46 protein-coding genes and 5 pseudogenes (2 of these 51 cut by a window edge) are annotated in these 56,263 nt (G+C 71.2%); 19 read left to right on the forward strand and 32 right to left on the reverse strand.

What is annotated here, in order from left to right:
- Window positions 1–924 carry the 3' portion of a PP2C family protein-serine/threonine phosphatase gene (locus ACFUNE_RS12555; RefSeq protein WP_383565598.1) on the forward strand. The gene continues 525 nt to the left of window position 1, outside the view, so the window shows 924 of its 1,449 coding nt (coding positions 526–1,449); its start codon lies beyond the left edge, outside the window; the stop codon is at window positions 922–924.
- Between the two features lie 134 nt (window positions 925–1,058).
- Here ACFUNE_RS12555 and ACFUNE_RS12560 read toward each other — a convergent pair whose 3' ends face one another.
- The gene (locus ACFUNE_RS12560) at window positions 1,059–2,555 is read right to left on the reverse strand and encodes a hypothetical protein (RefSeq protein ID WP_383565600.1); all 1,497 of its coding nucleotides are present in this window, start codon (window positions 2,553–2,555) and stop codon (window positions 1,059–1,061) included.
- 231 nt (window positions 2,556–2,786) lie between these two features.
- Here ACFUNE_RS12560 and ACFUNE_RS12565 point away from each other — a divergent pair, with 231 nt between their 5' ends.
- Complete coding sequence (locus ACFUNE_RS12565; RefSeq protein ID WP_383565602.1) at window positions 2,787–3,923, forward strand: aminoglycoside phosphotransferase family protein; 1,137 nt, start codon at window positions 2,787–2,789, stop codon at window positions 3,921–3,923.
- Between the two features lie 105 nt (window positions 3,924–4,028).
- Here ACFUNE_RS12565 and ACFUNE_RS12570 read toward each other — a convergent pair whose 3' ends face one another.
- A complete protein-coding gene (locus ACFUNE_RS12570) occupies window positions 4,029–5,360 on the reverse strand; it encodes an N-acetylmuramoyl-L-alanine amidase (RefSeq protein ID WP_383565604.1) in 1,332 nt (443 codons plus the stop codon).
- A 243-nt stretch (window positions 5,361–5,603) separates the two neighbouring features.
- Here ACFUNE_RS12570 and ACFUNE_RS12575 point away from each other — a divergent pair, with 243 nt between their 5' ends.
- Window positions 5,604–7,868 carry a germacradienol/geosmin synthase gene (locus ACFUNE_RS12575; RefSeq protein ID WP_383565606.1) on the forward strand — a complete coding sequence of 755 codons (2,265 nt, stop codon included), beginning with the start codon at window positions 5,604–5,606 and terminating at the stop codon, window positions 7,866–7,868.
- Here the strand turns inward: ACFUNE_RS12575 and ACFUNE_RS12580 are convergent.
- Window positions 7,807–8,307: a hypothetical protein gene (locus tag ACFUNE_RS12580; protein ID WP_325748050.1), complete on the reverse strand. Its 501-nt coding sequence runs from the start codon at window positions 8,305–8,307 to the stop codon at window positions 7,807–7,809. The two genes, ACFUNE_RS12575 and ACFUNE_RS12580, sit on opposite strands and share 62 nt — an antisense overlap.
- Window positions 8,308–8,353: 46 nt before the next feature.
- A complete protein-coding gene (locus tag ACFUNE_RS12585; RefSeq protein ID WP_383565608.1) occupies window positions 8,354–8,755 on the reverse strand; it encodes an ACT domain-containing protein in 402 nt (133 codons plus the stop codon).
- Window positions 8,756–8,910: 155 nt separating this feature from the next.
- Here ACFUNE_RS12585 and ACFUNE_RS12590 point away from each other — a divergent pair, with 155 nt between their 5' ends.
- Complete coding sequence (locus ACFUNE_RS12590; protein WP_383565610.1) at window positions 8,911–10,029, forward strand: nitrous oxide reductase family maturation protein NosD; 1,119 nt, start codon at window positions 8,911–8,913, stop codon at window positions 10,027–10,029.
- Between the two features lie 34 nt (window positions 10,030–10,063).
- Entirely contained in the window at window positions 10,064–11,146 is a 1,083-nt protein-coding gene (locus tag ACFUNE_RS12595) for a methyltransferase (RefSeq protein WP_383565612.1), read from the forward strand.
- Window positions 11,147–11,220: 74 nt separating this feature from the next.
- Here ACFUNE_RS12595 and ACFUNE_RS12600 read toward each other — a convergent pair whose 3' ends face one another.
- The 7 genes from ACFUNE_RS12600 to ACFUNE_RS12630 form a co-directional block, all read right to left on the reverse strand.
- The gene (locus tag ACFUNE_RS12600; RefSeq protein ID WP_383565614.1) at window positions 11,221–11,553 is read right to left on the reverse strand and encodes a TcmI family type II polyketide cyclase; all 333 of its coding nucleotides are present in this window, start codon (window positions 11,551–11,553) and stop codon (window positions 11,221–11,223) included.
- Between the two features lie 19 nt (window positions 11,554–11,572).
- Window positions 11,573–12,052 (reverse strand): SRPBCC family protein, encoded by a 480-nt coding sequence (locus ACFUNE_RS12605; RefSeq protein WP_383565616.1) that lies wholly within the window; start codon window positions 12,050–12,052, stop codon window positions 11,573–11,575.
- 1 nt (window position 12,053) lies between these two features.
- On the reverse strand, window positions 12,054–12,311 hold the full coding sequence (locus tag ACFUNE_RS12610; RefSeq protein WP_329225303.1) for an acyl carrier protein: 258 nt from the start codon (window positions 12,309–12,311) through the stop codon (window positions 12,054–12,056).
- 16 nt (window positions 12,312–12,327) lie between these two features.
- Window positions 12,328–13,587: a ketosynthase chain-length factor gene (locus ACFUNE_RS12615; protein ID WP_383565618.1), complete on the reverse strand. Its 1,260-nt coding sequence runs from the start codon at window positions 13,585–13,587 to the stop codon at window positions 12,328–12,330.
- Window positions 13,584–14,852 carry a beta-ketoacyl-[acyl-carrier-protein] synthase family protein gene (locus ACFUNE_RS12620; RefSeq protein WP_383565620.1) on the reverse strand — a complete coding sequence of 423 codons (1,269 nt, stop codon included), beginning with the start codon at window positions 14,850–14,852 and terminating at the stop codon, window positions 13,584–13,586. The genes ACFUNE_RS12615 and ACFUNE_RS12620 overlap by 4 nt, the downstream gene beginning before the upstream one ends.
- Window positions 14,849–15,292 (reverse strand): cupin domain-containing protein, encoded by a 444-nt coding sequence (locus tag ACFUNE_RS12625; protein WP_383565622.1) that lies wholly within the window; start codon window positions 15,290–15,292, stop codon window positions 14,849–14,851. The genes ACFUNE_RS12620 and ACFUNE_RS12625 overlap by 4 nt, the downstream gene beginning before the upstream one ends.
- A 71-nt stretch (window positions 15,293–15,363) precedes the next feature.
- Window positions 15,364–16,482, reverse strand: a complete 1,119-nt coding sequence (locus ACFUNE_RS12630) for a TcmI family type II polyketide cyclase (RefSeq protein ID WP_383565624.1) — start codon at window positions 16,480–16,482, stop codon at window positions 15,364–15,366.
- 271 nt (window positions 16,483–16,753) lie between these two features.
- Between ACFUNE_RS12630 and ACFUNE_RS12635 the strand changes: the two genes are divergently transcribed.
- Window positions 16,754–18,388 carry an FAD-dependent oxidoreductase gene (locus tag ACFUNE_RS12635; protein ID WP_383565626.1) on the forward strand — a complete coding sequence of 545 codons (1,635 nt, stop codon included), beginning with the start codon at window positions 16,754–16,756 and terminating at the stop codon, window positions 18,386–18,388.
- Window positions 18,389–18,423: 35 nt separating this feature from the next.
- Here the strand turns inward: ACFUNE_RS12635 and ACFUNE_RS12640 are convergent, their stop codons facing one another.
- Window positions 18,424–19,944 carry an alpha/beta fold hydrolase gene (locus tag ACFUNE_RS12640; RefSeq protein ID WP_383565628.1) on the reverse strand — a complete coding sequence of 507 codons (1,521 nt, stop codon included), beginning with the start codon at window positions 19,942–19,944 and terminating at the stop codon, window positions 18,424–18,426.
- Window positions 19,945–20,398: 454 nt separating this feature from the next.
- On the opposite strand from ACFUNE_RS12640, the gene paaK reads away from it, so the two are divergent.
- Window positions 20,399–21,688, forward strand: a complete 1,290-nt coding sequence (gene paaK, locus ACFUNE_RS12645) for a phenylacetate--CoA ligase PaaK (protein WP_383565629.1) — start codon at window positions 20,399–20,401, stop codon at window positions 21,686–21,688.
- A 52-nt stretch (window positions 21,689–21,740) separates the two neighbouring features.
- On the opposite strand, the gene ACFUNE_RS12650 is transcribed toward paaK, so the two are convergent.
- From ACFUNE_RS12650 to ACFUNE_RS12660, 3 genes are all read right to left on the reverse strand, one after another.
- Complete coding sequence (locus ACFUNE_RS12650; RefSeq protein WP_383565631.1) at window positions 21,741–22,658, reverse strand: class F sortase; 918 nt, start codon at window positions 22,656–22,658, stop codon at window positions 21,741–21,743.
- Window positions 22,659–22,870: 212 nt separating this feature from the next.
- On the reverse strand, window positions 22,871–23,371 hold the full coding sequence (locus ACFUNE_RS12655) for a sortase (RefSeq protein WP_383565633.1): 501 nt from the start codon (window positions 23,369–23,371) through the stop codon (window positions 22,871–22,873).
- A gap of 646 nt (window positions 23,372–24,017) precedes the next feature.
- Complete coding sequence (locus ACFUNE_RS12660) at window positions 24,018–25,517, reverse strand: acyl-CoA synthetase (RefSeq protein ID WP_383565635.1); 1,500 nt, start codon at window positions 25,515–25,517, stop codon at window positions 24,018–24,020.
- 280 nt (window positions 25,518–25,797) lie between these two features.
- On the opposite strand from ACFUNE_RS12660, the gene ACFUNE_RS12665 reads away from it, so the two are divergent.
- Window positions 25,798–27,666, forward strand: coding sequence for a serine hydrolase (locus tag ACFUNE_RS12665; protein WP_383565637.1), 1,869 nt, complete (start codon window positions 25,798–25,800; stop codon window positions 27,664–27,666).
- 233 nt (window positions 27,667–27,899) lie between these two features.
- Here ACFUNE_RS12665 and ACFUNE_RS12670 read toward each other — a convergent pair whose 3' ends face one another.
- On the reverse strand, window positions 27,900–28,520 hold the full coding sequence (locus ACFUNE_RS12670) for a TetR/AcrR family transcriptional regulator (RefSeq protein WP_383565639.1): 621 nt from the start codon (window positions 28,518–28,520) through the stop codon (window positions 27,900–27,902).
- Between the two features lie 112 nt (window positions 28,521–28,632).
- On the opposite strand from ACFUNE_RS12670, the gene ACFUNE_RS12675 reads away from it, so the two are divergent.
- The 3 genes and pseudogenes from ACFUNE_RS12675 to ACFUNE_RS12685 all read left to right on the forward strand — a co-directional run.
- Window positions 28,633–29,430 (forward strand): siderophore-interacting protein, encoded by a 798-nt coding sequence (locus ACFUNE_RS12675; RefSeq protein ID WP_383565641.1) that lies wholly within the window; start codon window positions 28,633–28,635, stop codon window positions 29,428–29,430.
- A 12-nt stretch (window positions 29,431–29,442) separates the two neighbouring features.
- A complete protein-coding gene (locus ACFUNE_RS12680; RefSeq protein ID WP_383565643.1) occupies window positions 29,443–30,537 on the forward strand; it encodes a pyridoxamine 5'-phosphate oxidase family protein in 1,095 nt (364 codons plus the stop codon).
- Window positions 30,538–30,651: 114 nt separating this feature from the next.
- Window positions 30,652–30,833 (forward strand): annotated as a pseudogene (locus ACFUNE_RS12685) (DUF664 domain-containing protein); the annotation flags it as partial.
- A gap of 82 nt (window positions 30,834–30,915) precedes the next feature.
- Here ACFUNE_RS12685 and ACFUNE_RS12690 read toward each other — a convergent pair.
- A pseudogene (locus ACFUNE_RS12690) lies at window positions 30,916–31,146 on the reverse strand (hypothetical protein); the annotation flags it as partial.
- A 668-nt stretch (window positions 31,147–31,814) separates the two neighbouring features.
- On the opposite strand from ACFUNE_RS12690, the gene ACFUNE_RS12695 reads away from it, so the two are divergent.
- Window positions 31,815–33,209 (forward strand): endo-1,4-beta-xylanase, encoded by a 1,395-nt coding sequence (locus ACFUNE_RS12695; RefSeq protein WP_383565645.1) that lies wholly within the window; start codon window positions 31,815–31,817, stop codon window positions 33,207–33,209.
- A gap of 186 nt (window positions 33,210–33,395) precedes the next feature.
- Here the strand turns inward: ACFUNE_RS12695 and ACFUNE_RS12700 are convergent.
- Window positions 33,396–34,187 (reverse strand): annotated as a pseudogene (locus ACFUNE_RS12700) (LacI family DNA-binding transcriptional regulator); the annotation flags it as partial.
- Window positions 34,188–34,418: 231 nt separating this feature from the next.
- On the opposite strand from ACFUNE_RS12700, the pseudogene ACFUNE_RS12705 reads away from it, so the two are divergent.
- A pseudogene (locus ACFUNE_RS12705) lies at window positions 34,419–34,475 on the forward strand (hypothetical protein); the annotation flags it as partial.
- Between the two features lie 39 nt (window positions 34,476–34,514).
- On the opposite strand, the gene ACFUNE_RS12710 reads toward ACFUNE_RS12705, so the two are convergent.
- A complete protein-coding gene (locus ACFUNE_RS12710; RefSeq protein ID WP_383565647.1) occupies window positions 34,515–36,089 on the reverse strand; it encodes a phytoene desaturase family protein in 1,575 nt (524 codons plus the stop codon).
- A 150-nt stretch (window positions 36,090–36,239) separates the two neighbouring features.
- Here ACFUNE_RS12710 and ACFUNE_RS12715 point away from each other — a divergent pair, with 150 nt between their 5' ends.
- Entirely contained in the window at window positions 36,240–36,866 is a 627-nt protein-coding gene (locus tag ACFUNE_RS12715) for a DinB family protein (RefSeq protein WP_383565649.1), read from the forward strand.
- Window positions 36,867–36,886: 20 nt separating this feature from the next.
- On the opposite strand, the gene ACFUNE_RS12720 is transcribed toward ACFUNE_RS12715, so the two are convergent.
- From ACFUNE_RS12720 to ACFUNE_RS12735, 4 genes and pseudogenes are all read right to left on the reverse strand, one after another.
- Window positions 36,887–39,157, reverse strand: a complete 2,271-nt coding sequence (locus ACFUNE_RS12720) for a tetratricopeptide repeat protein (protein ID WP_383565651.1) — start codon at window positions 39,155–39,157, stop codon at window positions 36,887–36,889.
- 34 nt (window positions 39,158–39,191) lie between these two features.
- Window positions 39,192–39,577 (reverse strand): annotated as a pseudogene (locus tag ACFUNE_RS12725) (DUF2236 domain-containing protein); the annotation flags it as partial.
- 99 nt (window positions 39,578–39,676) lie between these two features.
- Window positions 39,677–40,834, reverse strand: coding sequence for a methyltransferase (locus tag ACFUNE_RS12730; RefSeq protein WP_383565653.1), 1,158 nt, complete (start codon window positions 40,832–40,834; stop codon window positions 39,677–39,679).
- Between the two features lie 70 nt (window positions 40,835–40,904).
- Window positions 40,905–41,117 carry a hypothetical protein gene (locus tag ACFUNE_RS12735; RefSeq protein ID WP_383565655.1) on the reverse strand — a complete coding sequence of 71 codons (213 nt, stop codon included), beginning with the start codon at window positions 41,115–41,117 and terminating at the stop codon, window positions 40,905–40,907.
- Window positions 41,118–41,329: 212 nt separating this feature from the next.
- Between ACFUNE_RS12735 and ACFUNE_RS12740 the strand changes: the two genes are divergently transcribed.
- Window positions 41,330–42,151, forward strand: coding sequence for an endonuclease I family protein (locus ACFUNE_RS12740; RefSeq protein WP_383565657.1), 822 nt, complete (start codon window positions 41,330–41,332; stop codon window positions 42,149–42,151).
- A gap of 3 nt (window positions 42,152–42,154) precedes the next feature.
- On the opposite strand, the gene glsA is transcribed toward ACFUNE_RS12740, so the two are convergent.
- Together glsA and ACFUNE_RS12750 are read right to left on the reverse strand one after the other, a co-directional pair.
- Entirely contained in the window at window positions 42,155–43,507 is a 1,353-nt protein-coding gene (glsA, locus tag ACFUNE_RS12745; protein WP_383565659.1) for a glutaminase A, read from the reverse strand.
- Window positions 43,508–43,559: 52 nt separating this feature from the next.
- Window positions 43,560–44,054, reverse strand: coding sequence for a DUF1269 domain-containing protein (locus tag ACFUNE_RS12750; protein WP_383565661.1), 495 nt, complete (start codon window positions 44,052–44,054; stop codon window positions 43,560–43,562).
- Window positions 44,055–44,191: 137 nt separating this feature from the next.
- Between ACFUNE_RS12750 and ACFUNE_RS12755 the strand changes: the two genes are divergently transcribed.
- Both ACFUNE_RS12755 and ACFUNE_RS12760 read left to right on the forward strand, forming a co-directional pair.
- Window positions 44,192–45,307 carry a chemotaxis protein gene (locus tag ACFUNE_RS12755; RefSeq protein WP_383565663.1) on the forward strand — a complete coding sequence of 372 codons (1,116 nt, stop codon included), beginning with the start codon at window positions 44,192–44,194 and terminating at the stop codon, window positions 45,305–45,307.
- A gap of 111 nt (window positions 45,308–45,418) precedes the next feature.
- On the forward strand, window positions 45,419–45,826 hold the full coding sequence (locus ACFUNE_RS12760) for a hypothetical protein (protein WP_383565664.1): 408 nt from the start codon (window positions 45,419–45,421) through the stop codon (window positions 45,824–45,826).
- Window positions 45,827–45,907: 81 nt separating this feature from the next.
- On the opposite strand, the gene ACFUNE_RS12765 is transcribed toward ACFUNE_RS12760, so the two are convergent.
- The 7 genes from ACFUNE_RS12765 to ACFUNE_RS12795 all read right to left on the reverse strand — a co-directional run bounded on the left by ACFUNE_RS12765 (window position 45,908) and on the right by ACFUNE_RS12795 (window position 54,654).
- Window positions 45,908–48,292, reverse strand: coding sequence for a phosphoketolase (locus ACFUNE_RS12765; protein ID WP_383565666.1), 2,385 nt, complete (start codon window positions 48,290–48,292; stop codon window positions 45,908–45,910).
- Between the two features lie 22 nt (window positions 48,293–48,314).
- A complete protein-coding gene (locus tag ACFUNE_RS12770) occupies window positions 48,315–49,721 on the reverse strand; it encodes an NADP-dependent succinic semialdehyde dehydrogenase (protein WP_383565668.1) in 1,407 nt (468 codons plus the stop codon).
- 148 nt (window positions 49,722–49,869) lie between these two features.
- Window positions 49,870–50,367 (reverse strand): ATP-binding protein, encoded by a 498-nt coding sequence (locus ACFUNE_RS12775; RefSeq protein ID WP_383565670.1) that lies wholly within the window; start codon window positions 50,365–50,367, stop codon window positions 49,870–49,872.
- A gap of 153 nt (window positions 50,368–50,520) precedes the next feature.
- A complete protein-coding gene (locus tag ACFUNE_RS12780; RefSeq protein WP_383565672.1) occupies window positions 50,521–52,617 on the reverse strand; it encodes a xanthine dehydrogenase family protein molybdopterin-binding subunit in 2,097 nt (698 codons plus the stop codon).
- A 41-nt stretch (window positions 52,618–52,658) separates the two neighbouring features.
- The gene (locus ACFUNE_RS12785; protein WP_383565674.1) at window positions 52,659–53,654 is read right to left on the reverse strand and encodes an FAD binding domain-containing protein; all 996 of its coding nucleotides are present in this window, start codon (window positions 53,652–53,654) and stop codon (window positions 52,659–52,661) included.
- A complete protein-coding gene (locus tag ACFUNE_RS12790) occupies window positions 53,651–54,223 on the reverse strand; it encodes a 2Fe-2S iron-sulfur cluster-binding protein (protein WP_383565676.1) in 573 nt (190 codons plus the stop codon). Before ACFUNE_RS12790 ends, ACFUNE_RS12785 begins: the two co-directional genes overlap by 4 nt.
- A gap of 35 nt (window positions 54,224–54,258) precedes the next feature.
- Entirely contained in the window at window positions 54,259–54,654 is a 396-nt protein-coding gene (locus ACFUNE_RS12795) for a hypothetical protein (RefSeq protein ID WP_383565678.1), read from the reverse strand.
- Window positions 54,655–55,006: 352 nt separating this feature from the next.
- Between ACFUNE_RS12795 and ACFUNE_RS12800 the strand changes: the two genes are divergently transcribed.
- Together ACFUNE_RS12800 and ACFUNE_RS12805 are read left to right on the forward strand one after the other, a co-directional pair.
- The gene (locus ACFUNE_RS12800; RefSeq protein ID WP_383565680.1) at window positions 55,007–55,345 is read left to right on the forward strand and encodes a DUF6479 family protein; all 339 of its coding nucleotides are present in this window, start codon (window positions 55,007–55,009) and stop codon (window positions 55,343–55,345) included.
- A gap of 127 nt (window positions 55,346–55,472) precedes the next feature.
- Window positions 55,473–56,263, forward strand: the 5' portion of a protein-coding gene (locus ACFUNE_RS12805; protein WP_383565682.1) for a cation diffusion facilitator family transporter. The gene runs 124 nt beyond the window's last position; 791 of the gene's 915 nt are visible here — the first part of the coding sequence; it begins with the start codon at window positions 55,473–55,475; its stop codon lies off the right edge, out of view.

Raw genomic sequence — 56,263 nt, forward strand, 5'->3', positions numbered from 1 at the left:
CTGCTGCCCGGCGGCGCCATGCGGACGCTGCACATGATGGGTGAACCCGTTCTCGACGCCGACGGCTGCACCGCTTCCATGTGGGCGGTCCTGCGCGATGTCAGCACGCTGCGGCGCAGCCAGCACATCGTGGGCAGGACACAGGACACCCTGCGGCGCCAGGAGCACATGGCCCGGGCCGAGCACCGGATGGCAGTGGAACTCCAGGAGGCCGTTCTGCCTCCGTGGCACGGCTCTCTGCCGATATCCGGCCGGGGGGCGAGCGGCCTGGACATCGCCGCCCACTTCCTGCCCTCGGGGTCGAGCGACCTGATCGGCGGCGACTGGTACGACGCGCTCCCGCTCCCGGACGGAAGAACGCTGCTCACCGTCGGTGACCTCACCGGCCACGGGATCCCGGCGACGTCGGCCATGGCGATGCTGCTCGGCGCACTGCGGGGCATGGCCGTGGCCGGAGTGGACCCGGGTCCGGTGATGGGCCACCTGAACCAGCTGATCGAATGCTCGGCACAGCCTGCCCTGGGAAGCGCCGTGTGCTGCCGCTTCGATCCGGCGACCGGCACGCTGACATGGGCGCAGGCGGGGCACCCCGCACCGCTGCTGTTCCGCAACGGAGTGGGGCGTCCTCTGCCCGCGCCGGACGGGGTGCTGCTCGGTGCGGCATCCGGGGTCACCTACGAGCAGGACCAGGTGGCCCTGCTCCCCGGCGATGTGCTCGTCCTGCACACCGACGGGCTGACACGGCTCAGCGACCGCGGTACCGGCACCGGTACCGGCACCGGTCCGAGCATGCTTCTGGAGCTGGCACCCCGGTTCGCACAGGCCTGCACGGCACAGGACTGCGTACGGATCGTTGTCGAGGAGCTCGGATCGGGCGAACGGCTCGACGACGCATGCGTGTTGGTGGCCCGGGTCGAGGCATGACAGGGTCCCCGAAGTCTCCGGGACAGCCCTTCAGGGTGTCCCGGCAGAGCCATACCCGCGAACGCCCTCCGGCAGGACAGAGCTGACCGATCCGGGAACAGAGGTCCTCCCGCGCCCGTCGCCGGCCGTCCCGGTCAGATCGTCGAGCCTTTGGCCTTCTTGTTGACAGCCCGCGAGGGCAGGGCGAGTTCGATCTCCTCGCGCAGGTCCTCGATCTTTGCGTATCCCGCGAACTGGCCGGTGAGCCGGTACATCTCCCGCAGCCGGTCCCACGTACGGTGGGAGGAGGTCTCCCCCATCGATACGAGGGCGAGCCGTGCGTACCGGTCCGCCTGCTCCGGGTCGTCAGCGATGAAGCACGCCGAGGCGAGCGAGATGTAGTCGAAGATCTTGGACCGCTGACGGCCGTTTATCCGCAGATCGAGCGCCTGCTTGGCGTGGCGCTGAGCGGTGGAGGCCGCGGCCGGGTCGTGTTCGGCAAGCGTGCGGAAGGCCAGGGCCTGCATGCCGTGCATGTCCGCCTCATCGAACATCTGCATCCAACTCGGCGGCGGAACGTCGCCCTTGTCCGAGACGAAGAGCTCCTCGGCCTCACCGAGCGTGCGCCGCATGGCCTGCCCACGTCCCATCGACGCCTGCGCCCAGGCCTCGATGGTGTGCAGCATCGCCCTGGTACGCGGCAGGGTCTCCTCCCCCGAACCTGTCCTGGCGAGCTTCATCAGGTCCAGGGCGTCGTCCGGCCGGCCCAGGTGGACCATCTGCCGGGCGGCCCGGGAGAGCGCCTCGCCCGCACGGGGACGGTCGCCGCCCTCTCGCGCCGCGTGCGCGGCGATCACGAAGTACTTCTGGGCTGTGGGCTCGAGGCCGACGTCGTGGGACATCCAGCCCGCGAGGACCGCGAGGTTGGCGGCGACACCCCAGAGACGGCGCTGCAGGTGCTCGGGGTGGTGGTAGGCGAGCATGCCGCCCACCTCGTTGAGCTGGCCCACGACGGCCTTGCGCTGAAGCCCGCCGCCTCGCGAGGCGTCCCACGCCCGGAACACCTCGACCGAGCGCTCGAGTGCCTCGATCTCCTCGGAACCGATGGGAGCGGCCTCGTACAGGTCGAAGCCGGCGTTGTCGGCGTAGAGGGGATCGTTGAGGCGGGAGGCCCGGGCCGCCGGAGCAGGCTCGGAGTGCAGCCAGTCGTGCATGGCGCCGGTGAGTGCTGAGCCAGCGGCGAGCGCGGCGCCCGCGCCCACCAAGCCGCGTCGGTTGAGCATGAGGTCCATTCCCGTGAATTCGGTGAGGACCGCTGCCGTCCGTTCGGGCGCCCACGGCAATCCGTCGGGATTCTCTTCCGTCCCGGCTTTTCGCCGCTTCCCCACACGCCCGCGCCGGCCGAACCCGAGGTCCTCGATGGTCACGACACGGCCGAGCCGCTCGGTGAACAGAGCTGCCAGCACTTCGGGCACGGGATCACGGGGGGACTCCCCCATGTCGATCCAGCGCCGCACCCGCGAGGTGTCGGTGGCCAGTTGGAGGTGGCCCATGGCCGCCGCCTGCCTGTTCACCATTCTCGCGAGTTCGCCCTTGGACCAGCCGGCGAGGCCGAACAGGTCGGAAAGGCGGGTGTTGGGTTCTCCGGTCACGTCAAGCCCCCAGGTTCTCGGCTGACTTGACCCTAGCCCCCCAGGGGATGCCGGGTGAATATTCGCCAGGGTTCGCCAGGGGTCGCTAGATGTTCCACTACCCGCAGGTCGGTGTCAGGTAGGAATGCGCCACCCCGCCCGGCAGCCCTAGGTACTCCCCAGGGTGCCGAACGGCCGCCGGCCGGGGCGGCGCACGTAACTTGTCGGCGCACGAAGGGATCTGTCTCGCCCATGTACACAGCATCGTCCTCCGTGTCCGCCCCGCCCCGGCCGCTTCGTCCTTCGGGGGCGGGCGGCGGGCCGTATCTCGACCCCCGCGCCGTGACTCCGGCGTCCGGCACGGGTCGGACCCGGCGGGCGGCGGGTCCGGGCTCCCAACCGCTCAGCGGAAGGCTGGACCTGTCCGGCGCCCAGGGCTCCCAACTACGGATGGCCATCGCCTCCGTCCACCGCATCTGCCCGGAGTTCAACCCCGTTCAGGTGCTGCGCCGCAGCGGGCGCTCGGTGCTCATCGTGGGCACCACCGGCCGGGCGACCGCGGTGGCCAAGTGTTTACTCGATCACTCCCCCGCGTGGACGGAGCGGTTCCGGCACGAAATAGCTGCATACCGTGCCTTCGTCAGGCACCGCCCGCCGGTCCGCGCCCCGCGGCTCATTGCCGCCGATCCGGAGAACTGCACCCTGGTGATCGAGCGGATGCCCGGCCGTGTCGCGGCCTTGACGAGGCATCCTGCGGAGGCACCGCCCCGTGCGGATCTGCGCGCAGTTCTGGGGGCGGTGAGCAGGATCAACGCCTGGAGGCCTCCGGCCGGGCTGTTCGACGCGCCGCTTGACTACGCCTCCCGCATCGCCCGCTACCACGAGTTGGGGCTCTTCACCGATCGCGATCTGGGGGACCTGCAGAAGCTGCTGCACGGCCTGGCCCATGCGGGCGGCCGTCAGGGCATGGGCCAGTTCTGCCACGGCGACGCCCTGCTCTCGAACATCCTGCTGCCGCCCACCGGCCCCGTACTGGTCGACTGGGAGCACGCCGGCTGGTATCTGCCGGGGTACGACCTGGCGACGCTCTGGGCGGTGCTGGGTGACGCACCGGCGGCCCGGCGCCAGATCAGCCAGCTGGCGCAGGCGGCGGGAGCCGCGGCCCGTGACGCCTTCCTGGTCAACCTCATGATCGTGTTGACGCGGGAGATCCGTACGTACGAGACGGCCGTGCAGCGCGCCATGCGTGAGGGGGCACCGGCCGGGGGCGGCCAGGCACGGCAGGGTGTGCTGTCCTCCGGCGAGGAACAGCGTCTGCTGCTGCGCAGGCTGCACGACGACTGCGCGATGGCCCGGCGGGCCGTCCGCGCGGCCGTGGGCACGCGCTGACCGGGCACACGCCGGGTCGACCGGCCTGACCGACGGGGAAGCGCGCTGCGGGACCGGTGCCGACACATGGGTCCCGCAGCGCGCGTTCATGGTCTCAGCGGCGGCTCATGAACCGGATCGCACCACGTCGACGTCGGACGCCTTCACGAATCCGATCCGGTGGCCGATCTGGACCGTCACGTACTTCTGGGTTCCGCGGAAGTACGTGTGGTCGTACGGCTTGGAGGAGTCGATCGTCGGCGCGTAGTAGTAGCCGGTGGGTGCCTCGCCGCCACCGGGGAATGCCTGTCCCTCTTTGATGGTGTAGACGAGCGGACTGCCCACGGTCGGCTTGACGAAGTCCGTGGGGTACTCCCCCTTCTCCGGGTAGGCAACGCCGTACACCGGCACTTCGGTCTTCCCGGCCTTCGGCCGCACGACTCGGCCGGCCGTGGGGCTGACGACCCGGGTGCCCGCGGGCGTCTGCAACCAGGCCTTCTCCCCGTACCACCAGATCGCGGTCCAGCCGGGTGCCCTGTCGGCGACGACGGCCTGCTGGCTGGCGCTGATCTTGCTGCCCCAGTCCGCGGCGCAGTTCGTCCCGGGAGAGCCGTCCGGATGCAGCCCCGGGTCGGAGAAGAGCGGCGCGTCCGCGGACGGCCCGGTGTGCAGCGGGACCGCGCTGCTGCCCTGCAGAGGAAGATCGACCTTCTTCTCGCAGTCGCGGAACTCCTGTTGGTTCTTGGTGAAGTCCGCGCTCACGGTCACCAGTTCACTGCTCCTGGGGGCGCTCGGCACGGTGGGCCGGCCGAGCAGCGCCATGAAGCGGTTCCAGTCCCAGTAGGGTCCCGGGTCCCAGTGCATGTTCTGTGTGCCGGCCGCGCTGGTGGGCGGCACTCCGTCGTGGCCGAGGATGTGCTGCCGGTCGAGCGGGATGTCGTACTTCGCCGCAAGGTGCCGCACCAGCCGCGCGGTCGAGCGGTACATCTCGGGGGTGTACCACTTGGCGCCCTCGGCTGCGACGCCCTCCTGCTCGATGCCGATGGAGTGGGTGTTGAGGTACCAGTTGCCCGCCTGCCAGGCCACGTCCTTGTTCTTCACCATCTGGGTGACGTGGCCGTCCGACGAGCGCACCACGTAGTGGGCGGAGGTCTGGTTGGCCGGGTTCTGGAAGATCTTCAGGGTGGTGTCGTAGTCGACCTCGGTGTCGTGCAGGACGATGAACTTCACGGAGTTGCTGTCGGCCCGGTCCGCCGTGTCGTAGTTGCCGTAGGTGTCCTTGTCCTCCGGGTCACCGGTCTGCTGGTAGGCCGCGGGTACCCAGTCGCAGGACAGGCCGCGCGGGCATTCCGGTCGTACGGTGTCCGCGCCCGCAGCGGCCGGGGTGAGGAGCGCCACGCTCAGCGCCCCCGCCGTGGTCAGTGCGAGCGCGAGTCTGATCCTCTGCTTCGACGTCATGACAACCCTTCTTGGGCCTGGTATGGCAGAGCTGGGGGTGCACGGGGCTCTCCCCGCATTGATCGGTCGGCGCACACTCTGTGGCGGGAGGTGTCGGTGAGTCAAGAGTGCGGTGTGCAGGTAGACCTGAGCTTGTATGACTATTTCGTGCTGTGCGTGCCCCGGATGGCCGAAGGGTAGTGCTGGCGCCGACAGGACCGGTCCGCGCGGACCGCGCGGAGTTCTCGGAAAGGCCGGACGCACATGGCACAGCCCTTCTCACTGCCGGACTTCTACGTGCCGTACCCGGCGCGTCTCAACCCCCATCTGGAGGCCGCCCGGAGCCATACCCGGGAGTGGGCGCGCGGGATGGGGATGCTGGAGGGCTCCGGTATCTGGGAGGCGGAGGACCTCGAGTCCCACGACTACGCGCTGCTCTGCGCGTACACCCACCCCGACTGCTCGGCCGAGGCATTGTCCCTGGTCACCGACTGGTATGTGTGGGTCTTCTTCTTCGACGACCATTTCCTGGAGCTGTTCAAGCGCACTCCGGACCGTGACGGCGGGAAGCGGTATCTGGACCGGCTGCCCGCCTTCATGCCGATGGAGCGGGGTGCGGCGACACCGGAGCCGACGAATCCGGTGGAGGCCGGCCTGGCCGACCTCTGGGCCAGGACCGTGCCCTCCATGTCGGATGCCTGGCGTGCCCGGTTCGCCGAGGCGACCGAGAACCTGCTGAACGAGTCCCTGTGGGAGCTCGCGAACATCAACGAGGGGCGCATCGCCAACCCGGTCGAGTACATCGAGATGCGCCGGAAGGTGGGCGGAGCGCCGTGGTCGGCGGGCCTGGTGGAGTACGCGGCGAAAGCGGAGGTTCCCGGCCCGGTGGCGGACTCGCGGGCGCTGCGGGTGCTGCGGGACGCCTTCTCCGACGGCGTGCATCTGCGCAACGACCTGTTCTCGTACCAGCGCGAGGTCGAGGACGAGGGCGAGAACAGCAACGGTGTCCTGGTCCTGGAGAGGTTCCTGGGCTGCTCGACCCAGGACGCGGCCGAGGCGGTCAACGATCTGCTGACCTCGCGCCTGCAGCAGTTCGAGAACACCGCCCTCACCGAACTCGGTCCGCTGTGCGCGGACAAGGGGCTGACCGCAGACGAGACCGTGGCTGTCCTTGCCTACGTGAAGGGGCTCCAGGACTGGCAGTCCGGTGGCCACGAGTGGCACATGCGCTCCAGCCGCTACATGAACGGCGGCGGCGCGGGCGAGAGTGCGCCCGGCTTCGGAATGGCCGCCGCCTCGCTCCGGCTCACCCCCCGCTCGGAATCGCTCCGCCGGCGCAGCCACACTCATGTTCCGTACCAGCGCGTCGGTCCTTCGCTGCTGCCGGACTTCGACATGCCGTTCAGTACGACGTTGAGCCCGCATCTGGACGGCGCGCGCGTGCGGATCGTGGACTGGTCACGCCGGATGGGGCTGCTGGAGGCGCAGCCGGGTGTGCCGGGTTCGCACATCTGGGACGAGGAACGGCTCCTCGCGGCCGACCTGCCGCTCTGCGCGGCCGGGCTGCACCCCGATGCCACCCCGGACGAGCTCGATCTCTCCTCGGGATGGCTCACCTGGGGCACGTACGGCGACGACTGGTTCCCGGTGGTGCACGGCCGGACCAGGGATCTGACCGGGGCGCGGCTGGCCAACGAGCGGCTTTCCATGTTCATGCCACTGGACGGGACCTCCGTGCCCGAGCCGGTCAACGCACTGGAGCGGGGGCTGGCCGATCTCTGGCTCCGGACGGCGGGGCCGATGGACGAGACTGCGCGCCTCACCTTCCGGGAGTCCGTGGAGTCGATGACGGCGAGCTGGCTGTGGGAGCTGGCGAACCAGGCGCAGAACCGGATTCCCGACCCGGTGGACTACATGGAGATGCGCCGGGCCACGTTCGGTTCGGACCTGACGATGAGCCTGTGCCGGCTGGGTCACGGGAGGAAGGTCCCGGACGCGGTCTACCGCAGCGGCTCCATGCGTTCCCTGGAGAACGCGGCGGCGGACTACGCGTGCCTGCTCAACGACCTGTTCTCCTACCAGAAGGAGATCGAGTACGAGGGCGAGGTGCACAACGGCGTCCTGGTCGTGCAGAACTTCTTCGGGGTGGACTATCCGACGGGGGTGGCCATCGTGGACGACCTGATGAACTCACGGATGCGCCAGTTCCAGCATGTCGCCGAGCGGGAGCTGCCGGTGCTGTACGACGACTTCGAGCTGGACGCGGAGGCGAGAGAGGTCCTGGCCGGCTACGTGGTGGAGCTCCAGCACTGGATGGCGGGAATCCTGATCTGGCACCGGGACTGCCGGCGGTACCGCGAGGAGGACCTGCGGCGGGGCAATGCCACCCCGTGGCACCTCGGTGGCCCCACGGGGTTCGGCACGTCCGCGGCGCGCGTGACTCGGCTGCTGACGGCGCAGGGACGTTTCAGCCCTGCTGGAACAGCTCCGCGGGAAGTGGCTTCAGCAGGGCGTACAGGTCATCGGTGATCGGCCGGTCCCAGCTGGCGATGGTGACGAGCACGCCGTCGCTGCGGTCGAACTGGACGCAGGAGATCCGGCTCTCGGAGAGCTTGACCCGGCGCACGATCAGCAGGCTGTCGCCCTGCATGACGGGCACGTCCTCGGTCCCGGTCACCTCGACGGGCTCATCGTTCTCGAGAGCGAGGAGCAGCTGGGCGACCTCGAAGGGGACCTGGCCCTCCTCGGTCTCGCGGGCCGGTGAGCCCTCCGGCAGATTGCCGATGATCATCGCGGGGCCACGTCCGCCGAACAGGTCGTAGCGCAGGAAGACGCCCTGGCAGCTCCCGTCGGGAGCGGGGAGCAGACCGGCGCCGAGGTTGCCGGGCCAGTCCCCCGGGTCCATGGCCAGGACGTCGAAGTCCGGGCCCGCGGGTGTGGCGGCGCTACGGCGGCGGAGGAAGGACATGGGGCCATGTTACGTGTCCCGGCTCACGTTGCTGAGCCGGGCACTCCTACCCGGACTCCGCGGCCAGCGCCTCGAGCACCCCCACCGCCTCGGTCGCACGCGCGTACGGCACGAACAGGTGGTCGTGGTGGAATCCGGCGACCACGTTGCAGCTGATCCCCGCGTCCGTGAGGGCCAGCGAGACCGCGGCGGTCAGCCCTACGGCGTCGAGCGCGGACTGCACACGGAGCGTGATCCAGCCCGCGACGAAGTGGTACGGCAGCCCTGACGCCTCGGCCTGCGCCTCGGGGACGACGAGGGTCAGCCCCTCCTCCTCGGACACGGTGACCACGGGGGTGACCCCGACGGGGACCTCACCGCCGGGCAGGGTCGTGTAGGCGTAGCGGCCGGGCTTCAGCTCCGGTCGCAGGCCGTTCAGCAGTGTTCGCAGATCACGCTCGCCCGTCATGGGGGCCACGCTACGGCCGCGTGAACGCACGCGCGCTCCCCGGCCGCCCGTGCGCGAGCCCCTGTCGCGCGTGCGAGTAACCCATTCAGGCACGCCATGTATCCATACGCTCACCTTGCGTGGCACCGGCGGTTGATCGCCCATAGCTTCGGCTCATGAGCAAAAGACACATGAAATGCCTGGCGGGTATCACCGTCTCGACAGCCACGGCGCTGGGTCTCGCGGCCGTTCCCTCCACCGCGTCCGCGCCCCGTGACCTCGTGGTGCACCCGGGCGGTTCGATCCAGCGTGCGGTGGACGCGGCGCAGCCCGGCGACACCGTCCTCATCGAGCCCGGCACGTACCGCGAGAGCGTCCTGATCACCACGCCCGGCCTGACCCTGCGTGGCACCGGGGGCCGCACGGTCATCGCGCCGGCGGCCAAGAGCGGCGCCAAGACCACGAAGGCCACCAAGGCCACCAAGGCTGCCAAGGCCAACGCCTGCGCCACCGGCGGCAACGGCATCTGCGTCGTCGGGACCAAGGGCCACACGGTCGACGACGTGAGGATCCGCGCGCTGACCGTCTCCGGCTTCACCAAGAGCGGCATCTGGGCGTCGTGGACCGACGGGCTCAGCGTCCGTGGGGTGACCGCCCGGAAGAACGGCACCTGGGGCATCGCCCAGGAGCGTTCGACCCGCGGTGACTTCCGTCGCAACACCGCCACCAAGAACGGGGACGCGGGAATCTTCGTCGCCAACTCGGTCAGCGAGGAGGGCGGGGCGACCGACACCAAGGGGACGGTCGTCCTGGACAACGCGGTGACCGGGAACCGAATCGGTGTCACCGCACGCCGGGTGAGGAACCTCGTCGTCGACGGCAACCTCCTCGCCGGCAACTGCAGCGGGGTCTTCGTCGTGGGTGACGAGTCCAAGCCCGCTGCCGGGGCGATGACGATCAGCGGCAACCGCATCCTCGAGAACAACAAGTTCTGTCCGGCGACCCCGCGCCTGTCCGCGATCCAGGGCTCCGGCATCGTCCTGACCGGCAGCGAGGCCACCGTCGTGCGGGACAACGTCGTCCGCGACAACGTCGGCAAGACGCCTCTCTCCGGCGGCATCCTCCTGTTCAAGAGCTTCGTGGGCGCGCTCAACTCGGACAACGACATCAGCGGGAACCTCGTCCGGGGGAACAAGCCGGCCGACCTCGCCAACCGCGACACCGCGGGCAAGGGCAACACCTTCGCCGGCAACACGTGCGGGACGTCCGTCCCGGCCGGCATGTGTGCCGGATGACGGCCCACCACCGCACCAGGAGAAACGAGACGGTATGACCACCGTGAGTCCCACCCCCGACACCACTCCCGCAACCACCCCTGTCACCGCCCAGGTGTCCGTCGCCGCGACCCCGCCGCCGTCCATGCGGCTCCGGGAGCTCGCGTTCGGAGCGGCCTGCGCCGCGGCCGTACGCGCGGCGGCCAGGCTGGGCGTCGCCGACGCGCTGGGCGAGACGCCGGCGTCGGCCGCCGACCTCGCCCTGGTCGTGGACGCCGAGCCCGTGCCTCTGCAGCGGCTGCTGCGGGCGCTGTGCTGCTACGGGATCTTCAGCGAGACGCCGGACGGCACGTTCGTCCACTCCGAGATGTCCCGGCTGCTGCGGGAGGACGACCCGAACAGCCTCCGCTACATCGCCCTGTGGTGCACGGAGCCCTGGACCTGGGAGGTCTGGCCCCGGCTCGAGGACGCGGTCCGCTCCGGCACGAGCGTCTTCCCGGAGGCGTTCGGGAAGGGCTTCTTCGAATACCTCCACGAGGACGGGGGCGAGTCCGCCCAGGTGTTCAACCGGGCGATGACGACCTCCAGCGTGCAGTCCGCACAGGACGTGGCCGACCTGCTGGACCTCACCGGAGTGTCCTCGGTCGTCGACATCGGCGGGGGTCAGGGGCACGTGCTCGCGAGCCTCCTGGAGAAGCACCCCTCGGTGCACGGAACCCTCCTCGACCTGCCGGGCGTCGTCGCACGCGCGGACGCCAGGCTGCGCGACGGAGGCGCGCTCGCGGACCGCGTGCGGATCGTGCCCGGGGACTGCCGTGAGGACATCCCGGTCCAGGCGGACCTCTACATCATCAAGAACATCCTCGAGTGGGACGACGAGAGCACCCGCCGCACCCTGCGCAACGTCGTGGCGGCCGCACGTCCCGGCGCCCGTGTGGTGATCATCGAGAACCTCGTCGACGACACCCCGTCGATGAGGTTCACCACCGCCATGGACCTGCTGCTCCTGCTCAACGTCGGGGGCGCGAAGCACACCCGGGAGAGCCTGGTCGGGCGGATGTCCGACGCGGGTCTGCGGGTGGGAGAGATCCACCCCGTCAACGCGTATCTGCACGCGTTCGAGTGCGTCGTGCCGTAACGCGGGGCGAGGGCGCACAGAGATCGCCCCGGGTCCGGTACGCAGGTACCGGACCCGGGGCGATCGTCGGTTCGTCAGGCGGAGCCGTCGCTCTGCCACCGGTAGAACTGCTGGGCCATCGCGTCCTTGGGACCGCGCCAGGTCTGCGGGTCGTAAGGGCTCACGAAGGCGGTCAGCCGGTCGCTGATGGCCTTGAACTCCGGGTGTTCCATCACCTTGGCGATCTCCGGGCCCGGGGGCCGGTCGGACTCGATCAGGTGCAGGTACACGTCGCCGAACTGGAACAGGGTGCGCCTGTTCACACCGACGAGGTGGGGCAGATCGGTGTTGTCGGACGCCGCGAAGAGCTCCGCGATGTCCGGGGCGGACTCGGGCGCCATCCGGGCGACGATCAGTGCGTGGTGCATCCGGCTGCCTTTCGGGACATCAGTTGGCGGGGACCGCGGCGGAGCGACGCTCGCGGTCCCGCTGCTCGATCTTGTCGCGGATGAGCTCCAGCTGGACGCGCGAGTTGCGGTTGATGTTGTCCGTCATCCACGCGTCGTCGACCGGGGCGTCGGGGCGCATCGCGAAGTCCTGGCGCCAGTGCATGCGCGTGCCGCCCGGGACCTCCGAGTACTCCCACCGGATGTCCATGTGCTGGAACGGGCCCGGCTCCACCCGGCGGGCGCGTACGTTACGGCCCTGGCGGTCAGTGGTGCGCTCGGAGACCCAGCTCCAGACCTTGCCGTTGTCGTCGGGGTGCATCGTGAGGCGGAAGGTCGTCTTCTCGCCCTCGCGCTTCATGACCTCGACGGCCGCGTACTCGCTGAACAGCTGCGGCCAGTTCTCGAGGTCGTTCGTCATGTCCCAGACGAGGTCCAGGGGTGCGGCGATGGTGATCTCGTTCTCGGTGTGTCCGGACACGTCAGACTCCTGTCACTGGGGTGTTGTTCACGAGGTCGAGGAACTCGCCGGGCGTCTTGCACCGGTCGGCGTCGGCCGGCAGCGGGCGGCCGTAGCGGTTCTCGAGCGCGGCCACGATGCCGAGCAGCCCGAGCGAGTCCAGGCCGTACTCGTCGAAGGCCGAGCCGGGGCGGCCGGCCATCTCCGCCGGGTCGACCGTGAGGCCGGCGCCGTTCTTCATCAGGACGGCCAGTTCTTCGTAGGTCAGCTGAGCGGTCATGAGGGACTACTCCTTCTCAGTGCGGGGTGTCGGTGGGGCGGCGCAGCACCAGGGCCGAGTTCGAGCCCATCAGCCCGCGGCTCAGCACGAGCGCCGTGCGCAGTTCGGCGGGACGCGCCCGGCCGGTGACGACGTCGAGGTCGTGGCAGACCTCGAAGACGTTGGGCGTCGGCGGGATCAGCCCGTGCTCCATGGCGAGAACGGCGGCCGACGTGTCCAGCACGGGGGCGCCGCAGTAGGCGCGGCCGGTCCCGGTCTTGGGCACCGTCACCGGCACCCGCCGTCCGTGCGCGCCGAGGGCGTCGGCGATCGCCAGCGCCTCGGCCCGGTCCGCCGCGGGGACGCCGAGCCCGTCGGCGAAGACCACGTCGATCTCCTCCGGCGCGCAGCGGGCCTCGCGCAGCGCCCCTTCGATCGCCCGGGCCAGGCCTGCGCGGGAGTCGTCCCACCGTGACGCGCCCGTGAAGGTTGCGGCGTGTCCGGCCAGCTCGGCCCGGATCCTGGCCCCGCGGTCGCGGGCCGCCGTCTCCTCCTCGACCACCAGCATGGCTCCGCCCTCGGCCGGCACGAAGCCGCAGGCGTCCGAGGTGAACGGCCGGTAGGCGCGGGTGGGGTCCTCGCAGAGACTGAGGTCGTCGTAGCCGAGCTGGCAGACGACCGAGTACGGCGCGAGAGGTGCCTCGGCCGCGCCGACGACGACGGCGTCCGTTCCCCGCCGGATGGAACGCGCGGCATGCATGAGCGCGTCCAGGCCGCCGGCCTCGTCGCTGGCCACGACGGCGCACGGCCCCTTGAAGCCGCCCCGGATCGAGATCTGGCCGGTGCTGGCCGCGTAGAACCAGGCGATGGACTGGTAGGGGCCGACGAAGCGGGACCCCTCCCCCCACAGCCGTTGCAGCTCGCGCTGGCCGAACTCGCCGCCGCCGGATCCGGCGGCCGTGACGACGCCCACCTTGAACGGCGCGCCCTCGTAGTCCGCCCGTCCGAGCCGTGCGTCGTCCAGGGCCAGGTCCGCGGCGGCCATCGCGTAGTGGGTGAACCGGTCGGTCTGGACGAGGAAGCGCTCCTCGATGAACGCGACCGCGTCAAAGTCCCTGACCTCACCCGCGACCCGCAGCGGGAGGTTCTCACAGCCCTCGCGGGACACCAGGTCGAGAACGCTGACGCCTTCCTGGGTCTGCTTCCAGAAGGCACCGGCGCCCGTCCCGTTGGGGGCGACGACACCGATCCCCGTGATGACGGAGTTGCGGTGCGCCGGGGTTGCCGGGGTGTTCATGGGGTCCTCCCGCCTGATCGGGTCATGGCGACCGCGGACTGGAATCCGCCGAAGCCGCTGCCGACCGAGAGCACGCTGCGCAGCTTGAGGGGCCGTGCGGTGCGGGGTACGTAGTCGAGATCGCACTCAGGGTCCGCGGTCTCGTAGTTGGCCGTCGGCGGCACCGTCTGGTGCTTGAGGGCCAGGACGCACGCGGCGATCTCGATCGCTCCGATGGCGCCGAGGGAGTGGCCGACCATCGACTTGATCGAGCTCATCGGCACCTTGTACGCGTGCGCGCCCAGAGCCCGCTTCACCGCCGCCGTCTCGTGCCGGTCGTTCTGCTTGGTGCCCGAGCCGTGCGCGTTGACGTAGTCGACCTGCGATCCGTCGAGCCGGGCGTGCGCGAGGGCGGTGTTGATGGCCTCGGCCATCTCCAGTCCCTCGGTGGTCAGCCCGGTCATGTGGTAGGCGTTGCCGAACGTGGCGTAGCCCGATATCTCGCAGTAGACGGTCGCCCCGCGGGCGCGGGCGTGCTCCAGTTCCTCGAGGATGAGGACGGCGCCGCCCTCACCCATGACGAAGCCGTCCCTGCGGGCGTCGAACGGCCGGGAGGCGTGCTCCGGGTCGTCGTTGTTCGCCGAGGTCGCCTTGATCGCGTCGAAGCAGGCCACCGTGATGGGGGTGATCGGCGTGTCGGACGCTCCGGCGACACAGATGTCGACCCGGCCGTCCTCGACGGAGTGGAAGGCATAGCCGATCGCGTCGAGGCCGGAGGTGCAGCCGGTCGAGACGGTCTGCACCGGGCCGTGCGCGCCGACCTCCTCCGCGACCGCGGAGGCCAGGGTGCTGGGCGCGAACGCCCGCTCGAGGTGGGCGCCCGCCGGCCGGTGGTCGACGTCCCAGCGCGAACCGCTGCCGCTGACGGCGACGTAGTCGTGCTCCAGACGGGTGGTCCCGCCGACCGCGGTCCCGAGGGAGACCCCGATGCGCCACGGGTCCTCCCTCTCGAGGTCGAGACCCGCGTCGCCCAAGGCCTCCCTGGCCGCCACCAGGGCGAACTGGATGTAGCGGTCCGAGCGGGCGATCACTTCCGCGTCCAGGCCGTGGGCGACGGGATCGAAGTCGCACTCGGCGGCGATGCGCGAACGGAACTCCGCCGGGTCGAACAACGTGATGCCGCGTGTCGCGGTACGGCCGTTGGCGAGCAGGTCCCAGAACGCCGGTGCTCCGATGCCACCGGGTGCGACGACGCCGACGCCGGTGACGGCCACACGCCGGGTCATGAGGCCGCCCCCGTTCGTTCTGGCGGCGCGTAGCCGTCACTGGGGTCGCCGGTCTCCGTGACCTCGGTGTCCACGTGCCCGAGCTCGGGGCGGGGGGCGAGCGGGCCGAGGTGGAAGACCATGCGCGCCTCCACGTCACCCACGTTGCGGAAGCGGTGGCGGACGTGCGGCGGGATCAGCAGACCCTGGTCGGGCCGCATCGGGTGCGGCTCGCCGTCCAGGTCCACTTCGAGGAGACCTTCCACGACGTACACGAACTCCTCGGAGTACGGGTGGTAGTGCTCGCCGATGCGGTCACCGGGGGCGACGATGGCCAGGCCCATGAAGCCGCTGGTGGCGCCCACCGCTGTGGGCGTGAGCAGGGCGCGCAGGTCGCCCCCGCGCCTGCGGTTGGGCTGAGTCTCGCTGAGGTCCACGATGCGAGGCCGGTGGGTGGTCATGGCTGTTCTCCTCCAGGCACGTTGTGCGATGTGGCGGCAGCACGGGGGTGGCCGTGCTGCCGGTGACACGGTCAGGACTCGGTGGCCCGACGGTCGGTGATCAGGTTCATCTCGGCCTGCGCGAGGAAGCGCGCGGCTTCCTCGTCGTTCGTCGGCAGGCCGTTCGCACCGCCGTCGAGCAGCCGGCCGAGCATGGCGGCCTTGCGGTGGCCGCCGATGCCGAGCGCGTGCGCGGGCTTCGCACCGAGCGGGCCGCTCACTTCGAGGAGCCGCACCACGATGTCGTCGCGCTGGAAGATCGTGCTGCTCTCGATGGGGCTGGAGGCGTCGTTCGCCGTCTCCTCGTCCTGGCCGGCGAGCAGCCTGGCCAGTGCCATGCCACAGCCTTCCTTGGCCTGGTAGAAGAGCGAGTGCCGCTGCACGTCGCCGGCGGCGTGACGCCCTGCCGTCACGTGGTGGACGGTCGGGAGCGCCGCCCGGGTGAAGAACATCCGGGCGGAGTCGGGGTCGCTGAGGTCGCGGTCCTGCTCCAGGTAGGGGTTGATGGCCTCCTCGACGGACCTGACCTCCGGCTGACGGGAGACGTGGCGCAGAGCGGCCATGAGGTCGCCCTCGACCTCGACGGCTCGCACGACACGATTCCCGTGCATGAAGAGCGAAGTGCGGCGCAGCCGTGTGTTCTCGTCGACGCGCGCCTGCGGGGAGTCGTAGTCGGCGAGGATCTTCGCGACCATCTCCTCCGTGCCCGGTTTCACCGTGAAGGTGAGCGCGTGACGCACGACGCCGTCACCCAGCCGCGGTGCGGACTGGAGATTGCGCTTGGCGGGCTGGGGCGCCCCCTCGAACGCGACACCGGTCTCCCGCAGGACGCTGAAGCGGAGGGAGCGCGTGTCACGTACGCAGCTGTGCAGCGGCTGCACCGTGGCGACGTGCTCCTCGCTGTTCACCCAGGCGAGGAAGGGCGGTGCGCTCTCCCACTCACTGGTGATGAGCCACTGCGACGGGTTCTCGATGGACTGGCACAGCTGGTCGCTGATGTGTCCGGGGATCGAGGCCACCTGGTTGCGCATGTGCTCGTACGCCTCGAGGAACTGGTTCTGGGCGCCGTCGTGCAGGTCCAGCAGCAGTATGACCCGGAGCCTCGAACCGTCGAAGGCGGACTGAGATATCCGTTCCGAGAGGGTTGTCATCTTTCGCTCTCCTTCGAGACGGTGCGGCGACCACGCCCCGTGGCCCCTCGTCATCCGTCGGTTTCGGTGGAAGCGGCGCAGGTCTCTGCCCTAGGCACACGACGTCCGGCCCGCATCGCGGGCATCGCTCCCGCGACTGATCGTGGAACGCTGGTACGGGCGGCGCGAGATTTATGAACCGTTCAGGTGAGGCGTCGTCCGAAGCCCGGCCGAAGACCTCCCGCGAGGGCATGGACACTGCATCCGTCATGCGTCCGAGCTGGAGCAACTGATGAACGAGAACGTCGACCTACGCGTACCGGTCCTCATCGTGGGCGGCTCCCTGGTGGGCCTGTCCGCATCCCTCTTCCTGAGCCGGCTCGGCGTCCGCCACCTGCTGGTGGAGAAACACAGCAGCACCTCGACCCACCCCAGGGGGCGCGGCAACAACGTCCGCACGATGGAGGTCTTCCGGGCCGCGGGCGCGGAGCAGCTGATCAGGGACGCCGCATCCGTGCTGGCGGAGAACCACGGAATCCTCCAGGCCGGGTCGCTCACGGGCGACGACCAGGAGTGGCTGTTCAAGGAGATCGACCCGGGCGGCGGGCTCGCCAGGTTCAGCCCGAGCGGCTGGTGCCTGTGCAGCCAGAACGACCTGGAGCCCGTGCTCGTGGAACACGCCCGCGCGCAGGGCAGCGAGCTGCGGTTCTCCACGGAGCTGCTGACCTTCGAGCAGGACGCGGACGGGGTGACCGCCGTGGTGAAGGACCGGGAGACCGGGCAGCACACCACGGTGCGCGCGGACTATCTCGTCGCTGCCGACGGGCCGCGCAGTCCGGTCCGTGAGCAGCTGGGCATCGGCCAGACGGGCCCGGGTGACCTCTTCCACAACGTGAGCATCACCTTCCGCTCGCGCCGGCTCGCCTCCGTGGTGGGTGACCGGCGCTTCATCGTCTGCTACCTGACCGCGCCGGAGGCGGACGGGGCGCTGCTGCCCGTGGACAACGAGGAGCACTGGGTGTTCCATGCCCCGTGGCAGCCCGACAGGGGCGAGACGCTGGAGGACTTCACCGACGAGCGGTGCGCGGAGCACATCCGCAGGGCGGTCGGGGCGCCGGACCTGGACGTCGAGATCACGGGCAAGGCTCCGTGGCACGCGGCGGAGCGAGTGGCCGAACGGTACGGCTCCGGCAGGGTCTTCCTGGCCGGTGACTCGGCCCACGAGATGTCCCCCACCGGGGCGTTCGGCTCCAACACCGGCATCCAGGACGCGCACAACCTGGCGTGGAAGCTGGCAGCCGTGATCAACGAGGTGGCCGGGCCGGGGCTCCTCCGGACGTACGAGGCGGAGCGGCTGCCGGTCGCGCAGGCCACGAGCGCGCGCGCGTCGGCCCGTTCCGGCGAGCACAGCCACCCGGGGTTCGCGGGTTCGCCCGGCCCGGCCGGCGGCCGCAAGGGCGGCATGCTCACGGTCGCACTCGGTTACCGCTACGTGCGGGGCGCCGTGCTGGACGTCGATCCCGGCCTTCCGGTGGTCCCGGAGGGCATGGGCCTGACGGGCGAACCGGGCACCCGGGCACCGCACATGTGGCTCGGCCGGGACGGCGGGCGCCTTTCGACGCTGGACCTGTACGAGAAGTCGTTCGTGGTCCTGTGCGACGCCCGTTGTCCGGAGTGGCGTACGGCGGCTGAGGCGGTGGCGAAGCGCCTGTCGATCCCCTTGGACGCGTTCGGGATCGGTTCCGACCCCGGCGCGGACCTCCAGCCCGAGAACGGGGGCGACTGGGCCGCTTCACACGGCACCTCCGCCGAGGGTGCCGTGCTGGTGCGTCCCGACGGATTCGTGGCCTGGCGCTCCGAAGGCGCGGCTGCGGACCCGGAGGCCACGCTGTACGAGGTCATGCTGACTCTGCTGCACCGCGGCTGACGGGGCGGCGTCGGCTGACGGCTCAGCGAGGCCCGTCAGCCGACGCCGAACGCCCTGAGAGCGTCGAGGAATGCCTTCGGGGCGTCGGTGTGCACGAGGTGGCCCGCGTCGACGGAGACGAACTGCCCGTCGGGTATCTGCCGTGCCATCCAGGCCAGTTGCTCCTGGTCGACGTGGCTGCGAGAACCTCCGACGACGAGGGCCGGGGCGGTGATGTCACCCAGGCGCTCCCGGCCGGCGGGGTCCGGGGCGTTCAGCTGGGCGTCGATGGAGGTGACGACCCGCCAGTCGAAGTCGAGCTCTCCCGCCGGCCGCTCGGCCTGCGGCCGGGGAGGATCGAGCGGGAGCAGGGTCGGGGCGTCCTCGATGACGAGGGCCCCGATCAGTGCGGGGTGCCGCTCGGCGAGCAGCAGGGCGGCCGCGCCGCCCATGGAGTGCCCGATCACCGTGGCCCCGGACAGATTGCGGGCCTCCAGGAAGGCGTGCAGGTCGTCGCGGAAGAACTCGAAGGAGTAGCGGCCCGGCCAGTCGCTCAGACCGTGGCCACGGAAGTCCAGTGCGTACACCCGGTGACGGGCCGCGAGCTGTTCTGCGACGCCGGCCCAGTCCAGACTGCTGCCGCTCCGCCCGTGGGCGAGGACGACGGGCGGGGCCGAGGGGTCGCCCCAGGTGCGGTACGCGAGCCGGATCCCACCTGCCTGCACGCTGCTGACCTCGGGGTCGAGGAAGGCGGTGACGGCGCGGACGAAGGCTCCGGAGTCGTCCAGCCAGGGGAAGTGGGCCGCGCCCCGCTGGACGACGAACTCGGCTCGGGGGAAGAGCGCGGCGAGTTCCGCCGCGCGGTCCGGGCTGGGGCCGCCGTCGTACTCCCCCGCGAGGACGAGCACGGGGACCTGCAGCTCCCGCAGGGCGGCGACCGTGGCCTCGGCGTCGAGCCCACCCTCCGGGTAGTAGAGCGAGCCGGCCTCGGCGTTGCGCTGCGCGGGGGATCCGGCGGCGTGCGCCTGGGCCGCGGCGTCCCAGCGTCCGTACATGAACGGGCGGATACCGGCCCAGGACTCGGGCGTCGCACGTCCGGCCTGGATCTCGTCCAGTGCCGCCCTGGCCCCGGCGTACCAGGGTTCGTGGGCTCGCAGCTCGGCGGCGTCGCGCCTGTCCTGGTCGGTGGCGGGAAGGCCCAGGGTGCCCGTCCCGGGTGTGACGAGCGTGAGGGAGCGGAGCCGGTGGGGGTACTTCGCCGCGTAGAGCGCCGCGAGTTCACCGGAGGCGGAGTGGCCCAGCACGTCGGCACGTTCGAGTCCGAGGTGTGCGCGGAGCGCTTCGACGTCCTCGACGAGTCTGTCGATCCGGTAGGTCGACGGGTCCTGCGGGACAGCGGAGTCCCCGGTGCCGCGCAGGTCGAGCAGCACCAGCTGCCGCACGCGGGACAGTCCGCCGAGGTCGCCGAAGTAGCGGGCGGCCCGCATGGGCCCGCCGGGAAGGCATATCAGTGGTTCACCCTCGCCCACCAGGTGGTAGGCGAGGGCCGTTCCGTCGTACGTGTTGAAGATCGGCATGGCTCTCATCCAAACAGGGCGGGCGGCGCGTTGCGGGTGCGTACGCCCACAGCGAATCAGGTGACGGCGATCCCTGCCAGGAGACGGGCACAGGCGCGCCCGGCCGGAGGAGCTCCGGGTGCACGACGTCGACCGGGTCGCCGTGTGCTTTCGCCCACGCACGGCACCACGACGGTGGCCACTGGAACCGCTCCTTCGACAACGAGAACGGGGATTTCGACGGCAGCGGGCTCATGCGGAGTGCGCCACGCGTCGATCGGGGAGTCCTCCCGCCTGTTCCACCGGCCGCTCGGGCGACGACCCGACGACCACCCCGGACTCACCGAGCCGGCGTTCGGACCAGGAGTTTTCCACAGGCGGCACCTCCCCCTTGCCAGAACCCCCCAGCGCCTGAATTACTGCTCCCAGGAGGCGACCGAACGGTCGGTCGTCGGTCGGCGAGGGGATGATCCGTATGACCGCACTGCTGGACGCCGGCGAGCGGCTCGACCGAGGCGAGCTCGAAGCCCTGCAGCTGGAACGACTCCGGACCACACTGCGGCATGCCTACGAGAACGTCGATTTCTACCGTTCGTCCTTCGACAGGGCGGGGCTGCGGCCCGAGGACTGCCGGACGCTCGCGGATCTCTCCCGCTTCCCCTTCACCGTCAAGGCCGACCTGCGCGACAACTACCCGTTCGGAATGTTCGCCGTTCCCGAGAACCAGGTGCGGCGTCTCCACGCGTCCAGCGGCACGACGGGCCGGCCCACGGTGGTCGGCTACACCGAGCGCGACCTCGACACCTGGGCGGACGTGGTCGCCCGGTCGATCAGGGCGGCGGGCGGACGCCCGGGGCACAAGGCTCATGTGGCTTACGGGTATGGCCTGTTCACAGGGGGCCTCGGGGCCCACTACGGTGCTGAGCGCCTGGGCTGCACCGTCATTCCGGCCTCCGGAGGCATGACGGCGCGCCAGGTGCAGCTGATCCAGGACTTCCGGCCCGAGATCATCATGATCACGCCCTCCTACATGCTGACCCTGCTGGACGAGTTCGAGCGCCAGGGGGTCGATCCCCGCACGACCTCGCTGAAGGTCGGCATCTTCGGTGCCGAGCCGTGGACCGAGCAGATGCGCCGCGAGATCGAGGAACGGTTCGCCATCGACGCGGTCGACATATACGGGCTGTCGGAGGTGATGGGTCCGGGCGTGGCTCAGGAATGCGTCGAGACCAAGGACGGCCTGCACATCTGGGAGGACCACTTCTATCCGGAGGTCGTCGACCCGTTCACCGGCGAGGTCCTGCCGGACGGGGAGGAGGGTGAGCTGGTCTTCACCTCGCTCACCAAGGAGGCCATGCCGGTGATCCGCTACCGGACCCGGGACCTGACACGGCTGCTGCCCGGTACGGCACGCGTCTTCCGGCGCATGGAGAAGGTCACCGGGCGCAGCGACGACATGGTGATCCTGCGCGGGGTGAATCTCTTCCCCACGCAGATCGAGGAGATCGTGCTCCGGACGCCGGGGGTGGCCCCGCACTTCCAGCTCCGGCTGACCCGGCAGGGGCGGATGGACGCGTTGACCGTACGGGCGGAGGCACGGCCCGGCGCGACGACGGACGAGCGCGAGGCGGCGGCGCTGTCGATCGCGGCGGCCGTGAAGGACGGGGTCGGCGTGAGCGTGGGGGTCGAGATCGTCGAGCCGGAGACCCTGGAGCGGTCGGTCGGCAAGATCAGGCGCATCGTCGACCTGAGGGAGGCCGGCTGAGGCGGCCCGCGCCCCGGGGCCATCAGCGCGCCCCGGTCACCGCGGCCCCCGGTCACCGCGTCGCGGTCAGAGACGCGAAGACCACGATGTTGTCCTCGTAGCCGGCCTTCTTGCTGTAAGGGCCGCCGCAGGTGATCACCCGCAGTTCGGGCCGGGCCGAGGGGCCGTAGACCTTCGCGTCGGGAAAGTTCTTCTTGTCGTAGACCTCGACGGCGTAGACCGTGAACACGGCGGTGCGCTGATCGGCCCGGGCGATCTCGATGACGGCGCCCTTGCGCACGGAGCCCAGCCGTTGGAAGACACCGGGGCCGAGGCGAGTATCCACGTGCCCTGCGGTGATGGCGGTGCCCGTGGCGCCCGGCACAGTTCCACCGGCGTACCAGCCGGTGAGTACGGGGTTGTTGTCGGGCGGAGGCTCCAGAGCTCCCGCCGCGTCGAGGCCGAGCTCCATCATGGGCGCGTCGACCTTGACCGCGGGAATCCGCAGCCTCAGCGGCGTCGAGGGCGGGAGCGGGTGTACGGAGGGACGCGGAGCCGGGGTGGTGCCGGCCGGAGCCCGACCGGCGTCCTGGCCCTTCGTCGCGGGACTCGTGGGCACCGGGCCTGCCGGAACGGGCCGTTCCGGCAGTGGCAGCAGGGGCGCCGGACGGACGGGCGGCCCGGGCAGGAGTACCGGCGGCACAGAGGGGCGCCGCACGAAGGAGAACGGTTCGGGAAGGAGGCGGTCCGGGACCAGGTAGGCAGGGGCCCGCAAGGACGGGGCGGGCATCGCCGGGGCGACCGGTGCCACCGGGGCGGGGGCGGCGGCCGGTTCGGCGGCTGCCGCACCGGAGACCGGTGGCTGCGGGGGTGTGTCGTCACGCAGCCCGCCGGCCACGAGAGCGGTGCCCGCAACCAGGGCCCAGACGAGGTGCTTGACCGCCGGGAACGACGGGGGTGGGGTGGTTCTGGTCCTGCGCCCGGTATCCATCGCGTGTGCCTCTGCTTCGCAGCGGGTGGGTGGGGTGTCCGCCGGGCCGGACCGGTGCGGCGTCCGGGCCCGCGGACGTAGGTCGCACGGGGCCGGATCGGTGCGGCATCGCACGGGGCCGGACCGGTGCGGCATGCGGGCTCGCGGACGAAGACCGCAGGGAGGGAGCTACGGACCGGGAGGACGCTGCACCGCGGACGCAGATCGCACTATCAGGAGCGGGCCTCTGCGGTCCTACGGCGCATCCTGAGCACTCCCCCGGCCAAGGCCCCGGCCAGCAGCACGCTCCCCAACACGAGCTGCGTGTCGTGGTCGGTGGGGGATCCGAAACCGGCGTCGACCCCGCCGGAGGGCGCGCGGTCGGCGATCTCGTACGTGTCCGTGATCTTGATCCGCGGAGGGCACTTCACGGTGACGGTGTCAGTGCCGGGCCGGGTCCCCCTCGGAACCTCGAACACACCGACGAGCACACCCTTGCGGTCGCCCTCGAAGAGATGGAAGGCTCCCGCCACCTCCGACGTGCCCTTGCCGTAGGTCTCGTTGCCGCAGGCTCTGGTGCTGACGGTGACCTCCGAACCGGGCGAGGCCTTCGCGGGGCTGATGCGAATGGTCTGGTCGCCCGAGGGGTCTGCCGCCGCCTCCACGGCCGGGGCCGCGAGTGCGAGGGAGCCCACGGCCAGACAGATACCCGCACCGACGCGTGTGTTGCGCATGAGGAATCCTCCAACGGGAGCAGGGTCCGGCCGGTCTGGGCGGCACCTCTGCTGTGCCTCCGAGGCAACCGACAGTCCGTCACCCGCGCAACACGAGGCCTCACCCACCACGTCACCCGGCCAGGCGCTGGGCAGCGTCCAACAGCGATCGTTTGCGCAGGTCACCCGATTCGCACCGAGAACTGAGGCAAAGTCACGCTCGGGACGGCGAACGGGCTAAGGGTCCGCACGCGTCGATGGCACCCGCAGTTCCGACTGTCCTGTTCGAGGCCGTGGACGTCGCTCGGCTCCGGCTGGACGCGTGCCCGTGCGTAAGCCGTACCGCCGACCGGTGAACATCCGCTCCAAGGGCCCGGCCGCAGAGACCTGAGTGCCCCTCAGCGCACGGACCACAGGCGGCCCTGGCGCTCCCCAGCACACCGGCCACGGGCGGCCCGCCGGGGGCCAGGGCCCCCCTCGTAGCGGAACGGCCGGAGCGCGTCGGAGGAGTGCCGCGCCCGGACGGCCTCGGCGGCGGACCGTCGGAGGAGGCCGGTCCACCGCCCCCGGCGGACAGACCCCACCCCCGGCGCCGCGACGGCCGCACTCGGCGGGGCATCCGCCGGCCCGGGCCCCCTGTTCCCCCGCGACGCTCGCCCCGTGGCCGTCAGGAGAACTGGTCCCGCAGCTCCCGTTTGAGGATCTTGCCGCTGGCATTGCGTGGGAGTTCACCGACGAACAGGACCCTCTTGGGGGCCTTGAAGTGGGCGAGTCTCTTCCGGGCGTGCTCGATGAGCTCGGGTTCCGACGCCTCCCCCCGGAGCACCACGATCGCGGTGACGGCCTCGATCCAGCGCGCGTCGGGCAGTCCCACCACCGCCGCCTCGGCCACCGCGGGGTGGGTGTAGAGGGCATCCTCCACCTGCCGGGAGGCGACGAGCACTCCTCCCGAGTTGATGACGTCCTTCACACGGTCGACGACGGTGAAGTAGCCCTCGGGGTCGCGCACGGCGAGGTCGCCGGAGTGGAACCAGCCGTCACGGAACGCCTCCGCGCTCTCCTCGGGTTTGTCCCAGTAGCCCTGGCACAGCTGAGGGGATCGGTAGACCACTTCACCCGCCGTGCCGTCGGGCACCTCCTCACCGTGCTCGTCGACCACCTTCGCCTCGACGAAGAGCACGGGCCTCCCGCAGGAGTCCATCCGCCCTTCGTGCTCGTCGGGACCGAGGACGGTGGCGAGGGGGCCGATCTCGCTCTGGCCGAAGCAGTTGTAGAACGCCAGGTCCGGCAGCCTCTCGCGCAAGCGCTCCAGAACGGGCACGGGCATGATCGACGCGCCGTAGTACGCCTTGCGCAGTCCGCCGAGCCGGCGACTGGGGAAGTCCGGGTGGTTGGCGAGCCCGATCCAGACGGTCGGCGGCGCGAAGAGGCTGTCCGCCCTGCCCTCTTCGACCAGGTCGAAGATCCGTCCGGCGTCCGGGGCGTCGAGGATCGTGTTCTCGGCGCCCACCGCGAGGTAGGGCAGCAGGAACACATGCATCTGCGCGGAATGGTAGAGGGGGAGCGAGTGGACCGGCCGGTCGGTGGCGCGCAGGTCGAGCGCGGTGACGGCGCTGACGTACTCGTGGACCAGCGCTCCGTGGGTCATCATCGCGCCCTTGGGCTGGGCGGTCGTGCCGGAGGTGTAGAGCAGTTGGACCAGGTCGTCGGCGCCGGGTTCGCGTACGGGGGTGAAGGGGCGCGGCGTGTCCAGTTCGGCGAGGAGGGAGTCCGGCGCGTCGCGCAGCGCTCGTACGGCGTGGCCGTCGGGGACGCGTGGGGCGAGGCCGGGGTCGGTGAGCACGAGGGCGCTCCCCGACTGGCCGAGGATGTACGCCAGGTCCTCGCCGGTGAGGTTCTGGTTGACCGGCACATGGACCAGTCCGGCCCGGGCGCACGCCAGATAGGCGATCAGGTACGCGTCGGAGTTGTGGGCGTAGGAAGCCACCCGGTCGCCGGGGCCCAGCCCGTGTGTGTCGGTCAGCACAGCGGCCGCCGTACTGACCGCCTCGTCCAGGGCGGCGTAGGTCCAGGACCGCTCGGCGTACCGAACCGCGGTCCGTCCCGGGGTGCGCCGTGCGCTGCGCGTCACGACGCCGTCCACTGTGCTGCTGCGTGCACCTGTCATGGCGTGATCCTGTGCGGCGGACCGCCGGGGGTCAAGGGCCCGGAGCGGCTGTGTCGGACGCCGGCCACGGGGTGCCCCGGCGTGCCCCGGGGCCGGGCCGCCTTCCGGTCGTCCCGGCAGGCCCGCGCCTGACGGGCTTTCAGTTTCTTGTTCCGCAAGGACCTCCCGCGAGCGGCGGCCGTGACAGTAACCTCTGCCTCGGCAGGAAGTTTCATCACCGTACGAGATTTCGAAAGTTACTTTCGCGCAGGTGCTTTCGACGTGAGGGGAAGGGTTCCGGATGGCCGGAGACGTGTCGGACCGAGGAATGAGCCGTCGGAGGCTGGGCGGCGGGATACTGGCGCTGGGCGGGGCACTCGCCCTCGCACCGATTCCCTTCGCCGGGGCAGCGGGAGCGGCGGTCGGCGCCGGTCGGGGCACGGAGCCGTCCGGCGGCGGGGCCCCGGCATCGGGAACCGGGACGGGCATGGGATCAGAGCGGAGCCGGCCGACACTGCGCCGCGGAACGGCGGCGCGCGCCGGACTGCTGGCGGACCAGCTCGGCCAGCTCGTCACCGACGCGGAGAAGTACCTCGCCGACTCCCCCACGCACCCCTGGTACGCGGGCGCGGTCCTGCTCGCGGGCCGGGGCGGGACCGTGGCGCTGCACCGGCCGATCGGGAAGGCCGTGCGCTACTCGGCGTACGACGAGAAGACCGACACCGGGGTGGAGTTGCCTCCGGACCAGCAGATCGCGATGGCCGAGGACACGGTCTTCGACCTGGCCTCGGTGTCCAAGCTGTTCACCTCGATCCTCGCCGTGCAGCAGATCGAGCGCGGCGCGCTGGAGCTCGAGGCCCGGGTCGCCTCCTATCTCCCCGACTTCGCGGGCGGTGGCAAGCAGGACGTCACCGTCCGTCAGCTGCTCACGCACACCTCGGGCTTCCGGGCCTGGATCCCCCTCTACAAGGAGCCGACCCGGGAGGGGAAGCTTCGTCTGATCTGGGACGAGATTCCGTCCTCGGCTCCAGGTACGAAGTACCTCTACTCCGACCTCAACCTCATCTCGCTGCAGCTGATCCTGGAGAAGATCACCGGCCGCACCCAGGACGTCCTGCTCCGCGACGAGATCACCGCTCCGCTCGGGATGCACCGCACCCGGTACAACCCGCCCGCGTCATGGAAACCGAAGATCGCCGCTACCGAGGACGCCCGGCTGCCCTGGTCGGGACTGGAGCGCGGGATGATCCATGGCGAGGTCCACGACGAGAACGCGTACAGCCTGGGCGGGATCGCGGGCCACGCCGGCGTCTTCTCCTGCGCCTGGGACCTGGCCGTCCTGGCTCGCACCCTGCTGAACGGAGGAACGTACGGCAGGTCCCGGATCCTGTCCGAGGAATCCGTGGAGCTGTTGTTCACCGACTTCAACACCGCGTTCCCCGGCGACGAGCACGGTCTCGGCTTCGAGCTCTACCAGCACTGGTACATGGGCGCGATGGCCACCCCGCGCACGGCGGGCCACACGGGCTTCACCGGCACCAGTCTCGTCCTCGACCCGACGACGGACTCCTTCCTGATCGTCCTGGGCAATTCCGTCCACCCGGTGCGCAACTGGCGCTCGGGCAGCGCACCGCGGGTGGCCACGGCCAACCGCATGGCGCGCGCGGTACCCGTCCGCCCGGCCAGGGGCGGCACCGCCTGGTTCTCCGGCATGACGAGCGCCGCCACCGCGACGCTCACGCTGCCCGCACTGCGCCTCGTGTCCCCGCGTCCGTTGCTGAGCTGCGACTTCTGGTGGGACACCGAGCCTGCTTCGGATGCCCTCCTGTTGGAGGCCTCGTCGGACTCCGGAACGACGTGGCAGCCCCTGGCATTCACCACGGTACCGAAGGAGGGTGAGCACCCCCGGGAGTCCCGCCCCCATCCGGACGGTTCGGTCTCGGGCTATTCGGGACGCCTCTGGCACCGGATGGAGGCTGACCTGAGCACGCTGCGGGGTGCGGAGGCGCGGCTGCGATGGCGCTACACCACCGACCAGTTGTACGTCGGGCGCGGAGTGTACGTGGACGGCATCCGGGTCGAGGACGGCGGCCGCTCGCTCTTCGACGAGCGAAGGCCGGGTGACGCCCGACGCGTAGAGGCGACGGGCTGGACACCTTCCCTCGACTGACCGGGCCGGGCGGAGGACGAGCCCTGGAGCGGAAGGACGAGCCCCGGAGGGGGACCTGCTCCAGGGACACCCGGTGAGGAGGCGTGGTGAGCGGCGGGTCGGGATCCGCACCCGACCCGTCCCCGCGTCGGCGGAACACGTGGCAGGCCGCACGGCGTGGTGCCCGAAGGGGGGACTTCGATCCCCCCGGCCTCGACGGACGAACGCGTCTGCGTCGCGGCGCAAGCGGGCGGCTACCGATCGCCACGCAGGTAGCGCGTGACCATGTCGACCAGTTCGCTCTCGAACGTCTCGACCGGGATGGTCTGCGGGTCGGCCATGAGCTTGTGCGTGTTCAGCTCCACGGTGAACACGATCAGCTCGGCCGCGGTGTCGAGGTCACGCACGCGGACGTCCGGGTGCCGGGCGAGGAGGTCACGCACCTGACCGACGCGGTTCCTTCCGTGCCGGTCGATGGTGTCGAGCAGCTCCTGCGAGAGCGTCGCCTCCTCGATCATGATCCGTAGCAGCTGTGGATCGTCGCGGTGGTTTTCGATCGCGTCACCGACCAGTGCCCGCACCGTAGCTTCCAGTGTCCCGGCTGACAGATCGAGCCGGTCGGCCTGTGGCCAGGTGCCGCGGTCGAGATGCCGTACCACCAGCTCCGCGAGGACGGCGTCCTTGTTCGGGAAGTACTGGTACAGCGAGCCGATGGAGATGCGGGCACGTTCGGCGATGCGGTTGGTGGTGCCGGCGGCGTAGCCGTACTCCGCGAAAACGTGAGCAGCGGCAGTGAGGATGCGCTCGCGGGTGAGCTCGGCTCGCGCCTGGCGAGGCTTGCGACGTGCTTGGAGACGGCGGTCGGCCGGCGGCATCCGGAGGCCCTCCTCGGTGCGTGGAAAGCGAGTAGCCAAAGAGATGAGTTATTGCTCAGAATAGTGCCATGAGCTGCGAAGACAAGTCATCGCCCGATGTGAGGGGCGGGTCGTGATCCCCAAGGTGTACCTACCCGGGTCACGCACGATGATCACGCTGGAGGTGCGCCGCCGCGCGTTCCTCACGCCGGGCTTCGCGAGCGTCACCCTCGGCGGCCCCGCCGTGCGGGACCTGGAAGTCGCAGGCAGGGACCAGGCGGTCCGCCTGTTCTTCCCCCGCGAGGGACAGACCGGATTGCGCATGCCGACCCTCTCGAACGAGGCATGGATCGCCCAGTTGCTGCTGGTACCGAAATCGGCCCGCCCGTGGGTCCGCAACCTGACGATCCGGCGCGCGCGGCGCGCGGACGACGAGATCGACATCGAGTTCGCCCTGCACGGTGACTCGCCCATGTCGTCCTGGGTGCGCCGGGCCGAGCCGGGCGATCCGGCCGGGATCTTCGACATCGGCACCACGTACCGGCTGCCCGAGCACGCCGAGGCGCAACTGCTGGTCGGTGACGAGACCGCTCTGCCCGCCATCCTGTCGATCCTCGACGGGACACAGCTGCCGCCCACGGACGTCTACCTGGAGGTGGCTGCCGCGGCCGACATCCGGCCCGTGGAGGCGCCCGCCGGTGTCCGTATCGACTGGTTGAGCCGTGACGACGCAGATCTGCGGCCCGGCACCCTGGCACTGGAGGCGGGACGCCGCGCGACGCTGCCGTCCGGCCGCTTCTACACATGGGTAGCGGGCGAGTCCGGGCTGGCGACGTCGGTGCGGCGGCATCTGGTCGACGACCGGGGCGTACCCAAGCGCGACATCTCGTTCATCGGTTACTGGCGTCTGGGCCGGTCCGCTCCCGCCTGAGAGGAAACTTCTGTGCAGCAGACAGACCTGTCGAACACCCCGCGACGGCTGACGACGGCGGACGAGGTCGAGACGATCGTCGGCCGTCCTGCCCCGGTGGTCCTGCTCAAGCAGGTCAGCGCCCTCGACGAGGGCTGCCGGGCCGTCCTCGCCCGGTGTCCGGTAGCAGCCCTCGGCTACCGGGACGCCGAGGGCACCAGCAGGACGACGTTCATCGGCGGCGCCCCGGGATTCGCACGCGTCCACTCGCCCACGCGCGTTTCGTTCGAACTGCCCGGGTCCGGCGACCCGCACGGTCCGGTCTCCTGCTTCTTCCTGCTGCCGGGCGTCGGAGAGATCCTGCGCGTCAACGGTTCGGTGACCGCGCGGAAGGAACGGAGGGTGATCGTCGACATCGAGGAGGCCTATGTCCATTGCGCACAGGCCGTCCTCCGGTCCCGCCTGTGGAAGCCGCCCACCCCGCCCGGCCCGGCCGACGCCGGGATCGCCGGTGCCGGCCCCCTGTGCCGGCCCGGCGTCGCCGAGTTCCTCGGCGCGGCACCGTTCCTCGCACTGTCCACGTGGGACTCGTCCGGCGGGAGCGACACGAGTCCGCGCGGGGACCGGCAGTCGGTGGCGCGGATCCTGGACGGCCGCACGCTCGTCATGCCGGACAGGAAGGGCAACAGGCGCGCCGACACGCTCCACAACCTGCTGCAGGACGAGCGGCTTTCGTTCGCCGCGCTCGTTCCGGGGCGCAGTGGTGTGCTGCACGTCCACGGCCGCGGCACGATCACCGACGATCCCGCGCTGCTGGAGACGATGGCACTGCGCGGGGTGCCCCCGCATCTGGCGCTGCTCATCGAGGTCGAGCACGCCGAGGTGACGGAGAACGATGCAGTGGCGCGCTCACGGCTGTGGACCCCGGAGGCTCACCCAGACCGTGGCACGGTGCCGGACCTGATGGCGCTGGCAGGAGAACATCTCGCCGCCCGGTCGGCCGACGCCGAGGGCGGTCCCCCCGCATTCCTGCTCAAGGCCATCACGGGGATCCCGGGGATGACCCGGTTGTTGCGCCTGGTGATGAACCGTCTCTACCGTTCGGGGCTGCGGAAGGAGGGCTACTAGGTTCTGTCCGGCGGGTCTTGCGGGCCGTGCCGGCCCTGGGCGGTGGCTGCACGCCTGCCTGCACGGCTTCCGAATCACGCGACACCGGCCCCGAGCTGTGGAGCCTCACCTGCGATGACACAACGAACCGATACACCCCCGCGTGGGACGAGCGTACGCAGCTGGCCACCTTCCTGGATCACGCCCGTGACACGGCGCGGGCCAAGTGCGAGGGCGTGTCCGAGGAAGACGCCCGTAAGGAACCGCTCCCGAATTCACCGTTGATGACGATGTGCGGGCTGATCAGCCACCTGCGGTCCTCCACCTCATCGATGAGATTTCCCGCCACGACAGTCACCTCGATGTCGTACGTGAACTCGTCGACGGGCAGACCGGCGTTCAGCTTCTGCCTGGCATCGGGGGCGGAGTCTGATCGAGGCGAGGGCGAACCGTGCCGTGGAAGACGTGGAGGCGTTTGTCGGACCTCGTGGCCACGGCCCGGAAGTCCTTGAGGGCATCGATCGGTCGCTCAACTTCGCGCCTCCGCCCGCAGATCGTCCTGTTGAAGCCGGCGGGTCGACCGCCTTCGCTGCCCCGGCGTCGGCGGTCGGCCCACCGGTTCCCCGGTTCCCCGGTTCCCCGGTTCCCCGGTTCCCCGGTTCTTCGAGTCGGGGACGGTGTATTTGCTCTGGCGCCGGCGGAGGCGCCCATGCTCATGCCGACGACCCGAGACCGATACGGTCACAAGATCCACCGGACAGGCCCTGGGGCAGCGCCCGGCGGATCTTGAGCAAGGGCGACTGGAGCGTCCCCGCTCCACGTGGGCACGGTGGTGGTCGAGCCCGGCGGGGACGCTGCTCAGCGCGGGACCGAGGCTGCCGATGCCGGGCTCCGGCACGGCGGAAACCGCGGCGGTCGCGTGCCTCGCGCTTCCCGTTCAACCGCCCCGAAGGACTTCCGAAACTTTCGCCGCACTCGAATGTGATGACGCGGATCTACGACGCATAGCGACCGCACGTCACCAGCAGCGCACCATCTACGCAGGTAGAGCCCTCAACTCCCTTCAGATGAGCGCTTGTTCACTCGGAAATGTTTCGGAAATGCAGCGTTGACGCGACTTCCTGTTACGCGCATACTCTCCCTCGCTCCCCTTGTTCCACAGCTCGCCCTCCCGTCGGCACGGATGCCCCCGGGGGCGTCCGACGACGGCTGCACAGCACCTCGAACGGTCCGCATCCCCCTGCCCGGGCGACCAGTCCGAACCGCCCGGCAACCGGAAGAAGAGGCTGGAATACGTGATGGTCCAGAATTCCCCCGGCGGAGTCCCCACCCGCCCGAAGCTGCCGGCCCGCGCGCGACGGGCTCTGTCACTCGTCACCGCCGGCGCACTCGCCGCAGCAGGTGTCGTCGCTCTCGCCGGCAGTGCCGAGGCCGCCGGTGCGCTCGGTGACGCGGCGGCTGCCAAGGGTCGCTACTTCGGCACGGCGGTGGCGGCCAACCACCTCGGCGAAGCGGCGTACGCCTCCACGCTGGACGCCCAGTTCGACTCGGTCACACCCGAGAACGAGATGAAGTGGGACGCGGTCGAGAGCTCCCGCAACTCGTTCAGCTTCTCCGCCGCCGACCAGATCGTCAGCCACGCCCAGACCAAGGGCATGAAGGTCCGGGGTCACACGCTCGTGTGGCACTCACAGCTTCCCGGCTGGGTGAGCGGCCTGGGTGCCACCGATCTCCGCTCGGCGATGAACAACCACATCACCCAGGTGATGACCCACTACAAGGGCAAGATCAACTCGTGGGACGTGGTGAACGAGGCGTACCAGGACGGCAGCAGCGGGGCCCGGCGCAGTTCGCCGTTCCAGGACAAGCTCGGCAGCGGCTTCATCGAGGAGGCGTTCCGTACCGCCCGTACGGTCGATGCCGGTGCAAAGCTCTGCTACAACGACTACAACACCGACGGTCAGAACGCGAAGAGCAACGCGGTCTACGCCATGGTGAAGGACTTCAAGGCGCGCGGTGTCCCGATCGACTGCGTGGGCTTCCAGTCCCACTTCAACAGCAACTCGCCCGTCCCGTCCGACTTCCAGGCCAACCTGCAGCGCTTCGCCGATCTCGGTGTCGACGTACAGATCACCGAGCTGGACATCGAGGGTTCCGGGTCGGCGCAGGCCGCGAACTACACCAAGGTGGTGAACGCCTGCCTGGCCGTCACGCGGTGCACGGGCATCACGGTCTGGGGTGTCACGGACAAGTACTCGTGGCGCAGCAGCGGCACTCCGCTGCTCTTCGACGGCGACTACAACAAGAAGCCCGCCTACGACGCGGTGCTCGCCGCGCTCGGCGGATCGAGCGGAGGTGGTGACAACGGCGGCGAGGACGGCGGCGGGAGCACCGGCGCCTGCACCGCGACGTACACCCAGACCTCGACGTGGAACGGCGGGTACAACGGGCAGGTGACCGTCAAGGCCGGCAGCGCGGGCATCACCAGCTGGTCGGTCCCGGTGACCATCCCGTCGCCCCAGTCGGTCTCCGCCGTCTGGAACGGCACACCCACCACCTCGGGCGGCGTGATGACGGTCAAGCCCGCCTGGAACGGAACACTGGCGGCAGGCGCCTCGACGAGTTTCGGATTCACCGTCACGACGAACGGCAACACGGCGGCACCCGTCGTCGGCACCTGCACGGCCTCCTGAGCAGCCCCAGCCCGCTCCGGCTCCCGGCGGTACAGGACACGGCGGGGCCCGCACCCCGCCCGCCCTGTCTCCGGCCGGACGGGACGGGGTGCGACGAACCCGCACTCGTGCACCCCGTCCTCCGAAGCGCTCCGCCCCGCCCCGCCGGTCAGCCGGCCGGGCGGGGCGGAGCGTCGTCGTGTCCCGTCAGCCGGCCGCTCGGCCACCGGCTCCCGTGGCCGCCAGCGCCGGAGTGGCGGCAGCCGCCGGAGCCGCGGCGCCGGCCGGTACACCGGACACGGCCGGCACCGGCGCGGGTGCCGTCGACTCGCGCACGACCAGCCGGGGCCTGATGAGCAGGGAGCGCCCGGCTGCGGGCGCGGAGTCGATCCGGGCCGTCAGCTGCTGGAAGGTCTCCGCGGCCATCTCCGGCAGCGGCTGGCGGACCGTGGTGAGCGGTGGCTCGAAGAGGTCGGCGAGCGCGATGTCGTCGAAGCCGACCACCGACACGTCCTTTCCCGCGCCGCGCCCGGCATCCCTGGCGCCCCGGCAGATCCCGATCGCGCACATGTCGTTGATCGCGACGAAGCCGGTGGGCGGGTCGGGCCGGGACAGGAGCTCCCTGGCCGCGTTCCGGCCCAGCTCCGCCGCGTCCTTGTCCCCGAACTCGGTGGTGTCCGCGCCGGGCCAGACGATGGCGTCGGCCGGGTCGAGACCGGCCGCCTCCAGGGCCGACCGGAACCCGCTCAACCGCTCGCGCCGGTTCACGCTGTTGACGGAGCCCGAGACGAAGGCGAGCCTGCGGTGGCCCAGCTCGACCAGGTGACGGGTGGCAAGCTCCGCGCCCATCGCGTTGTCCACACTGATGCTGGCCAGTGACGACGGGTCACCCGCCTGCGCGGTCCGGTCGAAGGCCACCATCTTCAGTCCCCTGCTGAGCAGCGGCGCCATGTGGTCGAGCGAGGGCAGCGAGGAGCAGAGAACCACACAGCTCACCCCGTCGGCGAGGAGACGGCAGGACGGTCACGGTGGCTCTCTCCGACCCGACACAGCTGCGGTCCTCGGTGGTTCTCGACCTCGCCCGGCCCGGTCTGACGGTCGCCGCCGCTGACCCCGGGATCCGCGCCGCCGTCACGGGCCGGGGGCTCCGGATCACCGCCGATTCCGCCGGCCTGCACGGCGCGACCCTCACCCTGACCCTGAAGAGGAGCTGGACCCTTGCTGTTCGACATGCCCCTGGAGCGGCTGCGCGCGTACCGGCCGGAACCCGAGGAACCCGCCGACTTCGACGCGTTCTGGGTCCTCTCGGGCCTCTCAGGCCCGTGGTCACCGGCCCAGCGCCGCCATGGCGGCGTTGTGGCCGGGCACCCCGCTGACCCCGCCGCCGCGCACCGCGCCCGCTCCGGACAGCAGCACGTTGGCGTGGGCCGTCTCCACACCCCATCGCCCCGTCTCCCCGGTGGCGTAGGGGAAGGAGAGGTCCCGGTGGAAGATGTGGCCGCCGGGCAGCCTCAGGTCCCGCTCCAGGTCGAGGGGGGTCTTCGCCTCGATGCAGGGCCGTCCTTCGGAGTCGAGGGCCAGGCAGTCGGCGACCGGCTCGTCCAGATGGGCGTCGAGTTCGGCCAGGGTGGCTTCGAGGAGGCGGGCGCGCGTCGCCTCGTTGTCCGCCGTGAAGAGCCGGGCGGGGGTGTGCAGTCCGAAGAGCGTGAGGGTCTGGTAGCCGCGGGCCACGAGGTCGGGACCGAGGATCGACGGGTCGGTCAGGGAGTGGCAGTAGATCTCGGAGGGTGGTGACCCGGGCAGCCGTCCGGCCGACGCCTCACGGTATGCGGTGGCCAGCTGCTCGTACCCCTCGGCGATGTGGAACGTCCCGGCGAAGGCCCGGTGCGGGTCCACCGTGCGGTCACGGAGCTTCGGCAGCCGCGTGAGCAGCATGTTCACCTTGAGCTGGGCCCCTTCGGCGGGGGCGGGCGGCTCCTCGCCGAGGAGTGCGGACAGGGCCTGGGGCGAGGCGTTGACCAGGACCTGGGCCGCGCCGACGACGTGTTCGCCGTCGGGTGAGCGGACGGTGACCTCGGCGCGGGTTCCGTCGGTCTCGATGCGGGTCGCCTCGTGCAGGACACGGATCTCGGCGCCGGCCGAGCGGGCCGCCGCGGCCAGGGCGTCGGTGAGCGCTCCCATGCCGCCGACCGGGACGTCCCAGTCACCCGTGGAATTGCCGATCACGTGGTAGAGGAAGCAGCGGTTCTGGACGAGGGACGGGTCGTGGGCGTCGGCGAAGGTGCCGATCAGCGCGTCGGTGAGCACGACTCCGCGGACGAGGTCGTCGGCGAAGTTCTCCTCGACGGCGACACCGATCGGCTCTTCGAACAGCAGGCGCCAGGCCTCCGCGTCGTCCACGCGTGCCCGCAGTTCACCGCGGGCCGGCAGCGGTTCGGTGAGGGTCGGGAACACGCGCTCGGCGACCCGCCCCGTCATCCCGTAGAAGCGCTGCCAGGCGTCGAACTCCCGGTCGTCCCCGGTCAGGGCGGCGAAGGAGTCCCGGGTGCCGTCACCCCCGACGAGCAGCCCGGCCGGCCGGCCTCCGCGCGTCGTCGGGGTGTACGAGGAGACCGTGCGCTTCCGTACGGCGAAGTCGAGGCCGAGCTCACGGACGATCTTCCGCGGGAGGAGCGAGACGAGGTAGGAGTAGCGGGAGAGCCGGGCGTCGATCCCGTCGAAGGGCCGGGTCGAGACGGCCGCTCCCCCGGTGCTGCCGAGACGTTCCAGGACGAGCACGGACCGTCCGGCGCGGGCGAGGTAGGCGGCGGCGACCAGGCCGTTGTGGCCTCCCCCGACGATCACGGTGTCGTAGGCGGCGTGCGCGGGCCTGCCGGGTGGGGCCGTCTCGTCTGCGGGCATGCCTCTTCCTAGCACGGGACGATCGCTGCTGGACAGAGGTGCCGGCTCACCGCGGACGGGCCGGGCACCGGAATCCGTTGGCCGCCCGGAGCCCGCTGTGGCAGGGTGCTGGCCCGAGCAGGTCCTTCCACGCCCGTCACAGGAGATTCCATGGACACGCCCGCGCGTCTGACCCCGCTGCTCGAGCAGTTCGACTGGGCGTGCGAACGCCTGACCAACCGGTTGGCGGGGCCCTTCGTCGACAGCGGCAACGGCACGGACGTGGAGGCCCCGGCGCTGACCGACGAGGAGTACCTGTGGGAGCCGGTGCCGGTGTGCTGGTCGGTGCGTCGTCACAGCGCGGGGCCCGGGCCGGGCGCTGCATCCCTGACGGGTGCGGGCGAGTGGGGGCGCGACACGGCACCCTTCCCCCACCCCTCGCCGCCGCCCTTCACCACCCTCGCGTGGCGGCTGAGCCACCTCAGCGAACTGCTGACCCTGCGTGCCGACCACACGGCGGGCGACCACGGTCTGACCAGGGAGGACTACCGCGTGGCGGGGAGCGCCAAAGGGGCGCTCGCGGACTTCGCAGCCTCGGCGGCCGCGTGGCGTGCGGCGCTGATCGGGGCGGACGACGCCGCGCTCGACACGGTCGGGTACAGCACCTACCCGTACGGCAGCGATCCCGAGGACCCCTTCCTGGACATCGTGTGGTGGGTCAACCAGGAGCTGCTGCACCACGGAGCGGAGATCGCGCTGCTGCGTGACCTCTACCGGGTGCGGGGCGGCCTGACCTGACGGGCGGTCCGGCCCGACGGTCAGTGCGGCGGCATCCCGCGCCGGCGCCTCAGGTCGGCGACCCGCCGGTAGATTTCGACCGCCTCCGTGCCGCGTCCGAGCTGTTCCAGGCAGTGCGCCTCGTCGTTGCGGCTCGCGAGAGTGTCGGGGTGGTCGGAGCCCAGTACCCGTTCCCGGATCCCGGCGACCGTACGGTAGTCGGTGAGCGCGTCGGCCCAGCGGCCGAGCCAGCCCAGCCCGACGGCCACCTCGCGACGGCTGACGAGCGTGTCCGGGTGGTCGGGCCCCAGGGTGCGCTCGCGGATCGCGCAGACCTCCCGCGACTCGGCGAGCGCCTCGTCCCAGCGCGCCATGCGGCCCAGGTTGACGCCGAGGCCGTGCCGCGCGCGCAGGGTCTCGGGGTCGGCGGGACCGCTGATGCGGGCGCGGTCCCCGGCCAGCGCCCGGTACAGCTCCAGGGCCTCGGCGCTGCGGCCCAGTCTGCCGAGGCTGATGCCCACCTCGTAGCGCGCGGACAGGGTGTCGGGGTGGTCGGAGCCGAGAGCGGCGGCGCGTGCCTGCGCCACGTCGCGGTAGGTCTGCAGGGCCTCGGTCCAGCGGTCCAGCCGTCCGAGTGTGTAAGCCACTTCGTACAGCGTGACGAGGGTGTCCGGGTGTCCCGCGCCGAGCAGACGGCTGCGGGCGTCCGCCACCTCGCGGGCCATGCGGTACGACTCCTCCAGGCGGCCCAGCCTGCTGAGGTTGAAGGCGAGGTTGTGGCGACAGCGCAGGGTGTCGGGATGGTCGGGGCCCATGGAACGCTCCCGCGAGGCGAGCACCGCGGCATAGACCTGGTGGGCCTCGAAGTGGCGGCCGAGCTGGCCGAGGACGTACGCCGTCTCCTGGCGGGCGGCGAGGGTCTCGGGGTGGTCGGGACCCAGAGCGCGCTCGCGGCCGTCGGCCACCAGGCCGAACTCCCGCAGCGCGTCCAGGGGGTGTCCCGTGCGGCTGAGGGTGAATCCGACCTCGTACCGGCTGGCGAGGGTGTCGGGGTGGTCGGGGCCGAGAGCGCGCTCGCGTTCGGCGGCGACCGCCCGGTGTACGTCGCCCGCCTCCTCCCAGTGGCCCAGGCGGCCCAGGTCGAGGCCCGCGCTGTGCCGTCCGGCCAGAGTGGCGAGCAGTCCGGGTGCCGGGGTGGCAGGCAGTCCGGGCGCCGGGGTGGGGCGCCCGGGCTCAGCCTGCGGGAAACCGCCGGTGAGTGGCTGGCCGGCCCCGGTCGTCCACGCCCCGGTCAGTGCGGCCGCCCGCTCGATGGCGGCCGTACCCGGGTACGCCGTACCGCTCACCCTGTGGCCGGTGGTCATGCCGCGGGTCCAGGCGGGCAGTTGTGGCGCCCGGCCACCGGGGTGGCGGACGGGCACGGGCGGCGAAGGACGGACCCGCCCGGCCGCCGGCTGCTCGCCGGTGCGCCCGAGCGCGATGCGCTGCCGCAGGTCACCGGCGTCCGCCGGCCGCTCGGCCGGCGTCTTGGCCAGGAGATCCAGGACGACCTCGTCGAAGAACCCCGGGAGCTCGGCACGGTGGGAGCGCGGCGGCTCGGGGACGGTGTCGCGGTGCCCGACGAGCACGGCCCAGGCATCGTCCATGTCGAACGGCGGGACGCCCGTGGCGATCTCGTACAGCACACAGCCGAGCGAGTAGAGGTCGCTCCGGTGGTCGACCTCCCCGCCGCTGATCTGCTCCGGCGACATGTAGTGCGGGGTTCCCATGGCGATGCCCGTGCCGGTGAGCCGGGAGGTGAAGCCGATGTCGCGGCCGAGCCTGGCGATGCCGAAGTCGCAGATCTTCACCGCCCCGTCGTTGAGCCGCATGATGTTCGCGGGCTTGAGGTCCCGGTGCACGATGCCCTGCCGGTGCGTGTAGCCGAGGGCATCGGCCACCTGCTCCGCGATGTCGACGACGTCGTCCACGGGCAGCGGGTGCTGCTTGTTGTCCTCCAGGAGCTGGCTGAGGTTACGTCCTTCCAGCAGTTCCATGACGAGGTACAGGACGCCGTCCGACTCACCGAAGTCATGGACGACGGTGACTCCGCGGTGCTGGAGCCCCGCGGCCACCCGGGCCTCGCGGCGGAAGCGCTCGCGCAGTATGCGGGTGAAGTTCTGGTCGTGCTGCGGGCCCACCGGCTTCAGGCACTTGACGGCCACCTGCCGGCCGAGCGATTCGTCGCGCGCACGCCACACCTCGCCCATGCCTCCGCGCCCGATCATGTCGAGCAGCCGGTAGCGGCTCTGGATCAGCCTGGTGTCCGCCATCGCCTGTTGCCGCCCCCGTCTGCTTCACTGCCCGCTACCGCTGTCGCGCCCTCCCCGGCCCGTCCAGTATGGCTGCCTGTCTGCGGAGTTTGTACGGGGCGGGTCGGCTGCCGGGCCGAGCCGGGCCATCGCCTTCACGATGTGCCCGGGCGGCAGGCGCCGGCGGAGGCGGGCGGGAATGCAGCGCAGGGCGGTTCCCGCGGTGCGCAGGCGGCGGTCGACCGTCGCCCGGGACGGTGCGGCTCTGCCGTACAGCTCATGGGCGTACACGGGCAGGGAGTCGTGGGCGAGTGCGGCCACCCGCCGCCGGAGCAGGGTACGCGCGGGCGCCAGCAGGGCGGGGACCGGGGGGTCGCGCAGGAAGTCGTCGACGTCGGACGCCTGCGGGCCCGCGGCGAGCAGAGGCCGGACGCGTTGGAACATGCATACCCCGAACCGGGCCGTACGTCCGCGCCTGCCGGTTCCGCAGCGAACGCCCGGGCGTTCCCCGCGGAACCGGGACGGCCTCCCCGGCGCGAGTCAGCGCTTGACGGCCCGCAGGACCACGAACTTCGGGTCACCCGCGACGGTCACGCAGTTGCCGAAGATCCGGCGCAGCTGGGTGTGGTAGCCCAGGTGCCGGTTGCCGACGACCCACAGCTCCCCGCCCTGGCGCAGCGCGGAGCGTGCCCCGTGGAACATGTTCCGGGCGGTGGCGTCGGTGACCGCCTGGTGCGAGTGGAACGGCGGGTTGGTGAGGACGAGGTCCACGCTTCCCGGGGGCACGTCGCCCATCGCGTCACCGACCAGGAACTCAGCCTCGGCGTCCGGCCCGGCGTTGTCGCGGAAGGTCGCTTCGGCGGAGGCGACGGCCTGGTAGGACTCGTCGATGAAGGTGACGGCGGCATCGGGGTTGTCGAGGGCCGCGGACGTGCCGACGACGCCGTTGCCGCATCCGAGGTCGACGACGCGGTCGGGCCCCGACCGGTCGGGGAGGTGCTTCAGGAAGAAGCGGGTCCCGATGTCCAGGCGTTCGGCGCAGAAGATCCCGGCGTGGTTGGTGACGGTACGGCCTGAGACCGCGCCGACGTCGTCGGGGAGGTCGTAGTGGTAGGGCCACGGGCTGGGGGTCCTGGGCAGGGCCGGATCCGGGGTGCAGAAGATCAGTCGCGCCTTCTTCACCGCGAGGGAGGTGCGGGTGGGGCCGATGATCCGCTCGAACAGTTTGAGAGTCGAGGTGTGGATCTCCTTCACCATGCCGGTACCGATGACGACGGTGCCGGCGTGCACGGCGGGCGCGAGCCGGTGGAGCTGGTCCTCCAGGAGCGCGAGGCTCTTGGGCACCCGTACGAGCAGCAGGTCGACCCGCTCCGGCGGCGTGTCGCGCACGGAGAGTACGCGTACCGAGTCCGCTGCCGCGCCGTTGCGCGCGAGGTTGGCCTCGGTGGCTCGCCGGGCGAGGTACGAGTCGGTGATCTGCACGGGGCTGTGCGCGGCGAGCGCCGTGGTGAGCGCGCCCCAGCGGTCTCCGACGACGGCCACGGTGCCGGCGAGCGGGACCGGCTCGCTCCCCTCCGCTCCTTCCAGCCGGCGCAGGAGGTACTCGTCGGCGGCGTCCCACGCACGGAGCGGGTCGCGCGGGTTCTCGGGAAAGCGGGCGAGATCGAATTCGCCCTGTGACGTCGTCAAACGGTTCATATTGCGTTCAGGCTAACCGAGTGGCGGGGAGCGCCCCGCACGCTCCCCACCCCGTGAAGGCCGCCCGGGTCTACGGGAGCCGCTTGTCCATGGCCGACCGGCCCTCCTCGGACAGCCTGCGCCGTGCCCACTCGAGGCTCTCGGGAGTCAGGTCCCGCCCGGAGGCGAGCACCAGGTCCTCCGCGGTGGGCTGATCGTTGCCGCCGGTGTGCAGCAGGCGGTCGGGGGTCACCCCCCGAGACTCCGGCGCGGATACGGATACGGATTCGGACTCTTCGCTCATACCGCCTCCTCGTCCTTGCGGCAATTCTCGCGCCGGGGCGGCGTCCGCGCATCCGTTGCCCCCATGGGCCCGGAAGAGCTGTCACTTGACTTGCACATGATGACTACGCAACGTTCACACTACCGGCACCGTGCGTGTGGAAGGCTCCCGGTCGAGCAGACAGTATCCGGCCACCACGACACCGTTTCGCCGCTCCGGAGAGGACACCCCACATGTCCGTTCGCCGCCGTTTCTACGCGCGTCCACTACTCGCCACCGCCGCCTCGATCGCCGTTCTCACCGGCGTCGCCGCCACCGCGCCCGCCGCCACCCCCTCGGCCGCCGGCTCCGCGTCGCCGGTCGCCGCACTCGACGACACCTACTACCAGGACGCCCTGGGCAAGACCGGCACCGCGCTCAAGAGCTCGCTGCACACGATCATCAGCGACCAGACCACGCTCTCCTACAGCCAGGTGTGGGACGCCCTCAAGGCCACCGACGAGGACCCGGCCAACTCCTCCAACGTGATCCTCCTCTACACCGGCCGCTCGCAGTCCAAGAGCGAGAACGGCGGCGACTCCGGCGACTGGAACCGGGAACACGTCTGGGCCAAGTCCCACGGCGACTTCGGTACCGCGACCGGACCCGGCACCGACATCCACCACCTGCGCCCCGAGGACGTCCAGGTGAACTCCGTCCGCGGCAACAAGGACTTCGACAACGGCGGCAGCGCCGTCCCGGGGGCCTCCGGCAACTACACCGACAGCGACTCCTTCGAACCGCGCGACGCGGTCAAGGGTGATGTCGCCCGGATGATCCTCTACATGGCGGTGCGGTACGAGGGCGACGACGCCTTCGCCGATCTGGAGCCGAACGACAGCGTGAGCAACGGATCGGCCCCGAACATCGGACGGCTCTCCGTGCTGAAGCAGTGGAGCCAGGAGGACCCGCCGGACAGTTTCGAGCAGAACCGCAACGAGGTCATATTCGAGCAGTTCCAGCACAACCGGAACCCGTTCATCGACCACCCCGAGTGGGTCGAGGCCATCTGGTAGGGCTCAGCCCGGTCCTGCCATGACCTCCGTGCAGTGTGCGGCGGCCTCCTCGCGGGAGCCGAAGCGCGGCAGGTCCTGGCCGGTCCGCTCCCGGACCAGGTCCGGCGGGCCCAGACGGGCGCCGGGATCGACGACCGCCGCACGGCGCCCCTCCCGGGCGAGCCGGGACAGACCGGCGTGCAGGAGCGCGAGGGCGAGGGGATCGACGCCGGTCACCTCGCGCAGGTCGAGCACCACCGGCCCGGCCTGCTCCGGGCCCGACTCGTCCAGGGCGTACAGCACGCGCTCGGCGGCGGTGAAGTCGAGGGCGCCCTGGGCCGCGACGACGCCCACGCGTTCCCGCAGGACGCGCTCCCGCAGGCCCGGCGGCGCCGAGGCCAGCGCGTCGGCGGTGGTGACCAGCGTGACGGTGGACCCGGGCAGCGCCGGGTTCCTCATGAGGTGGAGCCCGAGTTGCTCCGAGAGCGCGCCGATCGCCGCACGGCCGCGCACCGAGGTACCCGCCGTGTCCAGCAGGGGGCTGTAGGCGGCCAGACCGAAGCGGGCAGGGCCGGCGGCGATCAGGCCGCCCGACACCCCGCTCTTGGCGGGCAGTCCGACCCTCAGCAGCCAGTCGCCGGAGACGTCGTACATCCCGCAGGTCGCCATGACCGCGAGGACCTGTGCCGCCACCTGCGGGGACACGACCCTCTCCCCGGTGACGGGATTGACCCCGCCGTGGGCCAGGGTGGCGGCCATCACCGCGAGGTCGACGGTGGTGGCCCGCACCGCACACTGCCGGAAGTAGGTGTCCACTGCGGCCACCGGATCGACCGGCAGCGTCCTCGTGCTCCGGACCAGATAGGCGAGCGCCCGGTTGCGGTCGCCGTTCGCGGCCTCGGAGCCGTACACGTCCTCGTCGACGTCCAGCTTCCGCCCGGCGAACCGGCTGAGGCAGGTCAGGATGCGGTCGAACGCGGGAGCCTCACGGGTGTCGGGGACCAGGGCGGTGGTGACGATGGCGCCTGCGTTGACCATCGCGTTGGCGGGCCGGCCGGTGCCGGGTTCCAGACTGATGGCGTTGAACGCCTCACCGCTCGGTTCGGCGCCCACACAGCGGCCCACCTCGTCGAGTCCGAGTGAGGCCAGCGCGGCGGCGTAGACGAACGGTTTGGACACCGACTGCAGGGTGAAGGGCGTGTCCGCCGCGCCCGCGCTGTAGGCGTGCCCGTCCATGCTGACCACTGCGAGGCCGAAGTCGTCGGGATCGGACAGTGCCAACTCCGGGATGTAGTCGGCCCGCCGGCCGTCGCGCACTCCGGCGAAGCGCCGGTGGAGATCGCGCAGCGCGTCCGTGACGGCCTCGGACGCGCTCACCGGCGGCCCGCCGGGTCCCGCACGGCACCCGCGAGGAGGGCCTCCCCCGCCGTCATTCCGCCTCGTCGCCGAAGATGTCGCGGAGCTTGGCCTCACGCTCCGTGTCGAGGTTGCTGTGGAGCAGTTCGGCTCCGCCGCCCGGCAGCGACTCGCTGATGCGGCTGGGCACCTCGTCCATGGTGAGCAGGAACAGCGCCGACGTCCCGGGGGTCACCTTCTGCTTGACCTCGGCGATGAACTCGTCGTCGATGCCGACGTCGGCGAGCCGTCCCCCGAGCGCCCCGGCCGCTGCGCCGATCGCCGCCCCCAGCAGCGGCATCAGGAAGATGAGCCCGAAGAGCATCCCCCAGAAGGTGCCGCTCAGAGCGCCCGCACCGACGAGGTTGAGCAGCTGCTTCGTCCTCGGCTTGGAGCGCTCGGCCGGCCAGGTCACGACGGCGGCGTCGAGGATCTTGACCAGCCCCTCCTTCTGGAGGGACTTCAGCGCCGTCTCCACGCTCTCCGCGCCCTCGGCCGTCCCGAACTTCCACACAGTGAGCGTGGACATGGCTCGCACCTCCACAAGAGAAGGGAATAACTCGCCCATATTAGGATCGAAAGGTATGAATTGACTCGTCGAACGACCCGCTCCGCAGCTCGGGGCGGATCCAGCACCGCGGACCCAGAGCCCTCCGGGAGGGAACGATGGATACGGACGCCCTGACGCCGGACCTGTTGCAGAGACTTCGCGCGACCAGGCCCTATCCGGCCCTGTCCCTGACGATGCCGACGCACCGCCGGGCGCCGGACAACGCCCAGGACGCCGTGCGCCTGCGGAACCTCGTGGCCGAGGCCGGCAGCAGACTGGACGCCGACCCCCGCGTGACCGGCGAGGCCCGGGCCGCCGTGAAGGCGCAGCTCGACCGCGCGGTGGCCGAGGTGGACCAGCGCCGCGCCCTGGAGTCGCTGGTCATCTTCGCCGACACCGACGAGTACCAGATCTGGCAACTGCCGCGCACCGCACCCGAACGAGTGGTCCTGAGCGACAGCTACCTCACCCGCAACCTGGTCGCCGCCAAGGCCGGAGCCCAGCTGTTCTGGGTCCTCGCCCTCTCCGCGGAGCACGCCTCCCTGTTCTCGGGCACGAACGACGGCCTGCGCCCCGAGAAGAGGAGCGGATTCCCGCTCACGGCCCCGCACGAGGAGCCCAACCCGCAGCGCGAGGAGCGGATCGGCGACACCCCGAGCACCTACAGCAGCGAGGACGCGCGCAACTTCCTGCGCACGGTCGACGAGAAGCTGCGCACGGTCCTGGCGGCGGACCCGCGCCCGTTGTTCGTGGTCGGCCTCCCGCCCGCGCTCTCCCTTCTCGACGAGGTGGGCGAGAGCGCGAAGTCCGCCGTCGGGAGGGTCCCGAAGGGGACGACCGCGGAGACGACCGTGCCCGAGCTGCTCAAGGAACTGGGCCCGGCCCTGAAGGGCTGGCGCGAGCAGGCGGCCGCCCGGATCCGGGAGCGGCTCGACAACGCCCACAGCAGCCGCTCGTTCGCCGGCGGACTCGACGAGGTGTGGCAGGCCGTCCGGGAGGGTCGGGCGGGCCTGGTGGCGGTCGAGGAGCACTTCGAGCAGACGGTCAGGGTCACCGACGGGCATCTGGTGCCGGTGGGCCCGGACGTCACGTCGGCCACGGACGGCCAGGTCCGCGAGGACATCGTCGACGAGCTCGTCGAAGCGGCCCTGGACAACGGCTGCGAGGTGTCGTTCGTCGCCGACGGCTCCCTCGCGGGCCACGACCGGCTCGCAGCGGTTCTTCGATTCTGACCGCGTGTCCCTACGTGAGGATTATGTGAATTCTGTCTAGGTTTGGCGCTCCGAAGTCGATCACACCGCGTTGATCTCGCTGATCACGTCGTGCACGAAGGAGAGCCATTCATGGACCGATTCAGGCGCGCCTCGGCAGCAGCCCTGCTGACAGCGGTGGCACTGGCCGGCGCGGTGGGCGGGGCGGCGGCGTCCTCCGGTGTTCCCGCGCCGCCGTCCGGGGAGCGCGCTCAGGACCTGGCGTCCCGGCCGGCCCTCTCCGCCTACGCGACCGCACGCAGCGTCGCCGCGTGGGAGGAGTTCCGCATCCACGGCTCCGCCCGCAACCTCGGTTCCGGCACCTCCGTCACCCTGCAGCAGAAGCAGGGCAAGCGCTGGGTGTCCCTGCCCGCCACGGTGAAGACCCTCGGCAGCGGCGAGTACAGCCTGCGCGTGAAGCTGGGCATGAAGGGCGAGAACGCCCTCCGGATCATCGGCGGCGGGGCCGTCTCGCCCGTCGTGCGCACGATCGTCGGCTGAGCATCCCTCGACCGCACTCCGGCCGGCCTGCTTCCTCGCAGGCCGGCCGGAGTGCGTCCGGGGGGATCACCGCCGCGCCGGTCAGCCCTCCCAGACCCAGTCGGCCACCTCGGGCAGGTCCGTTCCGTGCTCCCGGATCCAGTCGTGGTGGCGCGTACGGGCATCCGCCATCGCCTGACGCACGGCCACGGCCCGGACCCCCAGACCGGGCACCCGGTCGACCACGTCCATGACCAGCCGGTACCGGTCCAGATCGTTGCGGACCACCATGTCGAACGGCGTGGTCGTGGTCCCCTCCTCCTTGTAGCCCCGGACGTGCAGGTGGTCGTGGACCGCACGCCGGTACGCGAGACGGTGCACCAGCCAGGGATAGCCGTGGTAGGCGAAGATCACCGGCTTGTCCCGGGTGAACACGGAGTCGAACTCCGCGTCCGGCATCCCGTGCGGGTGCTCGTCGTGCGGCAGCAGCCGGGTCATGTCGACGACGTTGACCACGCGCACGGCCAGTTCGGGGAGGTGCTGCCTGAGCAGCCCGGCCGCGGCCATCGTCTCCAGCGTGGGTACGTCCCCGGCGCACCCCAGCACGACGTCGGGCTCGCGGCTGCCGTCCTCGGTGCCGGCCCATTCCCACACCCCGGCCCCCCGCGCGCAGTGCGCGCGGGCCTCGTCGAGCGTGAGCCAGTCGAAGCCGGGCTGCTTGCCGGCGACGATCACGTTGACGTAGTCGCGGCTGCGCAGCACGTGATCAGCCGTGGACAGCAGGGTGTTGGTGTCCGGCGGCAGGTAGACCCGGACGACCTCGGGGCTCTTGTTGAGGATGTGGTCGACGAAGCCGGGGTCCTGGTGCGAGAAGCCGTTGTGGTCCTGACGCCAGACGTGCGAGGTGAGCAGGTAGTTCAGCGAGGCGACGGGCGCCCGCCAGTGGAGCCGGCGCGAGGTGCGCAGCCACTTGATGTGCTGGTTGACCATCGAGTCGACGATGTGGGCGAAGGCCTCGTACGAGGAGAACAGGCCGTGCCGTCCGGTGAGGAGGTATCCCTCCAGCCAGCCCTGGCAGAGGTGTTCCGAAAGCACTTCCATCACCCGGCCGTCGCGGGCCAGGTGCTCGTCGGTCGGAAGGATTTCCGCCTGCCACGCCTTGCCGGTCGCCCCGTAGAGCGCGCCCAGGCGGTTGGACTCGGTCTCGTCGGGGCCCACGACCCGGAAGTCCCTGCGGCCCGCCGTGGCCGCCATGACGTCCTGGAGCAGCTCGCCCAGGACCCGCGTGGGCTCGTGCAGGACCGTCCCCGGCTTGTCGACCCGCACGGCGTGGCGCTCCAGGGGAGGGAGCGGCAGATCACGCAGGAGCAGCCCGCCGTTGGCGTACGGCGTCGAGCCGAGCCGTGCCGCGCCCTCGGGCACGCAGTCCAGGACCTGGGCGGTGGGCCGGCCCTCGGAGTCGAAGAGCTCGCGGGGCCGGTAGGAGCGCATCCACTCCTCGAGCTGGCGCAGGTGGTCGGGGTTGTCCCGGACACCGGGCAGGGGGACCTGGTGGGCACGCCAGGTGTTCTCGACGGGGAGCCCGTCCACCACCTCGGGCCCGGTCCAGCCCTTGGGGGTGCGCAGCACGATCATCGGCCAGCGAGGACGCGCGGACGCGCCCCCGTCGCGGGCCGCTCGCTGGTACTCCCCGATGCGGTCCAGTGCGAGGTCCATGGCGGCGGCCATGGCACGGTGGACGGCTTCGGGCTCGTCCCCCTCGACGTGGAGCGGGTCGTGGCCGTATCCGCGCAGCAGCGCGTCGAGTTCGTCCTCGGGCAGCCGCGCGAGCACCGTCGGGTTGGCGATCTTGTATCCGTTGAGGTGGAGGATCGGCAGGACGGCCCCGTCGTGCACGGGGTCGAGGAATTTGTTGGAGTGCCAGGACGCGGCGAGGGGCCCCGTCTCCGCCTCGCCGTCCCCGACGACGCAGGCGACCAGGAGGTCCGGGTGGTCGAAGGCGGCTCCGTAGGCGTGGGTGAGCGCGTAGCCCAGCTCGCCGCCCTCGTGGATGGAGCCCGGGGTCTCCGGGGCGACGTGGCTGGGCACACCACCGGGGAAGGAGAACTGCTTGAAGAGGGCGCCCATCCCTTCGCGGTCCCGGCTGACATCGGGATACGTCTCCGCGTAGCTGCCCTCCAGCCAGGAGTTGGCGAGGACGGCGGGGCCGCCGTGACCGGGCCCCCAGACGCAGAGCGCCTGCCGGTTCCGTTCCTTGACGACCCGGTTGAGATGGGTGTGGACCAGGTTCAGCCCGGGTGAGGTGCCCCAGTGGCCGAGCAGCCGGGGCTTGATGTGCTCGGGGGCCAGCGGCTCCTCCAGGAGCGGGTTGGCCATCAGGTAGATCTGGCCGACCGCCAGGTAGTTGGCGGCCCGCCAGTGCGCGTCGAGCGCCGCGACCTCGGTGTCGGACAGTGCGGTCGCGGGCGGTGTGCGGGCGTCGGTCATGAGGCGTCTCCCTGGGCAGGACTCAGTGTGCGTCCGGGGCGGGGCCGTACCAGACGGTGGTGGCGTTGCAGAACTCGCGGATGCCGTGCCCTGCCAGTTCCCGCCCGTAGCCGGAGCGCTTCACCCCGCCGAACGGCAGCGCGGGGTGGGACGCCGTCATGCCGTTGAAGAAGACCCCGCCGGCCTCCAGGTCACGGACGCAGCGGTCCATCTCCTGCTGATCACGCGTCCATACGTTGGAACTGAGCCCGAAGGGGGTGTCGTTGGCGAGTTCCACGGCCTCGTCGAGGTCCGCCACCCGGTAGAGCGTCGCCACCGGGCCGAAGGTCTCCTCGCGGTGGATGCGCATGGACGGGGTGATCCCGGTGAGCACGGTGGGCGCGTAGAACCAGCCACGGTCCAGGCCCTCGGGCCGCTTGCCCCCGCACAGCGCGGTGGCGCCCTTGGCGAGGGCGTCCTCGACCAGCTCCTCCAGGTCGGCGCGGCCCTGTTCGCTGGAGAGCGGCCCCACGTCGGTGGACTCCTCCAGCGGGTCGCCGACGGACAGGGCGCGCATCCCCGCCGTGAACCTTTCGGCGAACGCTTCGTACACGTCGGCGTGGACGATGAAGCGCTTGGCCGCGATGCAGGACTGGCCGTTGTTCTGGACGCGGGCGGTCACCGCGGTCGCGGCGGCCTTCTCGACGTCTGCCGAGGGCAGGACCAGGTAGGGATCGCTGCCGCCGAGTTCCAGCACGGTCTTCTTCACCTCGTCACCCGCGACGGAGGCGACGGCACGCCCGGCCGGTTCGCTGCCTGTGAGGGTCGCCGCGGCGACCCGCGGGTCGCGCAGGACCGCCTCGACGGCACCCGACCCGATGAGGAGGGTCTGGAAGCAGCCGGCGGGGAATCCGGCCCGGGTGAACAGGTCCTCGATGTACAGGGCGGTCTGCGGCACGTTCGAGGCGTGCTTCAGCAGACCGGTGTTGCCCGCCATCAGCGCGGGCGCCGCGAAGCGCATGACCTGCCAGAGCGGGAAGTTCCACGGCATCACGGCGAGGACGACACCCAGCGGCCGGTAGTGGACCCGGGCCCGCTCGGCACCGGAGTCCTTGACGTCGGTGTCGTCGGGGTGCTCGTCGGCCAGCAGGCGTTCGGCGTTGGCCGCGTACCAGCGCATCGCCTTGGCGCACTTGGCGGCCTCGGCGCGGGCGGCCTTGACCGGCTTGCCCATCTCGGTGGTCATGGTGCGGGCGATGTCCTGCTGGTCCTCGTCGAGGAGGTCGGCGGCCCGGTTCATCAGACGGGCCCGCTGGGCGAAGTCCGTGGTGCGGTAGCTTCGGAACGCCCGGTGCGCGGCGGTGAGCCTGCGCTCGGTCTCCTGCTCGTCCAGGGCGTCGAATGTCCTGAGTGTCTCGCCGTTCGCGGGATTGACCGTCGCGATGGGCATGGCAGTGCCTCCTTGCTCTGTTGTCCGACCGTCCCGCGCCGTGCGGCGGCGCGCGACGCGGCTCCCACGCACACGTACCCGGCCGGCGCGGATCATGCGTGCTCAGGGCACGCCGTCCGCGCCGGCCGGGCCGGTACCGGGCTGTCCGTCACACCAGTTCGGCCACCGGCGTGTTCCCGCCCGAGGTCGCGTCGTCCTCGGCCGGGTCGCCGAGGGACGTGAGGCCGGCGGGGAGCGGCGTACGCGGAAGCAGCCCGGTGGTGCACGGCGCCTCGGCGTAACGCGTGAACCAGACGACTTTGCCGTCGGGGGTCCGGCAGGTCCCCCAGCTGTCGCTCAGGGCCATGACCCGGCTGAGGCCACCGCCCCCGCCGTCGAGCAGCCGGGGCATCCGGGAATCGTTGTCGGCCACGGACACCGTGAGGTGCCGACCGGTCCAGCGGAGCTCGACGACGCAGTGGTCGCCGTCGCCGACATGCCGCTGGACGTTCGTCAGCAGCTCCTCCGCCGCCCGGCACACCGGCCGGACGTGCAGGTCGAGGCTCCAGTGGCGGAGGTGTGCGGCGACTATGCGCCGCAGTTGGGAAATGCGCTCTGCCGACACCTGCAGTTCGACCAGATAGTGCCGGTCGAGTGGAACGGTCATCGTCGAGGCTCCTCACCGCGAGGCTCACGTACTTCACCCCGTTTGAACCAACGACCCCCGAACACGAAGCGTGAGCAGTAATCACTTCTGGGTCACTCATCAGGGTGACCCCAGGGGGCCGGTTGCGCAACCGAGGGGCCCGGCCACGGGGTGTCACGGCAGGTAGGGCAGCAGCTTGTCCGGGGTGAGGGGCAGCTCGCGCAGCCGGGCGCCGGTGGCGTGGCGCACGGCGTTCCCGATCGCTGCCGCGGTTCCCACGATGCCGATCTCGCCGATCCCCTTGCTCCCCATGGGGTTGAGGTGCGGGTCGTCCTCGTCGATCCAGTGCGCCTGGATGTCGGGGACGTCCGCGCAGCTCGGCACGTGGTAGGAGGCCAGGTCGCTCTCGGTGAAGTCCCCGAAGGCCGGGTCCATGGTGCTGCCCTCCGTGAGGGCCATGCCCAGGCCCATCACCATCCCGCCGATGAACTGGGACCGCGCCGTACGGGAGTTGAGGATGCGTCCGGCGGCGTACACGCCGAGCAGCCTGCGTACCCGCACCTCGCCGGTGAGTGAGTCGACGGCCACCTCGGCGAAATGCGCACCGAAGGCGTGGCGTGAGTACGGGGACTCCTGCGCGGTCTCCTCACCGGTGTCGGCGGTGACGCTGATGCCCTCCGGCGGAAGCGGCCCCGCGTGTTCGGCGATGCGGTGCATCAGGGCGGTGGCCGCCTTGTGCACGGCGGAACCCCAGGAGGCGGTACCCGAGGAACCGCCGGCGACGGACGCGGTGGGCAGGTCGCTGCTGCCGATGTCGACCTGGACGTTCTCCGGGGGTGTGCCCAGGACCGAGGCGGCGATCTGCGCCAGGACGGTGCGGGCGCCGGTGCCGATGTCGGTGGCGTTGACCCCGATGCGGAAGGAGCCGTCCGGGACGGCCCGCGCGGACGCCGCCGACTTCGAGACGAGTACGGGGTACGTCGCCGAGGCGACCCCGGTGCCGAGCAGCCAGGCACCGTCCTCGCTGGAGGCGGGCTGCGGGTTCCGGCCGGACCAGCCGAAACGCCGGGCGCCCTCGGTCAGGCACGCCGCGAGGTTGCGGCTGCTGAAGGGGCGTCCGCTGTCGGGTTCGGCCGGCGGTTCGTTGCGCAGGCGCAGCTCGACCGGATCGATCCCGAGCGCGCACGCCAGTTCGTCCATGGCCGACTCCAGGGCGTACATGCCCGAGGCCTCCCCCGGTGCGCGCATCCACGACGGGCTGGGCACGTCGAGTGCCGCGACCCGGTGCTCCGTGCGGCTGTGGGGCGAGGCGTACATGATGCGGGCGGGGACGGCTGCCTGCTCGACGAACTCCTTGATCCTGGAGGTCTGGGTGACGATCTCGTGGGAGACGCTCGAGAGGACCCCGTCCCGGTCGGCGCCCAGGCGCACCCGCTGCAGCGTGGGCGCGCGGTGCCCGACGATCGCCGCCATGTACCGCCGGGGCAGGGCCAGCTGGACGGGGTGCCCGGTGTGGCGCGCGGCCATCGCGGCGAGGACGGCCTGGGGGCGCGGGGTGCCCTTGGAGCCGAAGCCGCCACCGACGTGCTCGGAGATGACGGTGATGTGGTCCCGGTCGAGCCCGAGCGCCAGGGCGAGGCTGTTGCGTACGGCGGTCGATCCCTGGCTGGAGTCGTGGACGGTCAGGTGCCCGTCGGCCCACCGGGCGGTGGAGGCGTGCGGTTCCATGGGGTGGTTGTGCAGGGCCCGGAGCGTGTAGACGGCGTCGATGCACACGGGTGCGGCCTCGAAGGCGCGCATCGCGTCGCCGCGTTCGCGCAGACCCGGGTGGCCGCCGTTGGCCTCCTCGGGGGTGTACAGGCCCGGGTGGTCGCCGGAGAGGACGACGTCGTGGCCGGTGGTGGCGTACTCGACGTGCACGGCCCCCGCGCCGGCCCGCGCGGACTCCAGGGTCTCGGCCAGGACGAGGGCGACGGGCCAGCCCCGGTGCGGCACCCGGTCGTCCTGCAGCACGGCGAGGATCGGGTCGTCGGGCTCCTCCAGCCGCGGCGCGTTGTCGTGGGTCAGGACGGTGTGCACCCCCGCCACGGCGAGCGCGTCGGCGGTGCGGATCGCGGTGACGCGCCCGCTCGCGACGGTGGCGGGGACGATCCAGCCGTACAGGCGGCCGGGCGCGGTGTGTTCCGCGGCGTAGCGGGCGGTGCCGGTGACCTTGTCCCGGCCCTCGCGGCGGACGACGGGCGCGCCGAGCGCCTGGGGGGTCTCGCTCATGACGGAAGTCCTCGGTTCTTCGGGGGTGCGGAGCCGGCGGATCAGGCGGGTGCGGTCCGGGCGGTGAGTTCGGTGAGTGCGCCGACGGCCAGCCGGCGGGCCAGGTCCACCTTGAAGCCGTTGTCCCGCAGAGGCCTCGCGGCCGCGAGCTCGGCCTCCACCGCGCGCGCGAAGGCGTCCTCGGTGGTGTGGGCCCCGCGCAGCACGTCCTCCGCCACCCGGGCACGCCACGGCCGGTGGGCGAGCCCCCCGAAGGCGAGCGCGACCCGGTCGACACGGCCGTCGCGCACACTCAGCACGGCCGCCACGGAGGCCAGGGCGAAGGCGTACGAGGCACGGTCCCGGGCTTTGCGGTAGAGCGAGACGGCACCGGCGGGAGGCGGTGGCAGCACCACCTCGGTGATCAGCTCGCCGGGGCGGATCACCGTGTCCTGGTCGGGGTTGTCCCCGGGCAGCCGGTGGAAGTCGGTCACGGGAACGGTCCGCTCCCCCTCGGGTCCGTGCAGCTGGACGGTCGCGTCCAGCGCCGCGAGTGCGACCGCCATGTCCGAGGGGTTGGTGGCGACGCAGTCCTGCGAGTGGCCGAGCACCGCGAGGTCACGGTTGGCGCCCTCACGAGCCGGACAGCCCGAGCCGGGGATCCGCTTGTTGCAGGGCTTGGAGACGTCCTGGAAGTACGGGCACCGGGTGCGCTGGAGCAGATTGCCGGCGGTGGTGGCGGTGTTGCGGAGCTGCCCGGAGGCCCCGGCGAGCAGGGCCTGCGTCAGGGCGGGGTAGCCGCTCCGTACGTCGGGGTGCGCCGCGAGGTCGCTGTTGCGCACGGTGGCGCCGATCCGGAGGCCGCCGTCGTCCGTCCGCGCCACCCGGTCCAGGGGCAGGCGGCTGACGTCGATGAGGAGAGCGGGCGACTCCACCCCGAGCTTCATCAGGTCGACGAGGTTGGTGCCGCCCCCGAGGAACCGTGCGCCCGGATGCCCGGCTCCTGCGCGGACGGCCTCGGCGACGGATCCGGGACGCAGATAGGCGAAGGGTTTCACGGGGTCACGTCCTCGATCGCCTCGACGATGTGGGGGTAGGCGCCGCACCTGCAGAGGTTGCCGCTCATCCGCTCGCGGATCTCGTCGGCGCCGAGCGGGGCCGGCCCGTCGGCCGCGAGGGCCGCCGCAGGGGTGACGTGGGAGGGGAAGCCGTCCTCGGCCTCACCGAGCATGCCGACCGCGGAACAGATCTGCCCGGGGGTGCAGTAGCCGCACTGGAGCGCGTCCCGTTCGACGAAGGCGGCCTGCAGCGGGTGCAGCACGTCGCCCTCGGCCAGCCCTTCGACGGTGGTGATGCGGGCGTCCTGCTGGGCGACCGCGAGCAGGAGGCAGCTGTTGGCACGCCGGCCCTCGACGAGGACGGTGCAGGCCCCGCACTGGCCGTGGTCGCAGCCCTTCTTGGCACCGGTGAGTCCGAGGTGCTCGCGCAGCGCGTCCAGCACGGTGGTGCGGTGATCGAGCGTCAGCGTCCGTGCCGTGCCGTTGACGTGCAGCGTGAAGGTGGAACTGTCGTCGGGAGTCGGCACCTGCGCCGCTTCCGCGTCGGCGGTCCCCGGGGTGGCATTCATGTGCGCGTACCTTCCGGGTTCGTGTGGTGCGGTCGTCACGCGGGACGGTGGCTCTCCAGCCGCAGGCGGATCTCCTGCTCCTGGTCGCCCGCCGCTGTTCCGACGAGCCGGACGGTGAACGCGTCCGCCAGGTGCTTACGGAGACGGTCGACCGCCCAGTAGCCGCCCTGCGCCTCCACCGTCACCGGCACGGAGAGCTCCGCGGGCCCGGGACCTGCCTTCGTCTCGGAGACGTCGACGGTCGCGGTCCACACGGTGGGACGGGTGTCCGACGCGTCCTCGGGTTCGTCGCTCGCCGGACGGTCGGAGACGAACGAACGGCGCAGCACGTCGAACACCGTGCGTGCGTCCTCCTTCGGACAGCCGGTCACCGCGACGACGACGTCGCCGCTCTCGCGGTGTTCCTGCGTCTGCTCCTGCGTGCTGTTCACCCTGTATTCCTTTCACTGGGGGCGCCTGAGCGCCGCTCGGCAGCCTCCCGCCGGGGCCGATCGTGTGACGGGGGGCCCATCGCGTTCCCCCCAGCGGTCCGGGCGCTCCCTCAAGGCTCACCCCACGGCCCGGTGTCGGCGACACGAGCGACGGCCCGGGCCGGCAGGCCCGCGCGAAAGACCTCGTACCCGGCGCACGGCAGGGAAACATGGGGCACGGGAACCTGCCAGCACAGTCATCATCGTGCAGCCGATGTGACCCATATGAAACGCATTTACCGCGACATCGTCATAAAACATGAATTCATGTGGGTGGCTGTCTGTGATCGACTCCCCGGGGTATGCGCCATGCATGGACGTAACGAACGGAGCAAGGGACTCGCTCGCCGTCATCCTCGCCGACGACGGACCGGGCGCGGTGGGTGTGATCGTCGGCGTCGTCGGGCTCGCCGTGGTGATTCTGCTGATCGGCGGTTTCTGGTTCGGGATGCGGCGCCGGGACAAGGAGTCACCGCCCCCGCGCCCCGAGGAGCAGCCGCGGCGTCCGGACCACCGGACGGAGATCCAGGAGAGCGGCAGGCACCACCCGGACCACTTCCCCGAGGACGGCCGGGCGATGACCCCGTACGAACTCAGCGACCGCGGTAACGAGGTGATCCCGCCGCCGGAGGACGAGAACCGGCGTGACTGACGCGCGCAGCACCCCGCCGGTGGTCGGGGCACAGCCGTCCGGGCCCCTCCACGAGCGGGCCCGGACGGCTGTGTCAGGGCCGTCCCTCTCTCATCGTCGATCGGAGGAACATGAAACCGGGGGGCATATGAACCAGCCCGAGTCGGACCGCAGGACCCGTGTCACCATCGTCGTCGCGCTCGCGGCCAATCTCGTGATCGCGGCCGCGAAGACCGCGGGCGGACTGCTCTCGGGGTCCCCCGCCCTCCTGTCCGAGGCGGCACACTCCGTGGCGGACAGCGTGAACGAGGTCTTCCTGCTGGCCGCCCTGCGGCGCAGCCACCGCCCTCCCGACGCCCGCCATCCGTTCGGATACGGCAAGGAGCGCTACTTCTGGTCGCTGCTCGCCGCCGTCGGAATCTTCGTCGTCGGCGGCTGCTTCTCGTTCTTCCAGGGCTTCGAGGCGCTGGGCAGTGACGAACAGGAGTCACCGGACGGGTACACGGTCGGCCTGATCGTCCTCGGAGTGGCCTTCCTCGCCGAGGGCGCTTCACTCGTCCGCGCACTGCTGCAACTGCGCCGGGAGAAGGGCGCCGCCCGCGACCCGGCGCTGCGGACGGTCATCGCCGAGGACAGCACGGCGGTTGTGGGTGTGCTGCTGGCCATGGCGGGGATGGTGCTGCACCTGGTCACGGGAGACGTCGTGTGGGAGGCCTCCGCCTCCCTGGGGATCGGCCTGCTGCTGGTCTACGTCGCCTTCCGGCTGGGCAAGGACGCCCGCGACCGGCTGATCGGGGAGTCGGCCGACCCGGAGCTGCGCCGGGGTGTGGAGGAGCTCCTCACGGCCCAGGCCGAGATCGACAACGTCGCGGCCCTGTTCACCATGGGCCTGGGCCTGGACTCCGTACTCGTGGCCGCCAGGGTCGACCTGGCACCGGG

Source organism: Streptomyces sp. NPDC057287 (assembly GCF_042667905.1).
In the GTDB taxonomy this organism is placed as follows: Bacteria; Actinomycetota; Actinomycetes; order Streptomycetales; family Streptomycetaceae; genus Streptomyces.

Bases quoted from the DNA above. Each gene is read 5' to 3' on its own strand.
- ACFUNE_RS12600 (WP_383565614.1), bottom strand. From the start codon at position 11,553: ATGCACCACGCACTGATCGTCGCCCGGATGGCGCCCGAGTCCGCCCCG.
- paaK (WP_383565629.1), top strand. From the start codon at position 20,399: ATGACCGCACTGCTGGACGCCGGCGAGCGGCTCGACCGAGGCGAGCTC.
- ACFUNE_RS12655 (WP_383565633.1), bottom strand. From the start codon at position 23,371: ATGCGCAACACACGCGTCGGTGCGGGTATCTGTCTGGCCGTGGGCTCC.
- ACFUNE_RS12610 (WP_329225303.1), bottom strand. From the start codon at position 12,311: ATGACCGCTCAGCTGACCTACGAAGAACTGGCCGTCCTGATGAAGAAC.
- ACFUNE_RS12780 (WP_383565672.1), bottom strand. From the start codon at position 52,617: ATGAGCGAGACCCCCCAGGCGCTCGGCGCGCCCGTCGTCCGCCGCGAG.
- ACFUNE_RS12720 (WP_383565651.1), bottom strand. From the start codon at position 39,157: ATGGCGGACACCAGGCTGATCCAGAGCCGCTACCGGCTGCTCGACATG.
- ACFUNE_RS12580 (WP_325748050.1), bottom strand. From the start codon at position 8,307: ATGTCCTTCCTCCGCCGCCGTAGCGCCGCCACACCCGCGGGCCCGGAC.
- ACFUNE_RS12595 (WP_383565612.1), top strand. From the start codon at position 10,064: ATGACCACCGTGAGTCCCACCCCCGACACCACTCCCGCAACCACCCCT.
- ACFUNE_RS12630 (WP_383565624.1), bottom strand. From the start codon at position 16,482: ATGACAACCCTCTCGGAACGGATATCTCAGTCCGCCTTCGACGGTTCG.
- ACFUNE_RS12735 (WP_383565655.1), bottom strand. From the start codon at position 41,117: ATGAGCGAAGAGTCCGAATCCGTATCCGTATCCGCGCCGGAGTCTCGG.
- ACFUNE_RS12710 (WP_383565647.1), bottom strand. From the start codon at position 36,089: ATGCCCGCAGACGAGACGGCCCCACCCGGCAGGCCCGCGCACGCCGCC.
- ACFUNE_RS12770 (WP_383565668.1), bottom strand. From the start codon at position 49,721: ATGCCCATCGCGACGGTCAATCCCGCGAACGGCGAGACACTCAGGACA.
- ACFUNE_RS12660 (WP_383565635.1), bottom strand. From the start codon at position 25,517: ATGACAGGTGCACGCAGCAGCACAGTGGACGGCGTCGTGACGCGCAGC.
- ACFUNE_RS12755 (WP_383565663.1), top strand. From the start codon at position 44,192: ATGGATACGGACGCCCTGACGCCGGACCTGTTGCAGAGACTTCGCGCG.
- ACFUNE_RS12800 (WP_383565680.1), top strand. From the start codon at position 55,007: ATGGACGTAACGAACGGAGCAAGGGACTCGCTCGCCGTCATCCTCGCC.
- ACFUNE_RS12730 (WP_383565653.1), bottom strand. From the start codon at position 40,834: ATGAACCGTTTGACGACGTCACAGGGCGAATTCGATCTCGCCCGCTTT.
- ACFUNE_RS12575 (WP_383565606.1), top strand. From the start codon at position 5,604: ATGGCACAGCCCTTCTCACTGCCGGACTTCTACGTGCCGTACCCGGCG.
- ACFUNE_RS12760 (WP_383565664.1), top strand. From the start codon at position 45,419: ATGGACCGATTCAGGCGCGCCTCGGCAGCAGCCCTGCTGACAGCGGTG.
- ACFUNE_RS12740 (WP_383565657.1), top strand. From the start codon at position 41,330: ATGTCCGTTCGCCGCCGTTTCTACGCGCGTCCACTACTCGCCACCGCC.
- ACFUNE_RS12750 (WP_383565661.1), bottom strand. From the start codon at position 44,054: ATGTCCACGCTCACTGTGTGGAAGTTCGGGACGGCCGAGGGCGCGGAG.
- ACFUNE_RS12565 (WP_383565602.1), top strand. From the start codon at position 2,787: ATGTACACAGCATCGTCCTCCGTGTCCGCCCCGCCCCGGCCGCTTCGT.
- ACFUNE_RS12775 (WP_383565670.1), bottom strand. From the start codon at position 50,367: ATGACCGTTCCACTCGACCGGCACTATCTGGTCGAACTGCAGGTGTCG.
- ACFUNE_RS12570 (WP_383565604.1), bottom strand. From the start codon at position 5,360: ATGACGTCGAAGCAGAGGATCAGACTCGCGCTCGCACTGACCACGGCG.
- ACFUNE_RS12620 (WP_383565620.1), bottom strand. From the start codon at position 14,852: ATGACCCGGCGTGTGGCCGTCACCGGCGTCGGCGTCGTCGCACCCGGT.
- ACFUNE_RS12665 (WP_383565637.1), top strand. From the start codon at position 25,798: ATGGCCGGAGACGTGTCGGACCGAGGAATGAGCCGTCGGAGGCTGGGC.
- ACFUNE_RS12590 (WP_383565610.1), top strand. From the start codon at position 8,911: ATGAGCAAAAGACACATGAAATGCCTGGCGGGTATCACCGTCTCGACA.
- ACFUNE_RS12695 (WP_383565645.1), top strand. From the start codon at position 31,815: ATGGTCCAGAATTCCCCCGGCGGAGTCCCCACCCGCCCGAAGCTGCCG.
- ACFUNE_RS12625 (WP_383565622.1), bottom strand. From the start codon at position 15,292: ATGACCACCCACCGGCCTCGCATCGTGGACCTCAGCGAGACTCAGCCC.
- ACFUNE_RS12670 (WP_383565639.1), bottom strand. From the start codon at position 28,520: ATGCCGCCGGCCGACCGCCGTCTCCAAGCACGTCGCAAGCCTCGCCAG.
- ACFUNE_RS12715 (WP_383565649.1), top strand. From the start codon at position 36,240: ATGGACACGCCCGCGCGTCTGACCCCGCTGCTCGAGCAGTTCGACTGG.
- ACFUNE_RS12650 (WP_383565631.1), bottom strand. From the start codon at position 22,658: ATGGATACCGGGCGCAGGACCAGAACCACCCCACCCCCGTCGTTCCCG.
- ACFUNE_RS12790 (WP_383565676.1), bottom strand. From the start codon at position 54,223: ATGAATGCCACCCCGGGGACCGCCGACGCGGAAGCGGCGCAGGTGCCG.
- ACFUNE_RS12635 (WP_383565626.1), top strand. From the start codon at position 16,754: ATGAACGAGAACGTCGACCTACGCGTACCGGTCCTCATCGTGGGCGGC.
- ACFUNE_RS12615 (WP_383565618.1), bottom strand. From the start codon at position 13,587: ATGAACACCCCGGCAACCCCGGCGCACCGCAACTCCGTCATCACGGGG.
- ACFUNE_RS12585 (WP_383565608.1), bottom strand. From the start codon at position 8,755: ATGACGGGCGAGCGTGATCTGCGAACACTGCTGAACGGCCTGCGACCG.
- ACFUNE_RS12640 (WP_383565628.1), bottom strand. From the start codon at position 19,944: ATGCCGATCTTCAACACGTACGACGGAACGGCCCTCGCCTACCACCTG.
- ACFUNE_RS12765 (WP_383565666.1), bottom strand. From the start codon at position 48,292: ATGACCGACGCCCGCACACCGCCCGCGACCGCACTGTCCGACACCGAG.